This is a genomic window from Mycobacterium shottsii (assembly GCF_010728525.1).
Taxonomy (GTDB): Bacteria; Actinomycetota; Actinomycetes; order Mycobacteriales; family Mycobacteriaceae; genus Mycobacterium; species Mycobacterium marinum.
The window spans coordinates 5648280-5705705 of record NZ_AP022572.1 but is presented as its reverse complement, the minus strand read 5'-3'; the positions used below and the strand labels follow the sequence as shown (position 1 = coordinate 5705705).

46 protein-coding genes, 5 tRNA genes and 16 pseudogenes (2 of these 67 running past the window's edge) are annotated in these 57426 nt (G+C 62.8%); 39 read left to right on the top strand and 28 right to left on the bottom strand.

The window, feature by feature from the left end:
• The 7 genes and pseudogenes from G6N41_RS26435 to G6N41_RS26415 form a co-directional block, all read left to right on the top strand.
• Window positions 1-307, top strand: partial view of a restriction endonuclease subunit S gene (locus G6N41_RS26435; RefSeq protein ID WP_198966118.1) — the final stretch only. 1022 nt of this gene lie to the left of the window's left edge; only the last 307 of its 1329 coding nucleotides appear in the window; its start codon lies off the left edge, out of view; it ends in the stop codon at window positions 305-307.
• Window positions 304-996 carry a GIY-YIG nuclease family protein gene (locus tag G6N41_RS26430; protein WP_231608728.1) on the top strand — a complete coding sequence of 231 codons (693 nt, stop codon included), beginning with the start codon at window positions 304-306 and terminating at the stop codon, window positions 994-996. The genes G6N41_RS26435 and G6N41_RS26430 overlap by 4 nt, the downstream gene beginning before the upstream one ends.
• Before the next feature lie 27 nt (window positions 997-1023).
• Window positions 1024-1203: a DUF4357 domain-containing protein gene (locus G6N41_RS29330; protein ID WP_231608727.1), complete on the top strand. Its 180-nt coding sequence runs from the start codon at window positions 1024-1026 to the stop codon at window positions 1201-1203.
• Between the two features lie 150 nt (window positions 1204-1353).
• Window positions 1354-1569: pseudogene (locus G6N41_RS29325) on the top strand (hypothetical protein); the annotation flags it as partial.
• Window positions 1570-2109: 540 nt separating this feature from the next.
• A pseudogene (locus G6N41_RS29320) lies at window positions 2110-2211 on the top strand (hypothetical protein); the annotation flags it as partial.
• A complete protein-coding gene (locus G6N41_RS26420) occupies window positions 2208-2630 on the top strand; it encodes a PIN domain-containing protein (protein WP_198966116.1) in 423 nt (140 codons plus the stop codon). The pseudogene G6N41_RS29320 and the gene G6N41_RS26420, both read left to right, overlap by 4 nt.
• A 36-nt stretch (window positions 2631-2666) precedes the next feature.
• The gene (locus tag G6N41_RS26415) at window positions 2667-4142 is read left to right on the top strand and encodes a class I SAM-dependent DNA methyltransferase (RefSeq protein WP_231608726.1); all 1476 of its coding nucleotides are present in this window, start codon (window positions 2667-2669) and stop codon (window positions 4140-4142) included.
• A 15-nt stretch (window positions 4143-4157) separates the two neighbouring features.
• Here G6N41_RS26415 and G6N41_RS26410 read toward each other — a convergent pair whose 3' ends face one another.
• The 4 genes and pseudogenes from G6N41_RS26410 to G6N41_RS26395 all read right to left on the bottom strand — a co-directional run bounded on the left by G6N41_RS26410 (window position 4158) and on the right by G6N41_RS26395 (window position 8277).
• Entirely contained in the window at window positions 4158-5321 is a 1164-nt protein-coding gene (locus G6N41_RS26410; protein WP_259594333.1) for a UvrD-helicase domain-containing protein, read from the bottom strand.
• A gap of 117 nt (window positions 5322-5438) precedes the next feature.
• Window positions 5439-5876 carry a UvrD-helicase domain-containing protein gene (locus G6N41_RS26405; RefSeq protein ID WP_198966113.1) on the bottom strand — a complete coding sequence of 146 codons (438 nt, stop codon included), beginning with the start codon at window positions 5874-5876 and terminating at the stop codon, window positions 5439-5441.
• Entirely contained in the window at window positions 5873-7378 is a 1506-nt protein-coding gene (locus G6N41_RS26400; protein WP_198966112.1) for an ATP-dependent nuclease, read from the bottom strand. The genes G6N41_RS26405 and G6N41_RS26400 overlap by 4 nt, the downstream gene beginning before the upstream one ends.
• 34 nt (window positions 7379-7412) lie before the next feature.
• Window positions 7413-8277, bottom strand: a pseudogene (locus G6N41_RS26395) (IS5 family transposase).
• Between G6N41_RS26395 and G6N41_RS26390 the strand changes: the two are divergent.
• The gene (locus tag G6N41_RS26390) at window positions 8234-8704 is read left to right on the top strand and encodes a nuclear transport factor 2 family protein (RefSeq protein WP_321573814.1); all 471 of its coding nucleotides are present in this window, start codon (window positions 8234-8236) and stop codon (window positions 8702-8704) included. The pseudogene G6N41_RS26395 and the gene G6N41_RS26390 overlap by 44 nt on opposite strands.
• Entirely contained in the window at window positions 8701-9633 is a 933-nt protein-coding gene (locus G6N41_RS26385; RefSeq protein WP_198966111.1) for a TIGR03619 family F420-dependent LLM class oxidoreductase, read from the top strand. The genes G6N41_RS26390 and G6N41_RS26385 overlap by 4 nt, the downstream gene beginning before the upstream one ends.
• A 50-nt stretch (window positions 9634-9683) precedes the next feature.
• Here G6N41_RS26385 and G6N41_RS26380 read toward each other — a convergent pair whose 3' ends face one another.
• A complete protein-coding gene (locus G6N41_RS26380; RefSeq protein WP_198966110.1) occupies window positions 9684-11114 on the bottom strand; it encodes a short-chain fatty acyl-CoA regulator family protein in 1431 nt (476 codons plus the stop codon).
• A gap of 110 nt (window positions 11115-11224) precedes the next feature.
• On the opposite strand from G6N41_RS26380, the gene prpD reads away from it, so the two are divergent.
• Genes prpD through G6N41_RS26365 form a run of 3 tightly spaced genes read left to right on the top strand, consistent with a single transcriptional unit; the run spans window position 11225 to window position 14789 of the window.
• Window positions 11225-12730 carry a 2-methylcitrate dehydratase PrpD gene (gene prpD, locus G6N41_RS26375; protein WP_198966109.1) on the top strand — a complete coding sequence of 502 codons (1506 nt, stop codon included), beginning with the start codon at window positions 11225-11227 and terminating at the stop codon, window positions 12728-12730.
• Window positions 12730-13647: a methylisocitrate lyase gene (gene prpB, locus G6N41_RS26370; protein WP_198966108.1), complete on the top strand. Its 918-nt coding sequence runs from the start codon at window positions 12730-12732 to the stop codon at window positions 13645-13647. The genes prpD and prpB overlap by 1 nt, the downstream gene beginning before the upstream one ends.
• The gene (locus G6N41_RS26365; RefSeq protein ID WP_198966107.1) at window positions 13644-14789 is read left to right on the top strand and encodes a bifunctional 2-methylcitrate synthase/citrate synthase; all 1146 of its coding nucleotides are present in this window, start codon (window positions 13644-13646) and stop codon (window positions 14787-14789) included. The genes prpB and G6N41_RS26365 overlap by 4 nt, the downstream gene beginning before the upstream one ends.
• 10 nt (window positions 14790-14799) lie before the next feature.
• Here the strand turns inward: G6N41_RS26365 and G6N41_RS26360 are convergent.
• Window positions 14800-15670, bottom strand: a pseudogene (locus tag G6N41_RS26360) (IS5 family transposase).
• A gap of 459 nt (window positions 15671-16129) precedes the next feature.
• Here G6N41_RS26360 and G6N41_RS26355 point away from each other — a divergent pair.
• The 7 genes and pseudogenes from G6N41_RS26355 to G6N41_RS26325 all read left to right on the top strand — a co-directional run bounded on the left by G6N41_RS26355 (window position 16130) and on the right by G6N41_RS26325 (window position 20867).
• Complete coding sequence (locus G6N41_RS26355; RefSeq protein ID WP_231608724.1) at window positions 16130-16597, top strand: DUF5994 family protein; 468 nt, start codon at window positions 16130-16132, stop codon at window positions 16595-16597.
• A 129-nt stretch (window positions 16598-16726) separates the two neighbouring features.
• Complete coding sequence (locus tag G6N41_RS26350; RefSeq protein ID WP_020732209.1) at window positions 16727-16960, top strand: hypothetical protein; 234 nt, start codon at window positions 16727-16729, stop codon at window positions 16958-16960.
• 70 nt (window positions 16961-17030) lie between these two features.
• The gene (locus G6N41_RS26345) at window positions 17031-17774 is read left to right on the top strand and encodes a DUF2652 domain-containing protein (RefSeq protein ID WP_198966106.1); all 744 of its coding nucleotides are present in this window, start codon (window positions 17031-17033) and stop codon (window positions 17772-17774) included.
• Window positions 17775-17821: 47 nt separating this feature from the next.
• A pseudogene (locus tag G6N41_RS26340) lies at window positions 17822-18984 on the top strand (IS3 family transposase); the annotation flags it as partial.
• A gap of 51 nt (window positions 18985-19035) precedes the next feature.
• Window positions 19036-19907: pseudogene (locus G6N41_RS26335) on the top strand (IS5 family transposase).
• A 108-nt stretch (window positions 19908-20015) separates the two neighbouring features.
• Window positions 20016-20426, top strand: a complete 411-nt coding sequence (locus tag G6N41_RS26330; protein WP_198968079.1) for a hypothetical protein — start codon at window positions 20016-20018, stop codon at window positions 20424-20426.
• Between the two features lie 36 nt (window positions 20427-20462).
• Window positions 20463-20867: a nuclear transport factor 2 family protein gene (locus tag G6N41_RS26325; protein WP_198966105.1), complete on the top strand. Its 405-nt coding sequence runs from the start codon at window positions 20463-20465 to the stop codon at window positions 20865-20867.
• 10 nt (window positions 20868-20877) lie between these two features.
• On the opposite strand, the gene G6N41_RS30220 is transcribed toward G6N41_RS26325, so the two are convergent.
• Window positions 20878-21267: an FAD-dependent oxidoreductase gene (locus tag G6N41_RS30220; protein ID WP_336280895.1), complete on the bottom strand. Its 390-nt coding sequence runs from the start codon at window positions 21265-21267 to the stop codon at window positions 20878-20880.
• The gene (locus G6N41_RS26320; RefSeq protein WP_336280893.1) at window positions 21164-22201 is read right to left on the bottom strand and encodes a flavin monoamine oxidase family protein; all 1038 of its coding nucleotides are present in this window, start codon (window positions 22199-22201) and stop codon (window positions 21164-21166) included. Before G6N41_RS26320 ends, G6N41_RS30220 begins: the two co-directional genes overlap by 104 nt.
• 229 nt (window positions 22202-22430) lie before the next feature.
• Between G6N41_RS26320 and G6N41_RS26315 the strand changes: the two genes are divergently transcribed.
• Window positions 22431-23411: an alpha/beta fold hydrolase gene (locus tag G6N41_RS26315; protein ID WP_198966104.1), complete on the top strand. Its 981-nt coding sequence runs from the start codon at window positions 22431-22433 to the stop codon at window positions 23409-23411.
• On the opposite strand, the pseudogene G6N41_RS26310 reads toward G6N41_RS26315, so the two are convergent.
• Window positions 23406-24644 (bottom strand): annotated as a pseudogene (locus G6N41_RS26310) (flavin monoamine oxidase family protein); the annotation flags it as partial. The gene G6N41_RS26315 and the pseudogene G6N41_RS26310 overlap by 6 nt on opposite strands.
• A 49-nt stretch (window positions 24645-24693) precedes the next feature.
• On the opposite strand from G6N41_RS26310, the pseudogene G6N41_RS26305 reads away from it, so the two are divergent.
• The 4 genes and pseudogenes from G6N41_RS26305 to G6N41_RS29845 form a co-directional block, all read left to right on the top strand.
• A pseudogene (locus tag G6N41_RS26305) lies at window positions 24694-25568 on the top strand (IS5 family transposase).
• Window positions 25522-26493: a thioesterase domain-containing protein gene (locus G6N41_RS26300; protein WP_198965674.1), complete on the top strand. Its 972-nt coding sequence runs from the start codon at window positions 25522-25524 to the stop codon at window positions 26491-26493. Before G6N41_RS26305 ends, G6N41_RS26300 begins: the two are co-directional and overlap by 47 nt.
• 47 nt (window positions 26494-26540) lie before the next feature.
• Window positions 26541-27140 (top strand): chorismate--pyruvate lyase family protein, encoded by a 600-nt coding sequence (locus G6N41_RS26295; RefSeq protein WP_198965673.1) that lies wholly within the window; start codon window positions 26541-26543, stop codon window positions 27138-27140.
• A gap of 150 nt (window positions 27141-27290) precedes the next feature.
• A pseudogene (locus G6N41_RS29845) lies at window positions 27291-27897 on the top strand (AMP-binding protein); the annotation flags it as partial.
• Window positions 27898-27905: 8 nt separating this feature from the next.
• On the opposite strand, the pseudogene G6N41_RS26285 reads toward G6N41_RS29845, so the two are convergent.
• A pseudogene (locus G6N41_RS26285) lies at window positions 27906-28777 on the bottom strand (IS5 family transposase).
• 46 nt (window positions 28778-28823) lie between these two features.
• Window positions 28824-29324, bottom strand: coding sequence for a nucleoside deaminase (locus G6N41_RS26280; RefSeq protein ID WP_198966103.1), 501 nt, complete (start codon window positions 29322-29324; stop codon window positions 28824-28826).
• A gap of 93 nt (window positions 29325-29417) precedes the next feature.
• On the opposite strand from G6N41_RS26280, the gene G6N41_RS26275 reads away from it, so the two are divergent.
• Complete coding sequence (locus tag G6N41_RS26275; RefSeq protein WP_198966102.1) at window positions 29418-30323, top strand: SAM-dependent methyltransferase; 906 nt, start codon at window positions 29418-29420, stop codon at window positions 30321-30323.
• 17 nt (window positions 30324-30340) lie between these two features.
• Here the strand turns inward: G6N41_RS26275 and G6N41_RS26270 are convergent, their stop codons facing one another.
• A complete protein-coding gene (locus tag G6N41_RS26270) occupies window positions 30341-31153 on the bottom strand; it encodes a TIGR04255 family protein (protein WP_020730787.1) in 813 nt (270 codons plus the stop codon).
• A gap of 204 nt (window positions 31154-31357) precedes the next feature.
• Window positions 31358-31430 (bottom strand) — tRNA-Lys (locus G6N41_RS26265).
• A gap of 123 nt (window positions 31431-31553) precedes the next feature.
• Here G6N41_RS26265 and G6N41_RS26260 point away from each other — a divergent pair.
• From G6N41_RS26260 to G6N41_RS26250, 3 genes are all read left to right on the top strand, one after another.
• Window positions 31554-31626: transfer RNA gene (locus tag G6N41_RS26260), tRNA-Glu, on the top strand.
• A 38-nt stretch (window positions 31627-31664) separates the two neighbouring features.
• Window positions 31665-31738: transfer RNA gene (locus G6N41_RS26255), tRNA-Asp, on the top strand.
• A gap of 30 nt (window positions 31739-31768) precedes the next feature.
• Window positions 31769-31845 (top strand) — tRNA-Phe (locus G6N41_RS26250).
• A gap of 35 nt (window positions 31846-31880) precedes the next feature.
• Here G6N41_RS26250 and G6N41_RS26245 read toward each other — a convergent pair.
• The 4 genes and pseudogenes from G6N41_RS26245 to G6N41_RS26235 form a co-directional block, all read right to left on the bottom strand.
• Window positions 31881-33035, bottom strand: a pseudogene (locus G6N41_RS26245) (site-specific integrase); the annotation flags it as partial.
• Complete coding sequence (locus G6N41_RS29305; protein ID WP_231608722.1) at window positions 33036-33257, bottom strand: helix-turn-helix transcriptional regulator; 222 nt, start codon at window positions 33255-33257, stop codon at window positions 33036-33038.
• Window positions 33258-33267: 10 nt separating this feature from the next.
• Window positions 33268-34622, bottom strand: a pseudogene (locus G6N41_RS26240) (cell division protein FtsK).
• Window positions 34619-35041 carry a plasmid replication, integration and excision activator gene (locus tag G6N41_RS26235; protein ID WP_198966101.1) on the bottom strand — a complete coding sequence of 141 codons (423 nt, stop codon included), beginning with the start codon at window positions 35039-35041 and terminating at the stop codon, window positions 34619-34621. The pseudogene G6N41_RS26240 and the gene G6N41_RS26235 overlap by 4 nt, the downstream one beginning before the upstream one ends.
• 265 nt (window positions 35042-35306) lie before the next feature.
• Here G6N41_RS26235 and G6N41_RS26230 point away from each other — a divergent pair, with 265 nt between their 5' ends.
• Both G6N41_RS26230 and G6N41_RS26225 read left to right on the top strand, forming a co-directional pair.
• Entirely contained in the window at window positions 35307-36791 is a 1485-nt protein-coding gene (locus G6N41_RS26230) for a PDDEXK family nuclease (protein WP_198966100.1), read from the top strand.
• A 20-nt stretch (window positions 36792-36811) separates the two neighbouring features.
• Window positions 36812-37060, top strand: a complete 249-nt coding sequence (locus tag G6N41_RS26225; RefSeq protein ID WP_198966099.1) for a hypothetical protein — start codon at window positions 36812-36814, stop codon at window positions 37058-37060.
• Window positions 37061-37135: 75 nt separating this feature from the next.
• Here the strand turns inward: G6N41_RS26225 and G6N41_RS26220 are convergent, their stop codons facing one another.
• On the bottom strand, window positions 37136-38308 hold the full coding sequence (locus G6N41_RS26220; RefSeq protein WP_198966098.1) for a hypothetical protein: 1173 nt from the start codon (window positions 38306-38308) through the stop codon (window positions 37136-37138).
• A 471-nt stretch (window positions 38309-38779) separates the two neighbouring features.
• Between G6N41_RS26220 and G6N41_RS26215 the strand changes: the two genes are divergently transcribed.
• The 3 genes from G6N41_RS26215 to G6N41_RS26205 all read left to right on the top strand — a co-directional run bounded on the left by G6N41_RS26215 (window position 38780) and on the right by G6N41_RS26205 (window position 40978).
• A complete protein-coding gene (locus tag G6N41_RS26215) occupies window positions 38780-39547 on the top strand; it encodes a DNA-processing protein DprA (protein WP_198966097.1) in 768 nt (255 codons plus the stop codon).
• Window positions 39548-39835: 288 nt separating this feature from the next.
• Window positions 39836-40414 (top strand): hypothetical protein, encoded by a 579-nt coding sequence (locus G6N41_RS26210; RefSeq protein ID WP_198966096.1) that lies wholly within the window; start codon window positions 39836-39838, stop codon window positions 40412-40414.
• Between the two features lie 129 nt (window positions 40415-40543).
• Window positions 40544-40978, top strand: coding sequence for a phosphoribosyltransferase (locus G6N41_RS26205; RefSeq protein WP_198966095.1), 435 nt, complete (start codon window positions 40544-40546; stop codon window positions 40976-40978).
• Between the two features lie 245 nt (window positions 40979-41223).
• On the opposite strand, the gene G6N41_RS26200 is transcribed toward G6N41_RS26205, so the two are convergent.
• Window positions 41224-42681, bottom strand: coding sequence for a rolling circle replication-associated protein (locus tag G6N41_RS26200; protein ID WP_198966094.1), 1458 nt, complete (start codon window positions 42679-42681; stop codon window positions 41224-41226).
• Between the two features lie 173 nt (window positions 42682-42854).
• On the opposite strand from G6N41_RS26200, the gene G6N41_RS26195 reads away from it, so the two are divergent.
• A tRNA-OTHER gene (locus G6N41_RS26195) sits at window positions 42855-42922 on the top strand.
• A gap of 183 nt (window positions 42923-43105) precedes the next feature.
• On the opposite strand, the gene G6N41_RS26190 is transcribed toward G6N41_RS26195, so the two are convergent.
• The 5 genes and pseudogenes from G6N41_RS26190 to istA form a co-directional block, all read right to left on the bottom strand.
• Window positions 43106-43846: a tyrosine-type recombinase/integrase gene (locus G6N41_RS26190; RefSeq protein WP_231608720.1), complete on the bottom strand. Its 741-nt coding sequence runs from the start codon at window positions 43844-43846 to the stop codon at window positions 43106-43108.
• A gap of 640 nt (window positions 43847-44486) precedes the next feature.
• Window positions 44487-45298, bottom strand: a pseudogene (istB, locus tag G6N41_RS26185) (IS21-like element helper ATPase IstB).
• Window positions 45295-45555: pseudogene (locus tag G6N41_RS26180) on the bottom strand (IS21 family transposase); the annotation flags it as partial. The pseudogenes istB and G6N41_RS26180, both read right to left, overlap by 4 nt.
• Window positions 45556-45565: 10 nt before the next feature.
• Window positions 45566-46437: pseudogene (locus tag G6N41_RS26175) on the bottom strand (IS5 family transposase).
• Window positions 46438-46484: 47 nt separating this feature from the next.
• Window positions 46485-47747, bottom strand: a pseudogene (gene istA, locus G6N41_RS26170) (IS21 family transposase); the annotation flags it as partial.
• Between the two features lie 223 nt (window positions 47748-47970).
• On the opposite strand from istA, the gene G6N41_RS26165 reads away from it, so the two are divergent.
• From G6N41_RS26165 to G6N41_RS26155, 3 genes are read left to right on the top strand one after another with little or no spacing between them, the layout of a single operon-like run.
• Entirely contained in the window at window positions 47971-48237 is a 267-nt protein-coding gene (locus G6N41_RS26165) for a hypothetical protein (RefSeq protein ID WP_198966092.1), read from the top strand.
• 10 nt (window positions 48238-48247) lie between these two features.
• Window positions 48248-48832: a helix-turn-helix domain-containing protein gene (locus tag G6N41_RS26160; protein ID WP_231608719.1), complete on the top strand. Its 585-nt coding sequence runs from the start codon at window positions 48248-48250 to the stop codon at window positions 48830-48832.
• Window positions 48833-48871: 39 nt separating this feature from the next.
• Window positions 48872-49378: a hypothetical protein gene (locus tag G6N41_RS26155; protein ID WP_220075346.1), complete on the top strand. Its 507-nt coding sequence runs from the start codon at window positions 48872-48874 to the stop codon at window positions 49376-49378.
• Between the two features lie 257 nt (window positions 49379-49635).
• Here the strand turns inward: G6N41_RS26155 and G6N41_RS29300 are convergent, their stop codons facing one another.
• From G6N41_RS29300 to G6N41_RS29675, 3 genes are all read right to left on the bottom strand, one after another.
• On the bottom strand, window positions 49636-49926 hold the full coding sequence (locus G6N41_RS29300) for an AAA family ATPase (RefSeq protein ID WP_231608718.1): 291 nt from the start codon (window positions 49924-49926) through the stop codon (window positions 49636-49638).
• A gap of 427 nt (window positions 49927-50353) precedes the next feature.
• Window positions 50354-54088: a methionine synthase gene (metH, locus tag G6N41_RS26145; RefSeq protein ID WP_407663705.1), complete on the bottom strand. Its 3735-nt coding sequence runs from the start codon at window positions 54086-54088 to the stop codon at window positions 50354-50356.
• 488 nt (window positions 54089-54576) lie between these two features.
• Window positions 54577-54711, bottom strand: a complete 135-nt coding sequence (locus G6N41_RS29675; RefSeq protein WP_259593339.1) for a hypothetical protein — start codon at window positions 54709-54711, stop codon at window positions 54577-54579.
• Between the two features lie 428 nt (window positions 54712-55139).
• Between G6N41_RS29675 and G6N41_RS26140 the strand changes: the two genes are divergently transcribed.
• Window positions 55140-56429, top strand: coding sequence for a DEAD/DEAH box helicase (locus tag G6N41_RS26140; RefSeq protein ID WP_198966090.1), 1290 nt, complete (start codon window positions 55140-55142; stop codon window positions 56427-56429).
• Window positions 56430-56521: 92 nt separating this feature from the next.
• Window positions 56522-56725, top strand: coding sequence for a cold-shock protein (locus G6N41_RS26135; protein ID WP_012396359.1), 204 nt, complete (start codon window positions 56522-56524; stop codon window positions 56723-56725).
• A gap of 269 nt (window positions 56726-56994) precedes the next feature.
• Here the strand turns inward: G6N41_RS26135 and G6N41_RS26130 are convergent, their stop codons facing one another.
• A protein-coding gene (locus G6N41_RS26130; RefSeq protein WP_259593338.1) for a PE family protein crosses the window boundary here: on the bottom strand, window positions 56995-57426 show its 3' portion. 1260 nt of this gene lie beyond the right edge of the window; only the last 432 of its 1692 coding nucleotides appear in the window; its start codon lies beyond the right edge, outside the window — the gene reads right to left on this strand; its stop codon occupies window positions 56995-56997.

Sequence of the window (57426 nt, the reverse complement as noted above, 5' to 3'; positions counted from 1 at the left end):
GACAGCGAACACAATTGGCGGACCTTGGGCCGAGCGCAACGGCAAGCAGAGCGTAAATCTCGCGTCCATCAGACTCAGCATGATGCGGAAGATGCCCGTGATCGTTCCTGCCGCGGGCGAAGCTGAGCGCATCGTGACTGCTATCCGCGAGAGGCAATCTGAGTACGACCGGCTAGAGGGGGCATTAGTTGAGGCTCGGATACGAGCCGACGCGCTGCGACGCTCTTTCTTGGCTAACGCCTTCTCGGGTCGACTGAGCAGTGCGGAACTCGGCTCGTCGCCCCCAGAAGAGTTGGTCCACGCGTGAGCGGCAAGCAGATCAAGCTGTTTCTCGTCGATGGCACACCCGGCGGATTGACGACGGCCGAGATCACCAACTGGACCGGACATGTTCTGTCCGCCAGCCGTTCAGACCTGGCCGATCTCGTCAAGCGCGACGAGGCCCAGCGCACCGGTGCCTACATCTTGTTGGGTGACGACGAGGCAGCCGTGGGCAACACCCGGTGTTACATCGGCGAGGCCGATATCGTCGCCGATCGCCTGCGATACCACCAGCGCGACAAGGACTTCTGGGATCGGGTGGTGGTCATCACGTCGAAAGACACCAACCTAACCAAAGCTCACGGCCGTTACTTGGAGTCCCGGCTGATCCTGTTGGCAACACGCGCCGGTCGGGTGACGCTGGAGAACAACACCGCGCCCCTAGTTCCAGCCTTGCCAGAGGCGGATGCCTCCGACATGGATTATTTCGTGTCCCAGCTTCAGATAGTCCTGCCAGTGCTCGGCGTCAATGCAATTCGGGTCCCTTTGCCCAAATCCTCGAGCCGCCTGCCCACCGAAGCCACAGAATCGCCGATCTTCCGGCTCCGACATATCAAGCTTGGCGTTGATGCTCAGGCGCAGCAGATAGACGGGGAGTTCACAGTGCTTGCTGGCTCACTCGTCGTCGCCTCCTGGCACGGCATCGGCAAGGCCGACAGCACCATGAAGGCCTAAGCCTCCTACCGGGCCCAACACGAGCAGTTGGTCGCCGGCGGCGCCATTGCGATCGAGGGCGGCCAAGGTCACGTGACTCGCAACATCGTGTTCTCGTCCCCATCGACCGCGGGCGCTGTCGCTCTCGGGCGTTCCTGCAACGGGCGCCGCGAGTGGATCTCGGCGGAGGGGACCTTCGGTGAGTGGGAAAGCCGAGGTATCGAGTAATGCTGACGTCGCCGCGCAGACGCGGCTTGTCAGAGCGTGTTGAGATCATGAGTGAGAGCGTTGTTGCTGGTGAGGGAAGAATTGATTTCGACATCTTGCGCTATACCGTGATGACGACCAGTCGGAGCATGAACTGAGGAGGTAGCTGCGATGATGAAGGAGATCGAGCTCCGTCTTGTTGACGCTCCCGCCCCCAACGGCGAGATTCCGGTCAAGGACCTAGCCGCCCTCGCGACTGCCTTGCAGGAGTTGACGACTCGAATCAACTGCGAAGTAATCAATACGCCTGGACCCGGCCGCACGAAGCAGTTCATGGAGGAGCTTTCGCAACTGCGGCTTCATGCGGTTGAGCCTGGAAGCACTGTCCTCCGATTCAGCAAGGGCCCGAGCGACAAACTCGACGTCGACCTGACCGAACAAGCCTTAGCGGATGACCGCTTGTGGGAGATTGTGCGGGCTATGGGCGAGGATCGTCGCCCCGATTGGACGACTGACTTGATCGCGGAGAGCGTCGGCAAGCTGGTCAACGCCATTCAAGCGGCGGCGCCGACGGTAATCCTCGGCACGCCTTCGCGGCCGGAGGTGCGGATTGCGGCGTCGGCGATGCATGTCGAAACGTGGACACCGACGCGTGTCCGCACAGGAACGGTCATGACCGCCGCCGGCCGACTCGAGAAGGTGGATCTACGGTCGCACGAGTTCCGTCTTCGTGACGACGTAGATCACACGGTCGATCTCAAGCGTGTCGAAAACGATACCGTCGCAGCACAACTCGTTGGCCAGTGGGTGGTTGCGCAAGGGACCGGGATACAACATGCGTCTGGCCGGCTTGTCGCTCTTCAGAATGCGCGCGTGCTTCCAGCGGACGATCCCGCAGCCGAGTATGTCGGCCCCAAAGTCGTTACCCTCGAAGAGATTTTGTCCAGCGCTCCTGGACCAGACCCAAATGGCGGGCTCGACCTCACCGACGACGAATTTGCGGCATTCCTTGAGGCAGCGCGTTCGTGAGCGAAATCGCGGCGACGGTAGTCGACACCGATGTGTTCAGCCTGACCTACCTTCGCCACGCGAGCCCTGATCCGCGCGTCCCTGGCTGGCGCGAATACCTGACGGGGCGGCGTGTACTCATTTCCTTCCAGACCAGGGCTGAGGTGCTTGCCGGTGCGCGAAGCGCCCGCTGGGGCGGGCCGCGGATGGCAACGACGATTGAGACCCTCAACCGGACGCCCACCATTCGCCCCGACAACGAAGTCGTAGATGCGTACGCCCTTCTCGTCAGCGAATGCCGAAGGCTCGGTCACCCTCTACACGGCAGGGAGCACACCGGCGATCGATGGATCGCCGCATGTGCCATCGCCAAGCGGCTAGATCTACTGGCCGGCGACGGGATCTACCAGGGCGCGCCAAATCTTTTCGTGCAAAGCTGATTAGAAGGGCAAACCACTTTGTCTGATTCCCGGCGCTTGGTCGACAAACTCTGGGGCTACTGCAATGTCCTGCGCGACGACGGCGTTGGCGTCATCGAGTACACCGAACAACTCACGTACCTGCTGTTCCTGAAGATGGCACACGAGCGGGCGACAAGAAAGCTCAACCCGCAGCAGATCGTTCCGGACGAGTATTCCTGGCAGAAGCTCCTGGATGCCGAGGGAACGGACCTTGAGGTCGAATACACGAAGATCCTCGTCGGGCTGGCGCAGCAGCCGGGCACACTTGGCACGATTTTCCGCAAGGCGCAGAACAGGATTCAGGATCCGGCCAAGCTCAAACGCCTCATCGTGGATTTGATCGACAAAGAAAACTGGTCGGTTTCGGGCACAGATCTCAAGGGCGACGCGTACGAGGCACTGCTTTCCAAGGGCGCATCCGACAAGGGGTCGGGTGCGGGTCAGTACTTCACCCCACGTGACCTCATTCGGGCCATGGTCGACGTCATCGACCCCACACCTGCCGACATGGTCGTCGACCCGGCGTGTGGCACCGGGGGCTTCCTCGTGGTCGCCCACGAACACGCCGTGCAAGGGGCTGAGAACCTGACCCCGACGAAGCGCAAGCACCTGCGTGACACTTTCGTCACCGGCTATGAACTCGTCGACGGGACAGCGCGTCTGGCCGCGATGAACCTACTGCTCCACGGCATCGGAACCGCCGACGGCGACTCACTGATAGATGTTCGTGACGCACTCATATCCGACCCTGGCCGGCGCTGGTCGGTAGTGCTGACCAACCCGCCGTTCGGCCGCAAATCGTCGTTGACGATGGTCGGTGCGGATGGTCGGGAAGTGCGCGAGGATATCGAGATCGAACGGCAGGACTTCGTCGTTACGACCAGCAATAAGCAGCTCAACTTCCTGCAGCACATTATGACCATTCTCGACATCAATGGCCGCGCCGCCGTCGTCCTTCCAGATAACGTTCTCTTCGAGGGCGGCGCCGGCGAGACATTGCGACGAAAGCTGTTGGCCGACTTCGACTTACATACCATGCTCCGCCTACCCACTGGCATCTTCTACGCCCAAGGTGTGAAGGCGAACGTGCTCTTTTTCGACAAGAAGCCGGCCTCCGAGCAGCCGTGGACGACCAAGCTCTGGGTCTACGACCTGCGCATCAACCAGCACTTCACCCTCAAGCAGAACCCGCTGCGCCGCCATCACCTCGACGAGTTCGTCGACTCCTATCTCAGCGGAAAGCCCCGTGACGAACGTGTCGCGTCGGAGAGATGGAAATCGTTCGCTTACGAGGAACTCATCGCGCGCGACAAGGTCAACCTCGATATCACCTGGTTGCGTGACGAGTCGCTCGAAGACGCCGACAACCTGCCGGCGCCCGAGATCATCGCCAGAGAGATCGTGGAAGACCTTACCGCCGCGCTCGCGGAGTTCGAGGCGGTAGCGGCGGCCCTCGAAGCCGCCGCGAACGGAGACGCCGCCGGAACCTGACTGGTGTTCAGCAGGTCAGGATTGCGCCGATCTAAATCCGAGAGCATCGCACGCAGCCGCTACTACTCGTCCACGCGCATCGTTCGGAAGCGCCACGAGGCAGTAACGTCGCGCTCGCGTTAGGGCGACGAAGAGCACTCGGCGCTCCTCTTCCTTCTCGGGATCGACTTGTGTCCCAGCGACCGCGGCTTCCCAAAGTTCCATCTGAGAAGTCGGTTCGCTCGGATGTGGACGACGGACCACGACCATGACCGCATCGCTGTCTTCGCCCTTGAATGAATGCACCGTTCGCGCCCGGAGGTCGCGGGGTGCCGGTGAGAAGACCTCGGCGGCATGATAATTCGCGAATCCGGCACTGACTCTGATTGCGCGTCCTCCGGTGTGCTTGACCCCAGCCGTGAGCGTCGCGGCCACCCCCTGCAGGACGCTACGCGCCGCGATCAACCACGAACGCAGATCGCCCTCAAGGGCCGGCAGCAGATCGAACAGGTTAGACACGGCTCTTCTCAAGTCGGAGCGCTCATGGTCGGCCAGACCTGCGATCGCCGTGGTGCCCCACGCACAGTACGCCAAGAGCCGCTCGGCCTTTCGGACGTGGCTGGCAGTCAGCGTCCCGGCAGCAAGTCGCGCGGCGAGTTGTCCGATGATGTACTGGCGATCGCTCGACTTAAAGATTGACGTCTGGCCGTTCAGAGCATCAACGATCTTCCGATTTCGGCCAAGCACCGTAGCGTCCTCGACCGCGAGGCCGTGCTCAGCGAGCCGTCCTCGGTAGATCTCCATCGTCGCGGCGGGGTCTTTCGCGGGGTACAGCACGACTTCCGGCTGGATCTCACAGTCAGCATGGGGCCCGACTGCCGTATCCGGTTGGGTACGGCTGCAGAAGTTGACCGCTACATCGCAAATGCGTTGTGAGGAGCGGTGATTCTGGGTGAGGGTCAGCACTCGTAGGCTGCGGTCATCGGCAAGCTTCTGGCAGCGTGCGGCGCTAGCGCCCTGGAAGGAATATATGGACTGCTCGAGGTCACCAACCAGGACGAGCGACTCCAGCTTCCCTGTTGCATGAAGCACCTCAAGGCAGGCCAGCTGCAGCTCGGAAGTATCTTGCGCCTCGTCGAGGAGTATCTCGGTGAAGCGGGCGGCGACTGCCGCCGACACTTCTGGGTGCTCTCCTAGCAGGCGCAGTGCAACCTACATCGCATCATCAGCGGTGAGTGAGCCGGTCCGGCGGAAGATGTCACCCTTGCGCCGCAACACCTCATCGCGCACCGAAGCTACGACCTCGTCCGAAGTTCCTCATACGCTGGGTGGTTTGTCTGTGACAACCAGTCGGCCATCAGGTGTGCGTCGGAAGCAGTCGATACCAATGCGCTGCGCGTTGTCATTGTGAACGCGGACTTGTGGCCAGCTGTCATCCTCGTGAATGAACGGTCCCCGCTCTGCGCCGAGCAGGTGGGCGAACGGATGGACAACGTGCCGAAGCAGGAACTTGTGAATGGTGCCAAGAAAGTTATTGTGCAACAACATAATCCCGAGGTCGCTTGCGAGCACCGCCCCGAGCCGCTCGGCACCCACATTCGTGTAGGAGCACGCCGCCACCTTCACGCCGGGCATGTGCATCAGCCGGGCGGTCCTCTCGGCCGCCGAACGCGTTTTGCCCGAACCTGGACATGCGAGTAGGAGGAAGTTGCCATCCGCGTCGACCACCAACTGTTGCTGGTCAGTAAGGATCATTCATCGCTCTCACCAACGGCCGCGCCGATCGCGCTGATCTCGGCCTCGCGCTCGACCACTTCTGCAGCTTCAGGCTCTGTCACCCACTCGATTGCCTCACGCAGATAGGTGGGCACTTGGAGCGGCTGATCCTCGTCTGCTAGCAGTTCGGCGAGTTCCTGTGCGAAACGGCCCTTGACGTTCTTGACCTTGTCGAGGATCCCGTTGGCGCGGTCGACCTCGGTCGCATCGTCAATTTCGGACTTGAGCCGTGGCCCGGCGATTGGCTTGACCTGCGCCAGCGCGTCCAACATCACCGCACTGTTGCCGGCCATCGCTAAGTCCCACTCCAGCGTCCTCTCGGCGAGCCGGACAATCACATTGTCGCCCGCACGGTCCGCCAGCGCAGCTGCACGTGGGGACAGCGCTTCGTTCTCTCCTGCCAGTTCGTCGGCCGAGGGCTGACTATCGCTGTCGGAAACGACCGCGAGTCGGTAGGGCAACTTGTCAGTGCCGAAGAGGTCTGTGAAGGGTGGAAAGGCGACGCCGCCGATATTGATGATGGCTACGCCATTGGGGGCCAGCGGCCGTCCGATTCGTTCGGCGATGACCGGCACCAGCAGCTGCTCTGCAACGCCCTCCACGAGTATCACTGCGCGCGCGAAGAACAGCGACGCCTTCGTGACGTCCAGAAAGCGGCGCAGGTAAGCCAGCTGTTTGTCGTCCAAGCCGAAATCTCTCGGTAGGCGAGCGACGGGCTTCGCCCGTTCGTCGCCTCGCGCAAGTACGGTAAGTCGCTCGACGCGCGCCGATGACGCAAACGTTGGGGAGTGGGTCGTTGCGATGACTTGCGTCGGGCCGACCGCCTCGCTCTCTAGGAAGCGCATCAGCAGGTCCTGCAGTTGCGGGTGTAGGTGCGCCTCAGGTTCCTCGACCAATAACACGCGCAGCGTGGGTTCCTCACCTGTCACCGGTGCGTCCGCGATCGCCGCGAGCAAGACGGCCATGTACAACAAGTTGCTATAACCCAAGCCATTTTCGTCCATCTCGAGGGCCGCATGCTGGCCGATTTTGGCGCGCAGTGCGCCGACGACCCGCTCGAACTTCGGGTCCTCAAATGCGAGTCCGCTGTGCTGCGCGAATCGGCCGGGCCCCGTCATCGCGTTCAGGCGGTTAGCGACGTGACTCCGGGCGTCGATGATCGTCTGGATTTTGTCCAGCGCCGCGTTGGCCAGGCTTGCTGCATCGATAATTGCTCGGTAATCGGGATGGTCTGGCGGGGCAAGTGAGCCAATTAGTGGGATCAGCTTATTGTCGCGTCCCGGCCTCAGATCGGCGGCTGCATCGCGCAGCGGGTGCAGATACACGAACCTCACCGCGTCCCGGGCGTGGTGCTCGACGTCCGTTTGCTGGGAGTCACCGCCGAACCACTGCGTTCGGATTCGGCCAGTCGTTCCGAAGGATCCCTTAAGCCGGATCTTCGCAACTCCCGGCCCCATGTTCGGCGCGAGGCATGTCACCATCCGGGCTTGCTCCCCGGCGTCTAGGTCCTGTCTGCTAATTGCGGACGCGGTGGTAGGTGATGATGGCGGCCAGGGTGACACCGCCGAGGTAGGTCAGGGCGTATTTGTCGTAGCAGGTGGCGACCGCGCGCCAGTGTTTGAGCCGGTTGAAGCTTCGCTCGACGGTGTTACGGTGCTTGTAGATTCGGCCTGAGAACCCCGGAGGCCGTCCTCTGTTGCGGCCTTTGGCTTTGCGGCGGGTGATCTGGTCGCTGCGCTCGGGGATGGTATGGGCGATCTTGAGCCGGCGCAGCTGTGCCCGCGTCGAGTCATGGGAGTACGCCTTGTCCGCCAGCAGGCGAAACGGGGCGTATGAGTTGCTGCACCGGGCGGCCAGCAATGGCCAAAGCATCGGATTATCACCGGCTTGACCGGCCGACAGTGCCAGGGTGACCGGACTGCACAGCTGGTCGGTCAAGGCGTGGATCTTGGTAGTCAGCCCGCCGCGGGAACGCCCAATGGCGTGGTCATCGGGCTCATCGAGATATTTCTTGTAATTCGACAGATCCCCTGTGCGGGCGCGCTCCGGCTGCGTGTTGGTGGGCGCGCACACTGGTCGAATCGACCGACAACAGTGCGCCCAGGTCGGCGTCCTCGGCGTCGAGGTCAGAGGCGATCGCCGCGAAGATCCGCGCGTAGATGCCATCGACCGACCAGCGTAGATGCCTCTCGGCCACCGATTGCCAGGGACCGAAGTGCTCGGGCAGGTCACACCACGGAGATCCCGTACGGTAACGCCAGATAATGCCCTCCAGAGTACGTCGATGATCGTTCCACGGCCGGCCACGCCGCCGCCCCGCAGGCAACACCGCCACGATCAGCGACCACAAATCATCAGAAATCGCATGCGTCCGCATCACCCAAACAGCATCAGCCAAAACACCATTCACATTAAGCAGACACGCCCTAGACAGTGCTGCCCTCATCGAGGTGTTCACCCCCGATGCGACGATGCGAATCCACCGCCCCGGACGTGAACCCGCACTGCTTACCGGTCACAGCGAGCTAGCGGGGATCATCACCATCGTGGCACGCTTCCCGCGCACCGTACACCTGGTGGCGCAAAGCCTCTACGTCATCGAAGGGCAGACGGCCAGCGGCGAAGTCTATTGCACCGCGAACCATTTCAGTGAGAAGCAGGGTGCCTGGCGTAACCACGTGATGTACATCCGCTACCTGGACCGGTATTTGCTCGGCAGCGACGGGGCGTGGCGGATCTCGCACCGCACCGTCGCTATCGATGCCACCGAGGACCGTCCCGTGTCGATCACCGAAGGCGGGGCATGACTTCGGTGCAGCTGTCGATGGGGATCCCCTCATTTTCGGCCGAGGCGCCACCGAGCTGGGAACACCTGACCGACTGGGCGCAACTTCTCGAGGGCTGTGGGTTTGATCGAGTGCTGGTTTCCGAGCACATCGCGTTCGGCACGCACATGGACGCCTACGCAAATCCCGCGACGGGGGGAACCGCCGGTGGCCGCCAGCCCACCGGCCCGGACGGCCACTGGTTGGAGCCGTTGACCACGCTGACTTATCTTGCCGCTCGCACCGAACGAATCCGGTTGGGCACCAACATCCTGCTCGCCGCGCTGCGGCCCGCGGCGGTGCTGGCGAAAACCCTGGCCACCATGGATGTGCTGTCAGGTGGGCGCATCGACATCGGTGTGGGCGTGGGCTGGCAGCGCGAGGAATACGAGGCCGCCGGTGTCGACTTCGACCGCCGCGGGGCGGTTCTGGATCAGACCCTGGAAGTGTGTCAGCGCTTGTGGCGGGAGAACGAGGTCAGCTTTGAGTCTGCGGGGCTGAACTTCGAGCGGATCCATCAGATGCCCAAGCCCGCGCAGCCAGGGGGAGTGTCGATCTGGGTGAGTGGGACGGTCAACCGGGCCGTCGCCCGCCGGCTGGCGCGCTTCGGAGCGGGCTGGATTCCCTGGGGTCCCGACGCGCGCGATGTCGCCGCGGGAATCGCGCGGATGCGCGCGGCGGTGGCACATGCCGGTGGCGACCCGAACGGTTTCGGCGTAGCGGGCGCGCTGCGGGTCAAAGCTGATGCGGATGGCCGACCCGACCTGGCCGACGTGGCCGAGCGGGCAAAAACGCTGCGGGACGCGGGCGTCACCGAGCTGAGGATGACCCACTGGCCACTCGCGCCGGAAAACCGCGAACGCGACATCAACGCCGTCGTCGAAGCGGTGCGCGCCGCCACCGGCGGCTGAGGCTACTTGCGCCGGGGCCCAACGTTCGTCGCCTCAGCCGAGAGGGCACCCTAGCGCTCTGTGCTGATCGCCGGCGGATAAGGCAGATCGGTGCTGGTGTGCGGATCCACCCGCACCGGGCGGCCCAGGTAGGGGAAAGCGCGTTGCGGGCAGGAGGGGCGATCGCAGATCTTGCAGCCCGCGCCGATGGCGGCGATCGCCTCGGTGTCGGTCAGGTCGACCCCGACGGAGTAGATCAGCTTGTCGGCGTGGGCCAGGTCGCATCCCAGGCCGATGGCAAAGCTCTTCCCGGGTCCGAGGTAGCGGCTGGGCTCGGCGGTGGTGGTTCGGGCGATCCAGAAATAGGTCCGCTCATCGGGCATCTGGGCCACCTGGGTCAGGAACTGACCGGGCCGGGCGAACGCTTGGTGAATCACCCACAGCGGACAGTTCCCGCCGACTCGGGAGAAGTGAAATGCCGTGGCGGATTGGCGTTTGGAGATGTTTCCGGCACTGTCGGTGCGGACGAAGATGAACGGGACCCCGCGGGCGTTGGGGCGCTGCAGGGTGGACAGCCGGTGACAGATGGTCTCGAAGCCGACCTCGAATCGGCGTGCCAGTTGATCGATGTCATAGCGCGTGCTTGCGGCCGCGTCCAGAAACGGCCGGTAGGGCAGCAGCAACGCTCCGGCGAAGTAGTTGGCCAGACCGATGCGGGCCACCCCCCGCGCCTCATCGCTGAGCTGATCGTCACCGGCGATGATGCCGGTGATCAGGTCGGCCTGGGTCAGCAGCGCGATCTGCGTGGCCAGCTGAAAGGCGCGCTGGCCGGAATGCAGCCAGCGAGCCACGTAAAGCGTCTTGGACTCTGGCTGAAACATGCGCTTGGAGTTGGGGTTTAGCGACTGCCCATCGTCGAGCACCACGGTGACGCCGAGGTTGTCGCCGAGCAGCCGCGCCAATTGCGCGTCAAGCCCCCCGAGGTGCAGCCCGTGGCGGCCGAACATCTCATCCGCGGCGATGTCCAACTCGCCGATGTAGTTCTTTCGGTCATAGAAAAAGTCGCGGACTTCTTCGAACGGCATCGGCTGCCCGGACACCGCCGAAACGTCGGCGGTGGCGCGACTGTGCAGCGCTTCGAGCTCGGCGGTGGCGTCGTAGAGCCGTCGATGCAGGTTGACCAGCGTCTGTCCCACCGCGGGCATCCGGGCCACCAGTTCCTCGATCTGCGCCGGGGTGGCGGGCCCCTCGGCGAAGACCTCACGCAAGTACGAGACCAGCCGTGCATCGGAGTCCGGCGCGAAATAGTGGGTCGGCAAGTCGAAACGTTCGGCAAGAGCGAGCAGCACCGGGACCGTGATCGGGCGCTGGTCGTTTTCCAGCTGATTGACGTAGCTGGTTGACAGGCCCAGCGCGCGTGCCAGCGCCACCTGGGTCAGCCCGTGGTCCTCGCGGAGTCGCCTCAGCCGCGCCCCGGCGAAGGTCTTTGGCACGTGTGACACCCTACGCGCACCGCCTTTCACAAGATTTGCAAAATCGCGCCGGTGAGGACACAAAATTACGCGCTTATAGGGCATTTACCCCGAATGTGTGGCTGCGTACTGTGCGGTTTATGCGGATGCATGACGTTCGAACCAGGCGCAGCGCCGAAGACTTCCCATGCCGTGAACACCTGGCTTACCAGATCGCCGAGGTGGCGGCGGACCCGGTCGCGGTGCCCGCCGAAACCGAGGCGATGGTGATCAACCGGATCATCGACAACGCTGCGGTGTCGGCAGCCTCGCTCACCCGCCGCCCGGTGGCCGTGGCCCGGGCGCAGGCACGAGCGTATCCGCGGTCAGATAGGGGCGCAAAGGTTTTCGGTATCACTGGGAACCATGCGCCGGAGTGGGCGGCCTGGGCCAACGGAGTCGCGGTGCGCGAGTTGGATTTTCATGACACCTTTCTGGCTGCCGAATACTCCCACCCGGGCGACAACATCGCACCCTTGGTCGCCGTCGCCCAGCACCTCGGCCTGGATGGCACCGACCTGATCCGAGGCATCGCCACCGGCTACGAGATCCAGATGGCCCTGGTCCGCGGAATCTGCTTGCACGAGCACAAGATCGACCACGTGGCACACCTGGGCCCCTCGGTGGCGGCTGGGCTGGGCACCATGCTCGGGCTGGACCCCGACACCATCTACTCCGCGGTCGGCCAGGCCCTGCACCTGACGACGTCCACCCGGCAGTCGCGCAAGGGATTGATCTCCAGCTGGAAGGCGTTCGCACCCGCATGGGCGGGCAAGGTCGCCATCGAAGCGGTTGACCGCGCGATGCGTGGGGAAGGGGCGCCGGCGCCCATCTGGGAGGGCGAGGACGGCGTGATCGCCTGGCTACTGTCGGGCCCCGAGCACACCTACCACGTCGCACTGCCCGACCGCGGTGAACCAAAGCGGGCCATTCTGGACAGCTACACCAAAGAGCATTCGGCCGAATATCAGAGCCAGGCCCTCATCGATCTGGCCCGGCGGATGCGCGGGCGCATCGGTGACTCAGACCAGATCGAGACCATCGTGCTGCACACCAGCCATCACACGCACGTGGTGATAGGCACCGGCTCCAACGACCCGCAAAAGTTCGACCCGGATGCCTCTCGGGAAACCCTCGACCACTCGGTGATGTACATCTTTGCGGTCGCCTTGCAGGATGGCAGCTGGCATCATGTGCGCTCCTACGCGCCGCAGCGGGCGCACCGACCCGACACGGTGGCGCTGTGGCACAAGATCTCCACGGTCGAAGATCCGGAGTGGACCCGGCGCTACCACAGCGCCGATCCGGCGGAAAAGGCATTCGGTGCGCGCGCGGAAATCACCCTCAACACTGGCCAGGTGATCGTCGACGAGCTGGCCGTCGCGGACGCTCATCCGCTGGGGGCCCGTCCTTTTGAGCGCAAGCAGTACTTGGCCAAGTTCCTCGGCCTGTCCGACGGGGTGATCGGTGAAACCGAGCAGCGTCGGTTCCTCTCGACGGCCGAGGGCCTGTCGAGCCTGCCGGCGGGCTCGCTGGGTGGGCTCAACCCGGTCGCCGATGCGGGGGTGCTGGACCGGTCCCCGACGATTCCGCCCGGGATCTTGTGATGAAAACGGTGTTGGGCGCCGCGGTGTCGGCGACCGAGAAGCGCACCGGGTTTCGCGCTGCGTTGGAAAGTGGCCGGCTGCTGCGATTCCCGGGAGCCTATTCGCCGCTCGTGGCCCGATTGGTCGCCGAGATCGGCTTCGACGGGGTGTACGTATCCGGTGCTGCGCTCTCGGCCGACCTGGGGTTGCCCGACATCGGCTTGACCACCCTGACCGAGATCAGCGCGCGGGGAGCGCAGATCGCGGCCGCCAGCGAGCTGCCCACTTTCATCGATGCCGACACCGGTTTCGGTGAACCGATGAGCGCGGCCCGCACGGTGGCCGTGCTCGAAGATGCCGGGCTGGCCGGCTGCCACCTGGAAGATCAAGTCAACCCCAAGCGGTGTGGGCACCTGGACGGCAAGGCGGTGGTGCCCGTCGGCGTGATGGTCAGTCGGCTGCGAGCCGCGGTATCGGCGCGGCGCGACCCCAATTTCATCGTCTGCGCCCGCACCGACGCCGCAGCGGTCGAAGGGCCCTCCGCTGCGATCGATCGGGCCAAGGCCTACGCCGACGCGGGCGCCGACCTGATCTTCACCGAGGCGCTGCGCACCTCCGCGGAGTTCGAACAGTTTCGCGCGGCTGTGAATACACCGTTGCTGGCCAACATGACCGAGTTCGGAAAGTCTGGGCTGCTGAGCACCGATCAGCTCCGCGAGATCGGCTACAACGTCGTGATCTATCCGGTGACCACCCTGCGACTAGCCATGTACGCCGTCGAGGCCGGTCTTCGCGAAATCGCTGATGCGGGAACTCAATCCGGACTTCTGAACCGCATGCAGCAGCGCAGCCGGCTCTACGAGCTACTGCGATACGCCGACTACCAGCAGTTCGACTCCAGCATCTACAACTTCGTCCGCCAAGGAGATCGGCCATGAGCACCCTCGACGACACACCGCGAATCTGTAAGGGCCTGGCCGGCGTCGTGGTCGACAACACCGCCATCTCCAAGGTTGTTGCCGAGACCAACTCGCTCACCTATCGCGGATATCCGGTTGAGGACCTCGCTGAGCAATGCAGCTTCGAGCAGGTGGCCTACTTGCTGTGGCACGGCGAGCTTCCCGACGACCAGCAGCTGGCATTGTTCATGCAGCGCGAGCGCGCCGCCCGCCGGTTGAACCGGTCCATGTTGTCGCTGTTGGCGAAACTGCCCGATACCTGCCATCCGATGGACGTGGTGCGGACATTGATCAGCTACCTGGGGGCCGAAGACCCCGACGAGGACGACAGCAGCCCGAGGTCCAACTACGCCAAGTCGCTGCGGATGTTTGCGGTACTGCCCACCATCGTTGCGGCCGATATGCGGCGTCGGCGCGGGTTGTCGCCCATCGCGCCGCACAGCCACATGAGTTACGCGCAGAATTTCTTGCACATGTGTTTCGGCGATGTCCCCGAGAGTGCGGTTGTGGATGCCTTCGAGCAATCCCTGGTGCTCTACGCCGAACACAGCTTCAACGCTTCCACGTTCGCCGCCCGGGTCGTCACCTCCACCCGATCCGACATCTACAGCGCGGTAGCGGCGGCGATCGGTGCGCTCAAGGGGACGCTGCACGGCGGGGCAAACGAAGCGGTGATGCGCGACATGCTCGAGATCGGTTCGGCGGACCAGGCATCGGAATGGTTGCGGCGCAAGCTGGCCCGCAAGGAAAAGGTGATGGGCTTTGGCCATCGGGTGTATCGCAACGGCGATTCCCGGGTCCCGACCATGAAGCGCGCCCTCGAGCGGGTGGCTGGCGTGCATGATGGCCAGCGGTGGCTGGAGATCTACCAGGTCTTGGAGCGGGACATGCTCGCCGCCACGGGAATCATGCCGAATCTGGACTTTCCCACCGGTCCCGCCTACCACTTGATGGGATTCGATATCGGCTCCTTTACCCCGATCTTCGTGATGAGCCGTATTACCGGGTGGACCGCACACATCATGGAGCAGACCGCGTCCAACGCGTTGATCCGTCCGCTCAGCGAATATGTGGGTCCGGCCCAACGCACGCTGAAATTCGCCCGACAGAGACGTTGCTAGGTCCTGTCTGCTAATTGCGGACGCGGTGGTAGGTGATGATGGCGGCCAGGGTGGCACCGCCGAGGTAGGTCAGGGCGTATTTGTCGTAGCGGGTGGCGACCGCGCGCCAGTGTTTGAGCCGGTTGAAGCTTCGCTCGACGGTGTTGCGGTGCTTGTAGATTCGGCCTGAGAACCCCGGAGGCCGTCCTCTGTTGCGGCCTTTGGCTTTGCGGCGGGTGATCTGGTCGCTGCGCTCGGGGATGGTGTGGGCGATCTTGAGCCGGCGCAGCTGTGCCCGCGTCGAGTCATGGGAGTACGCCTTGTCCGCCAGCAGGTGAAACGGGGCGTATGAGTTGCTGCGCCGGGCGGCCAGCAATGGCCAAAGCATCGGATTATCACCGGCTTGACCGGCCGACAGTGCCAGGGTGACCGGACTGCACAGCTGGTCGGTCAAGGCGTGGATCTTGGTAGTCAGCCCGCCGCGGGAACGCCCAATGGCGTGGTCATCGGGCTCATGGAGATATTTCTTGTAATTCGACAGATCCCCCTGTGCGGCGCCCGGGGCGCGCTCCGGCTGCGTGTTGGTGGGCGCGCACACTGGTCGAATCGACCGACAACAGTGCGCCCAGGTCGGCGTCCTCGGCGTCGAGGTCAGAGGCGATCGCCGCGAAGATCCGCGCGTAGATGCCATCGACCGACCAGCGTAGATGCCTCTCGGCCACTGATTGCCAGGGACCGAAGTGCTCGGGCAGGTCACGCCACGGAGATCCCGTACGGTAACGCCAGATAATGCCCTCCAGAGTACGTCGATGATCGTTCCACGGCCGGCCACGCCGCCGCCCCGCAGGCAACACCGCCACGATCAGCGACCACAAATCATCAGAAATCGCATGCGTCCGCATCGCCCAAACAGCATCAGCCAAAACACCATTCACATTAAGCAGACGCGCCCTAGGCGGTTCGGCCGAATGCGGGTGACCGTTGCGGCGCCGTACCACGTCAATGCCGGTACCGGCGCTGTCGCAGCTGGCGACGGTGTAACGTCAATCATGAATCCAGTAGCCAGGGCTGACTGGGATGCTTGTGCATTACTAAAGCGCCAGTCTGGGCTTGGTTTTGTTTGTCGATCCTCACATGCGTGTGCCGGGTCTACCCGAAGCGAAGGGACCGCGGATGGATCGCCAATTGTCTTGGCTGGACAAACGGGAGGCGGTACCCGTTCCTTGGTCGCCAATCTCGCCGCGGCAAATTGGGCGCCAAGGTCTTGACCGCACAAAGTGTGCTGTCGCAGGCGCGACGTTGTTGACGCCATGAGCACAACTGCGGCAGCTCGGCGCTTGGCCAGCCCGGTGCGGGTCGCCGTGGCGATCGATCTGGGTGCGCTCCTTGACGGGGCATGGTGGCCACGTACAGCTTCGATATCGCGCGAATTGCCCGAGCTGGTCGACGCCCTGTCCGCACGCCTGGGCAAGATCATCGAGATAGGTGTCAACTGGTCTTCGCTGGACGGCTCACCGGATCTCGACGCGCTGAACCCGCTCAAGAGCGGTGAACCCGGTCGGCCCGCCGGACGCCAGCGGCTGATGAAGATCACTGGTAGTCGGGCCTCGGCAAACCTGCTGGTCGTACCGTGCAGAACCTCGGTTGGCCTGGCGAAGATGATCCTGCGCACGGCCGCGCGGCTGCCCATCATGCCCATCGAACGCGACACCCAGGAATTCCGGACCAGCGACGACGTGGTGCGAGCCGCGCGTGCACAGAGCGCCTTGGGTGGGCAACATCCGCCCGATTGCGAACCTGACCCCGCTGCTCCAGCGATTCCCGATTGATCAATCCGCCCGAACCCCGGGGCGTCGGCGAGCTTACGTGCGGGTACCACAGACTCCGGTCCGCCCAATCCGAGCGACCGTATCGGCAACGCGTCACCTTTGGCGCGCAGTGAGAAAAGGATGGGTGCTATGGCCATGCAGGACAGGTGTGATGCACCACAGGTTCATCCATCCGAGATTCGGATCGGAGACACCATCGGCACCATGGACGACGAACAACTTCCGTTCCTGGTCAAGCTGATCAGCGAGCCGCAGCGAAGTCCGCAGCGGTGGACATTTTTTGGCAGCGACGACCGAGGTCTGCAGCACGTGAGCACCTGTAGCGAGAACCAATTGGTTCGCCGATATGGCAAGGCGTCGTGACGGAGCCGTTATCACCCGATTGCCAGTGCCCCTACCTCGACCGGGATTGAGTCACTAAACTCTGGAGTTCATGGCCATTCGTCGCGCTGTGCTCGCCATCGCCGACATCGGCGGATACACCAACTACATGAATTGGAACCGGATGCACCTGGCCCACGCGCAGTGGGCGGTGGCCGAACTGCTCGAGGCGGTCATCGACGCCGGCAAAGGTCTCAAGCTTGCCAAGCTGGAGGGGGACGCGGCATTCTTCTGGGCCCCCGGCGGAGACGCGAAAGTCGTTGTTTGTGAACGTATCTCGGCCATGCGGCAAGCATTTATGGAACGACGGGAACGGATCAAGAAGGACATCTCCTGCGACTGCAAGAGCTGCGCACAGCTCGATGATCTGTCGCTGAAGTTCGTCGCGCATGAGGGCGAGGTTGCCGAGCAAAAGGTCAAGCGCCGACTTGAATTGGCCGGTGTCGACGTCATCCTGGTGCACCGGATGCTGAAAAACTCGGTGCCGGTGTCGGAGTATGTGCTGATGACCGAGTCCGTTGCGGAATGCCTTGATGAGTCGGTACGCGGCCTCTCGATGCCGCTGACCCACGATTTCGAAGGCATTGGTCAAACGCCGACGTACTACATCGATCTGGCCACCGCCGAGGTGCGCCCCGTGGTGCCCGAACGCGGTTTCGTGAGCCGGTTTTCGGAGATGTTCAAGTTCGAGCTGAAGTCGCTGCCATTCATCCTGGGCGCCAAGCAGGCGTGCGCGGGCTTCCGCAACCTCGATCGCGGGCGAGTCGAGGGACGGGTCTGCTGCATGAATAGGTGACATCTGATGTGTCTAGTCCTGCGGGGCTGGGCTGGAAGGATGTCACTGTGTCTAAGCCGTACCCTCAGGAGTTCCGCGACGACGTTGTCCGGGTCGCCCGCAACCGTGATCCCGAGGTTCCGTTGGAGCAGATTGCCTCGGATTTCGGGATCCACTACACGACGCTGTACGGGTGGCTGAAGAAGGCCGATGTCGACGACGGTAAGCGGGCCGGGACGACCACCAGCGAATCAGCCGAACTGAGGGAAGCGCGTAAGCGAATTCGTTTGCTAGAGCATGAAAATGAAGTGCTGCGTCGGGCGGCGGCCTATCTCTCGCAGGCGCATCTTCCGGGAAAATGATCTACCCGTTCGTCCGTGAGTTGGCCGCCGACGGTATCCCCGTCACGGTGACGTGCCGGGTCCTCAACATCGCTCGCGCGCCCTACTACCGCTGGCTCGACCAACCCGTGACCGACACCGAGTGGAACCGGGCGCATCTGGCCAACGCCCTGTTCGACGCCCACCGCGACGACCCGGAATTCGGCTACCGGTTTCTGGCCGATGAAGCCAAGGCCGCCGGGTTCTGTGTAGCGGAGCGCACGGTGTGGCGGATCTGCAGCGCCAACGGCTGGTTCAGCGTCTTCGGCAAGAAGAAACGCGGGAAGAAGGCCAAAGTGGGGGCTCCGGCGCATGACGATCTCGTGCGCCGGGACTTCACCGCCGCGGGCCCCAACCAGCTGTGGCTGTCCGACATCACCGAGCACCCGACCCGGGAAGGCAAGCTCTACCTGTGCGCGATCAAGGACGTGTGGTCCAACCGCATCGTCGGCTATTCGATGGCTGAGCGGATGGAATCCTCCATCGCTGTTGCCGCAATCGATTCCGCGGTTGCTCGCCGCGCCGCGAAGGTGGCCGGCTGTGTGCTACACAGCGACAGCGGTAGTCAATTTCGGTCAAGGAAGTTGCAGCAGAGCCTGTTTCGTCACCGCATGCTTGGCTCGATTGGCCAAGTGGGCTCGGCCGGCGACAACGCCGCCATGGAGTCCTTCTTCTCGCTGCTGCAGAAAAACGTCCTGAACCGCCGAACCTGGGACACCCGCGAACAGCTGAGGATCGCGATCATCACCTGGATCGAACGCACCTACCATCGTCGTCGCCGTCAGACAGCACTCAGCCGATTGACGCCCATCGAATTCGAGACCATCATGACCCAGACCGCCGAACAGGCGACTAGGGCGTGTCTGCTTAATGTGAATGGTGTTTTGGCTGATGCTGTTTGGGTGATGCGGACGCATGCGATTTCTGATGATTTGTGGTCGCTGATCGTGGCGGTGTTGCCTGCGGGGCGGCGGCGTGGCCGGCCGTGGAACGATCATCGACGTACTCTGGAGGGCATTATCTGGCGTTACCGTACGGGATCTCCGTGGCGTGACCTGCCCGAGCACTTCGGTCCCTGGCAATCGGTGGCCGAGAGGCATCTACGCTGGTCGGTCGATGGCATCTACGCGCGGATCTTCGCGGCGATCGCCTCTGACCTCGACGCCGAGGACGCCGACCTGGGCGCACTGTTGTCGGTCGATTCGACCAGTGTGCGCGCCCACCAACACGCAGCCGGAGCGCCCCGGGCGCCGCACAGGGGGATCTGTCGAATTACAAGAAATATCTCGATGAGCCCGATGACCACGCCATTGGGCGTTCCCGCGGCGGGCTGACTACCAAGATCCACGCCTTGACCGACCAGCTGTGCAGTCCGGTCACCCTGGCACTGTCGGCCGGTCAAGCCGGTGATAATCCGATGCTTTGGCCATTGCTGGCCGCCCGGTGCAGCAACTCATACGCCCCGTTTCACCTGCTGGCGGACAAGGCGTACTCCTATGACTCGACGCGGGCACAGCTGCGCCGGCTCAAGATCGCCCATACCATCCCCGAGCGCAGCGACCAGATCACCCGCCGCAAAGCCAAAGGCCGCAACAGAGGACGGCCTCCGGGGTTCTCAGGCCGAATCTACAAGCACCGCAACACCGTCGAGCGAAGCTTCAACCGGCTCAAACACTGGCGCGCGGTCGCCACCTGCTACGACAAATACGCCCTGACCTACCTCGGCGGTGTCACCCTGGCCGCCATCATCACCTACCACCGCGTCCGCAATTAGCAGACAGGACCTAACCGCTGTCACCTATCTGTGCAGCAGACCCGACTGTCGGCGGCCTGACGTGGCGCCGCCGTCGTAAGCCCACCCGAGCCTGGCTAGGATCACGGGGTGTCGATTGCGCTGCTTCGTGAGATGTTCGAGAAGATGGTCGTTGCCAAGAACGCCGAGTTGATCGGGCATTACTACGACCCCGATTTCGTGATGTATTCCGACGGGCTGCGCCAGGAATTCGCCGAGTTCAGCGAGGGGCACCGCAAGATCTATGCGAGCGCCATCAGCTACGCGATCGAATACGACGAGGACGCGTGGGTGCAAGCCCCCCGACCGGGTCGCCGGACGCGTGTGGATCACCACATCGCGGCCCGGGGAAAAGCCGACGCGAATCGAAGTCATACTCATCGCAGCATACCGAGACGGCCGCATCCACCGAATCTGGGAGACAACATGGCCGAGTTGGCGCAACGTGGCCGCGCTCGAAGACTACTGATCGGCTCATCCGGTAGCACCGCGACGACCTGATGCGCGCGCCAGCGACCACCGATCGGGCGGTGGGGGATGAGGCCTGAACCTGCGGCGGTCGCCCGGGACTTCATTGCGGCGTTCTCGGCGGCGGACTTTGGCGCGATGCGAGGTCTGCTCGCCGCCGACCTGATTGCGCACATCACCAACGCCGATGGCGGTGCGGACGTAGTCAACGGACGCGAAGACTATCTGCGCCGTATCGCGGCAATGGATCTGGATGCGGCGCAGTTCCGGGTCGAGTTGACCCAGCCGCCCCAGCCCGTCGATACCGATCGTGTCTTGGTCATGGTCGAGGTCCGTGCCCGTAAGGGCGACAGTGACCAGCTCCAAGACCTGCACAACTACGCGGCCCACTTGTTGCGGGTCGTGCGCGGACAGATCGCAGAACTCCACATGGTCGACGCGAAAACCGCTGAAAGCGCCAGGTTTTGGGCCTAGCGTGGCGTCGTCACTGCAGCTGGCGCATCAACTCGGCGGCCGCGGATCGGCCGCTGATCAGCGCTCCGTGCACGGTGGCGGGATTGTCGACCCCCACGGCCTCACCGGCCAGGTAGAGCCGATCGCTGATCGGTTCCTGCAGCTGGCGGCGATCGTCGAGACCGGATCCCGGTGCGTGAAAGGAATACGAGCCGAGGGCAAGGGGATCGGTGCTCCAACCCGACGATCGGACCTCGGCGGGGGCGATGTCGTTGCCGAACAGCTGCCGGGCGATCGGTAGCGCGCCAGACATCAACTCACTGGGGGAGCAGGACTCCACGTGCCGGCCACGACGGCCGGCGTTGAAGGCCAGCACAATCGGGCCCGCGGCGGCCGGCAGGGTAAGCCACTGTGACCACATGCTGCCCGGGGGGGCCGAGGAACTGGTAGAAGGCGTTGTCCGCATCCCAGGTGCGTCTGTCGAACCGGAAGTAGCTCTTGGACAGGACGCCAAATCCCAACGCGGCTATGGCGCGACGGTGGTCATCGGACAGAGGAGGATCAAAGGTGATGGCGCCGGATTTCAGGACGCCCACTGGGGCGGTGACTATTGCCGCGGGCCCCTGGAATGTTCGGTCCGCCGCCCGCAGCAACACCGAGTCATCCTTGTGCACAATGGAATCGACCTTCGTGCCGAAGACGATCGGCAGCCCGTCGGCGAGGCGCCGCGGCAATGCGTCGTAGCCGCTGGTGATGACGACCTGTGGCCCGCTCGAATACGTGCCCTGGTCGTAAGTCGTCGCGGAGAGCTGATCCGCGTCGGCGGCGTACTCGTCTTCGATCACGGTGTTGACGTAGTAGGCCAACTCGGCGCGCTCCCGGTCGGACAGGTCGTCCCGGGCGTCCTGATCGTCCAGCGCCGCGGCCAGACTCCCGTCGTCGACATCGCGGCGAGCCTGGGCCACCATCCGCCGCCAGGTGTCGTCGTCGTAGCTGATCGGCGCGAGGCGTGGGTCAACCGCCAGCTTGGCCGGGGTGTCATAGTCGGTTGGCGCAAGCCGTGCCTCGACTTGGCCGGCCAGCTCGAGGAGCGGATTGTCGGTCGTGCCGTGGATCCAGGAGGCGCCCATTTCCAGCGGCACGCCCCAGTCTCGGACGGTATTGACCCGGCCGCCGACCCGATCGCGGGCCTCGATCAGCCGCACCGGCCATCCGGAATCGGCAAGTGCACGCGCGGCGCCCAGACCGGCCATCCCGGCGCCGATGACCAGAATCGACCGCGTATCCGTTTTATCCGCCGGCGTTGCGGGGGCGCTCGGCCGGGCCGCGCGATCCGACGCGCATCCGGCGCCCAACCCGGCAGCGGCGCCGCAGCTCAGGCCCGCTGTCGCCGCCAGGAATTTCCTGCGGGGTACCCGGGACACGTCGTCAGCGTCTCACACTTCACCCGATCGCGGCCGGTCCGCGGCCCGGGGGTCGTTATCGGACCGTGTTCGGGGATTGTGACCGGCGGCACATTGCGCTCATGTAAACTTGCGCCCATCCAGAAGGCGGCAACGGGGCCGCGTTGAAGGGGGAGCGGCGATGAGTGCTCGGAAGGCCACCGACGGCAAGGCGCATACCAAGGCGCCCGCTGCATTGCCGGACGTCCTACCCCCGAGCCGCAGCCTGACCGTCCGCGCGGCGGACGGCACCGCACTGCACACCCAGTTCTTCGGGCCGGCCGATGGCTACCCGATCGTGTTGACGCATGGTTTCGTCTGCTCCATCCGGGCCTGGGCCTACCAGATCGCCGACCTGGCGACCGACTACCGGGTGATTGCTTTCGACCATCGCGGTCACGGGCGCAGCGGCATCCCGCGGCGCGGCGGCTACACCCTCGAACACCTTGCCTCCGAACTGGATTCGGTATTGGATGCGACGTTGGCCCCGCACGAGCGGGCGCTGATCGCCGGACATTCGATGGGCGGCATCGCCATCTCAGCTTGGTCCGAGCGCTACCGGCACAAGGTGCATCGGCGTGCCGACGCCGTCGCATTGATCAACACCGCCACCGGCGACTTGCTGCGCAAGATCAGAATGCTGTCGGTGCCGCGGGAATTGTCGGTGGCTCGAGACTTTGCCGGCCGGGGCCTGATCAACGCGTTCGGCGGGTTTCCGCTCCCGAGCGCAGTCCGGATTCCCACCCAGTACTTGATCGCGATGATGGCGGTCGGGGCCGACGCCCATCCAACCGCGGCACGACTGCTCTACGAACTGTTCGTGCAGACGTCAGCGGCGGGCCGCGGCGGCTGCGCGCGGATGCTGGTCGGCGAGGTCGGATCGCGCCACATCAGTCTGGACGGTTTGACGGTGCCGACGCTGGTGATCGGCAGCGAGCGTGATCGGCTCACGCCGATCAGCCAGGCCCGCAAGATCGCAAGCACTGCGCCCAACGTCTTCGATTTGGTCGAATTGCCGGGCGGGCATTGCTCGATGCTGGAACAGCACCACGAGGTGAACCGGCACTTGCGGGCACTCGTCGATTCGGTCGGCGGCCGCCCCCGGGCCCGCATCAGCTCATAGCAGGGCGGCGACCTCCGCGGCAGCGCGTTGGCCCGATCTGACCGCCCCGTCGAAGTAGCCGGTCCATTCGTCTGCGGTCTCGGTACCGGCCCAGTGAATCGGCCCGACCGGTTTTCGCAATAACTGGCCGTATCTGGTCCACGACTCTGGCGGCTCCGCGGCGGTGGGTCCTCCTGGCGCGAATTGTTCTGTGCCCCAGCAGTAATCGACGTAGTCGAGGGGCTCGAGCGCTTCATCTCCGAACAGCGAGGCGAAACAGCGCAGCGTCCGGTCGCGACGCCGTTCGGCAGACAGCGAGTCGAATTCACGGGCATCGACGAAGCCCATCAGAATGCCGGGACCGTCGTCGTGCGGACTGGCATCGAAGGTGATGAAAACGGGGCCCATGTCTGACAACGAGTGCCCGGTGAAACCGTTGACGCGCCAAAACGGCGTCGAATACGCCGCGTAGGCCTTGCTCAACCGGCCCTGCGGCCAGTTGTCGGCGAGTTCCTGGTACCCGGTGGGCAGCGGGGGATTGAACTCGATGGCGGCGCGATGCGCGGGCGGAATCGCGACAATGACGAAGCCCGCCTCGGCCTGGCCTTGATCGGAGGTGACGGTCACACCGGCACCGTGTCGGTCGATGCGACGAACGGGTGCGTCCAGCACGACATGGGTGCCCAGTTCGGCCGCGGCCAGTTCGGCGATCTGCTGGGTGCCGCCGGGGATGAGCTCCTGCTGGGACCCGTTTTCCACATCGAGCAACCGGTCCAGCCCGCCGGCGGCCCGCACGTAGCGGGCCGCGTGCAGCATGGACACGTCGTCGGGCTCGCACCCCCAGGTCACCCGGGCCATGATCGCCATCAGGTCGTGCGAGGACGCAGAAGCGCGAACCGATCTCAACCATTGCCGCAGCGAGACACCGTCGAGGTCGGCGGCCCGGTTCGCAGCCCAGGGAGCCGATATCGGGATGCTGCGGGCGAGCCTCTCGAATTGCCAGCGTAGCCGCGCGATGTCGAGCAGCCCCGTCAGCGAAAGTCTGGGAATGGTGCCGCTGTAGGGGCGGACCCCGCCGCGCCAGCGGATCACGTTCTTGCCGTCGTGGAAGGTCGGAACGGTGGGAACACCCTACTCGGCGGCCAGCGCCAGGACCGCGTCCTGGGTGGGGCCAACGAACGAGCCGCCCATATCCGCCGGCAATCCGGCGATGGAGCCGGTGAAAGAGCGGCCGCCAACGCGATCGCGACCTTCTAGGGCGTGTCTGCTTAATGTGAATGGTGTTTTGGCTGATGCTGTTTGGGTGATGCGGACGCATGCGATTTCTGATGATTTGTGGTCGCTGATCGTGGCGGTGTTGCCTGCGGGGCGGCGGCGTGGCCGGCCGTGGAACGATCATCGACGTACTCTGGAGGGCATTATCTGGCGTTACCGTACGGGATCTCCGTGGTGTGACCTGCCCGAGCACTTCGGTCCCTGGCAATCGGTGGCCGAGAGGCATCTACGCTGGTCGGTCGATGGCATCTACGCGCGGATCTTCGCGGCGATCGCCTCTGACCTCGACGCCGAGGACGCCGACCTGGGCGCACTGTTGTCGGTCGATTCGACCAGTGTGCGCGCCCACCAACACGCAGCCGGAGCGCGCCCCGGGCGCCGCACAGGGGGGATCTGTCGAATTACAAGAAATATCTCGATGAGCCCGATGACCACGCCATTGGGCGTTCCCGCGGCGGGCTGACTACCAAGATCCACGCCTTGACCGACCAGCTGTGCAGTCCGGTCACCCTGGCACTGTCGGCCGGTCAAGCCGGTGATAATCCGATGCTTTGGCCATTGCTGGCCGCCCGGCGCAGCAACTCATACGCCCCGTTTCGCCTGCTGGCGGACAAGGCGTACTCCCATGACTCGACGCGGGCACAGCTGCGCCGGCTCAAGATCGCCCATACCATCCCCGAGCGCAGCGACCAGATCACCCGCCGCAAAGCTAAAGGCCGCAACAGAGGACGGCCTCCGGGGTTCTCAGGCCGAATCTACAAGCACCGCAACACCGTCGAGCGAAGCTTCAACCGGCTCAAACACTGGCGCGCGGTCGCCACCTGCTACGACAAATACGCCCTGCCCTACCTCGGCGGTGCCACCCTGGCCGCCATCATCACCTACCACCGCGTCCGCAATTAGCAGACAGGACCTAGGCGGCAACAGCATCCTGGCGATGCGGGTGTCGTCCGCGATCGAGAAGTTTCTGGGTGTGGATCTGCCAGTGCGGCTGATGTTCGAGGCTCCAACTGTTGAAAGCCTCAGCAGACAGGTGGAATCACCCTACAGCTCAGTCGAATTGGCTCCCGTTGAGCTGCTCAAGCAGGGCGCTGGAACGCCGCTGTTTTGCCTGCCGCCTGGTGGCGGGCTCAGTTGGATATATCGGAATCTGGGCGCCTATCTGGACTGTCCGATCATCGGCATTCAACAAGTTCCGTCAGATCAGGAAGTAGAACCCGGATCGGTTGGGGATATGGCACGACGCTATGTCGACATGATTCAGGCGCATCACCCTGATGGCCCCTACAACCCTCTCGGTTGGTCCATGGGGGGCGTGGTCGCCCATGAGATTGCCGTTGAGCTCCGCCGGCGAGGATGCGAGGTCGGCCGGCTCATCGTTCTGGACGCGGCCGGCGAGGTCGATAGCGCCGACAGTGTTGCCGAGCCAGCATCCGAAAGCGATGTCCTGGAACTGATCTTGGTCGCTGCGGGAATCGATATCGCGGAACACCCGCGGCCCCTTACCTATCAGCAGGCAGAAGCACTACTCAACCAACGCACACCGGTCGAGTTCTCGCTCCCGCCCAGGCGGATTGTAGAAGTCATGCTTGACAACATGAACGCCAATCAATCAATGAGATTGAAGCATGTCCCGGATGTATTTGACGGTGACATGATTGTCTTCTCCGCCAAGCGGGACAGCGGCGGCCGATCACTCGCAGATAGTTGGCGGCAATACGTTGCCGGCGATATCACGGAATATCCCATCTATTGCACACACGAGGCGATGTTGAACATCGAATCACTGCAATTATTCGCAGAGCGGATCGCTATCTACCTGCGTTAGTTGAACGGCAATAGGACCGACTCGCCCTGAGACTGGAGGCACGACCAATGAACCGCCGCTATTTGTCGGATGAAGAGATACAAGGACTGAACCGAAACCTCCGAATACTGGTCACGACAAATGGCACTCTCACCAGGATTCTCAATATCGTCACCGCCGATGAAATCGTCATCGAGAACATCGATCAGGAGATTCTGCCCGACGCGCCGACTCCGCCGGACCGCGGACAGTTGCCCAAAGGCCGAACTCTGCTGCGCAATGTAGTGCTCAAGGGCAGGTATTCTGGGAGCTCATTCGTAGCCGCAGAGACTTCGATCGTCGTCGATCGAGTCCCGCCCGAGCTCATAGAAAGCCTGGTGAACACGGACCGTCCGATTGGCGAGTTGCTGGTGGCGAGTCGCATTGAGTTCTTCAAGGAAGCGCCGGAAGTCTGGATCGGCGAGTTGCCGGAGTGGATCGTGGCTCCGGAATACGGAATCTCACAGCATCAAGCCCTCGCCCGCCGATACACGATCATCATCTCGGGTCAACCGGCGATAGTCATCACGGAGCATTTCCTTCCGGAGATATTCATCTGCTGTCTCAACAACGACATCGCGATCAACAAGGACATTCGACCCATAACGGCACCAAGGCCCAAACAGTGACTTGAAGCGGCGGCATCGGCACCAACCCGACTGTAGGAAGTTCCAACTTTCTCTACGTGTAGGTCTGCCTTAAGGCAAGGGCCTGCATCCCTGCGCCATGCGGGGAAACGAATGTGTTCATAGTGGCGAGTCAGGACGCGTTCATTCTGCATGCGAAATAACAATCTAGCGTGGCTGCTTGCCAACCAAGCATTGGCGTCAGAATGGTCGGCATCGCCGGCATACTACGCGCCGAACATTGTGACCCACGCCCAAATCCATGAGGGTGCTGCGCGCCTCGGCAACGTGTTTGGTTCCCGGGTCTGCGCACTGGCGACCGTGTCCTGCTGTGCCTCCCGGACTCAACCGATTTGGTGCAGTTACTGCTGGCCTGTCTGGCTCGGGGGATTGTGGCGTTCATTTCGAATCCGGAGCTGCGCCCCGACGACCATACATTCCAGGAGCAGGACACGCAGCCGGCACTTATGGTGACCACTGATGCTCTGCGCGACAGGTTTGCGCGGTCCGGCATCGTGGATCCGGGGGAGCTGTGGGCGCAAGCCAACCAGGCCAAACCGGCGGCCTACGAGCCGTTGACCGGCGATGCCCTGCCTACGGCACCTATACGTCCGGTACCACCGGCGCCCCCAAGGCAGCGCTGCATCGGCACGGCGACGTGTGGGCATTCATCGACGCCATGTGTCGCAATGCATTACGGCTCACCCCCGACGACGTCGGGCTAAGCATCGCGCGCATGTATTTCGCCTATGCTCTAGGTCCTGTCTGCTAATTGCGGACGCGGTGGTAGGTGATGATGGCGGCCAGGGTGGCACCGCCGAGGTAGGGCAGGGCGTATTTGTCGTAGCAGGTGGCGACCGCGCGCCAGTGTTTGAGCCGGTTGAAGCTTCGCTCGACGGTGTTGCGGTGCTTGTAGATTCGGCCTGAGAACCCCGGAGGCCGTCCTCTGTTGCGGCCTTTAGCTTTGCGGCGGGTGATCTGGTCGCTGCGCTCGGGGATGGTATGGGCGATCTTGAGCCGGCGCAGCTGTGCCCGCGTCGAGTCATGGGAGTACGCCTTGTCTGCCAGCAGGCGAAACGGGGCGTATGAGTTGCTGCGCCGGGCGGCCAGCAATGGCCAAAGCATCGGATTATCACCGGCTTGACCGGCCGACAGTGCCAGGGTGACCGGACTGCACAGCTGGTCGGTCAAGGCGTGGATCTTGGTAGTCAGCCCGCCGCGGGAACGCCCAATGGCGTGGTCATCGGGCTCATCGAGATATTTCTTGTAATTCGACAGATCCCCTGTGCGGCGCCCGGGCGCGCTCCGGCTGCGTGTCGGTGGGCGCGCACACTGGTCGAATCGACCGACAACAGTGCGCCCAGGTCGGCGTCCTCGGCGTCGAGGTCAGAGGCGATCGCCGCGAAGATCCGCGCGTAGATGCCATCGACCGACCAGCGTAGATGCCTCTCGGCCACCGATTGCCAGGGACCGAAGTGCTCGGGCAGGTCACACCACGGAGATCCCGTACGGTAACGCCAGATAATGCCCTCCAGAGTACGTCGATGATCGTTCCACGGCCGGCCACGCCGCCGCCCCGCAGGCAACACCGCCACGATCAGCGACCACAAATCATCAGAAATCGCATGCGTCCGCATCACCCAAACAGCATCAGCCAAAACACCATTCACATTAAGCAGACACGCCCTAGACGGCCGAGTCGGGGGCCGCCGCGCGCTTCCCGCCGTTGAGCTCCTGCCAGAACCGGTAGACGTTCACGGCTGAGGGGCGCGGGTCGTAGCGCATCGGCAGGCGGCGGTCCTGCCAGGCCTTGGCGAACTCGTCGTAGAAGGTCGCCAGCTCGAAGTACTTGCGGTCGTCGACGTAGTACTGCTCGTAGATGTCGCGGGTGGTCAAAAAGATGACTTCGTCGGGGGAGCAGTAGTAGAGTGAACCCAGGCATATCGGGCATGGGTGCGCCAGCACGTAGAAGGTGGTCCCGAACAGCTGCTCGTTTCCCAGCTTGGTGCACGCTGCGCGGATGGCGAGGATCTCGGCGTAGGCGGTGGGGTCGTTGGTCTGGGCCACCTTGTTGGCGCTCTCGGCGAGCACCTGGCCGTCTTTGACGATGACCGTCGCGAATGGTCGGCCGCCTTCGGCCACGTTTTGGCGGGCGAGATCTATGGCGCGCTGAGCGAAGTCGGTCACACTTGTCAGCCTAGACCGGGCGCAATCGGCGCAGCCTGTGATACTAACTAGACTATCTATATTCTTTTCCGGGTTTGGGGACGAAGGAGCGGCATGGTGCGTACCGACCGGGATCGTTGGGACCTTGCGACAAGTGTCGGTGCGACGGCGACGATGGTCGCCGCCCAGCGCGCGCTGGCTGCCGACCCGCAGTACGCGCTGATCGATGACCCGTACGCGGCCCCGCTGGTGCGTGCGGTCGGCATCGACGTCTACACCCGGCTGGTGAACGGACAGATTCCGGTTGATGTGGAGTCTGGATTCGATCCGGCCCGGATGGCCGAGGCGATGGCCTGCCGGACCAGGTTCTACGACCAGTTCTTCGTGGAGGCCACCCGAAGCGGGATTTCCCAGGTGGTGATCCTGGCGTCCGGCCTGGATGCGCGCGCCTATCGGCTGGGCTGGCCGGCGGGCACCGTCGTCTATGAGGTCGACATGCCAGAGGTGATCGAGTTCAAGACCCTCATGCTGGCCGATCTTGGGGCCGAGCCGACCGCCGAACGCCGCACGGTTGCGGTCGATCTGCGTGACGATTGGGCGGCCGCGCTGCAGGCCGCCGGATTCGACAAGGACGTGCCCTCGGCATGGAGCGCCGAAGGCCTGCTCGTCTACCTACCCGATGACGCCCAAGACGCGTTGTTTGACAACATCACCGCGCTCAGCGCTACGGGCAGCCAGCTGGCCTTCGAGTTTGTCCCCGACACGGCGGTTTTCAACGACGAGCGGTGGCGTTCGCACCATGCCCGGATGAGCGAACTGGGGTTCGAGATCGACTTCAACGACCTCGTCTACCACGGTCAGCGCAGCCACGTCATCGACCATCTAGCCCGCGACGGCTGGCAGAGCGCGTCCCGCACCGCCAAGGAGCTACACGCGGCCAATGGCTTGGACTATCCCGACGATGACATCGCCGCCGTGTTCGCCGACATCACCTACACCAGCGCGGTGCTCGGGCGCTAAAGGCTGCGCAGCCGGCGCTAGGAGCGCAGCAGTTCATCCCTGAGGCGCGGGGTGATCAGGTCTTGGAAGACCTCCCGCGCGGGACCGTAGAGGTCCTGCAGGGTCGAAACGAGCGCATCCCGGTTGAACTCGGGAATCGAGCCGAGCGGCGTCCAGAAGCTGTCGATGTCCATCAGGAAGAACGGTCCGGTCTGGGCCGCGGTGACGCGACGCAGGTGGTAGTTCGCATCGAGGGCCTGGCCCATGCCCGGGCCGTACCGCAGGATGAGTGACTTGCCGGGCTGCGCCTCCCGATAGACCGCGGCGCCCTGCCACTCGGCCATGGACAGCCCGCCCGGAGCGATGCGTTGCGGACCGAGAAGCTGCTCATCGATCCAGTTGTTCCACGCGATGCGGCCATCGACACCGGCGGGAACCCGGATTTCGAGGACGTACCGCAAGCCGATGCGCTCCACCCCGACGATGGACGACACCTGCGCCCGCGCGTCCGCGACCCGCAGCAGGATGTCGCAGAAATTGTCGAAACTGCTGTAAGCGCTGGTCTCGACGACGATCGCCTGGTTCTTCAGCGACGCGGAAACCGTGTTGTCCCGATTGCCGTAGCGCACGAAACGGTCCGCCACGGGCGTGGGTGCGGCGCCGGGAGCCGTCATGCCCCAACTCACGTCTTGGGCTTGACGTTCGATCGGCAAGTCGTTGATGAGAAGGTGCTTGAGTTCGCGGCTGCTTGATTCGGTGAGCGAATCCGTTGCCGGGTGCCGAATTTCCGCGGTCACCAGAGCAACGGGTGCGTTGGGTTGGACTCCATCGGGATTCATCTCGGGAAGCATAGCCGGAGCATAACCAAGCGCTGGCGGGTTCTAAACGCCGCTCAAGGCTGGACTTGGTCGAAACTGTGAAGTGATCGTGCCCACTCTCATCGGCCGCGGATCGAACCCGGTCGATTCGCGCCTGTGGCCCGCCTCGGGATCGGCCGGCTCCGTGAAACGACCGATCCCGCGCAGGGAATCGGCCGAGTTCACGGCCCGTTTGAGTGCCCCCACTAGGACTCGAACCTAGGACCTGCGGATTAAAAGTCCGTAGCTCTACCAACTGAGCTATAGGGGCTGCGGAGATCAAGGATACTGGGTCCGAAATGGGGGCTCGTTTGAGGATTGGCCCTGTGGTGACCTAAGCTAGCGAGGCTTCCAACGAACCACGTTGCGAGTGCCCCGGAGTGATTCGGTTCGGGCCCCCATCGTCTAGTGGCCTAGGACGCCGCCCTTTCACGGCGGTAGCACGGGTTCGAATCCCGTTGGGGGTACACGCGACGCGGTAACGCGGAGCGAAGCAGTACAGCAAGGCCCTGTGGCGCAGTTGGTTAGCGCGCCGCCCTGTCACGGCGGAGGTCGCGGGTTCGAGTCCCGTCAGGGTCGCCGATTACGGCGAGGCACATGCTGCCTTGGGGCCAGGTAGCTCAGTCGGTACGAGCGTCCGCCTGAAAAGCGGAAGGTCGGCGGTTCGATCCCGCCCCTGGCCACCAGGTTTGACCTGCTTGTATGCGGTGACAGCACTCTTTGGATTGATTGTCTTGTCCGGTTCCTGTCCGTTCACCTGGTTGGCGACGGTGCTGCAGAGTCGGTCGAGATTCGCGGCTACGTGATCGAGTTCGTCTGAGTAGAGGTCGCTGTAAATATTCGCGGTGACAGTCGGTGTCGAATGTCCCATCGTTTTCTGGACGTAGCGGAGGTCGGCGCCGGATGCCCGGGCCAGGCTGGCGTAAGTGTGGCGTAGGTCGTGAATCGTTAAGGGCGCTAGTTCGGTCTTGTTGAGTGCTTCGTTCCAGTGGGTGTGTCTGCGCCAGTTGTTGGATCTGAGGTAGCCGCCGTTGGGTGAGGTAATCGCTTGCTCCCGGGGCCCGCGGCCGGCAATTCGTGGCTTGAGTGCGTCGATGACGACTTGGGGGAGTGGGACGGTTCGAACCGCAGCGCGAGTCTTCGGAGGTCCGACGACGATCCGACCCTCGACCTCAGGAGCTGCTTGGCGGACGTAGAGGCGGCGTGCCTTGAGGTCGATGTCGCCGATACGCAGGCTGACGAGTTCAGACCACCGCAGGCCCGTGAATGCCAGAATTGTGACGATATCGCCCTGGTCTCCGCATGCCGTTGCCAGGGCCGCGACTTCCGCCGCGGTGAGATAGCGGTGGCGTTCCCGTGCCGGTATGCGGCCAGATGACACACCCTCGGCCGGGTTAATGTGGATTCGGCCCTCCCCGCGAGCCATGTCCAGAATCGAGCGCAGCAGCCGGAGCGTGGCGAGCTTGGCCCATGGGCCGACGGTGAGGCTGCTGATGAACTGCTGAATGTCGGCGCGGCTGATTTCGTCGACCGGCATATGTCCGAACCGTGGATTGATGCGAAGCTCCCAATGCTGGGTGTAGCCGCTCCACGTCTTGGGTGAGACGCCCGGGCGTTTGGATGCGCTGTATTGCGTCCAAATGGCCGAAAGGTTTGCGCGGCCAAGCCTGGGGTCGAAGCGCCTGGCGCCGATTGCCGCTTCGCCGTCGCGATCGGCCTTGAATGCTCGCGCTTCCCGCATGGTGGCGAACGTCGATGACGTCTCGACCCATCCCGATGGGGAGTTGGGATCGCGCACCAAGTAGCGCACTTGGTAGCGCGTCTGGCCGGCTGAATTGGTGCGCTTTCGTATACCGCGCGGTGCGGAGCCGGCCATTCAGCGCCGGACCTGTTGGAGCCATGCACGGACTTCGGCTGCGTCCCAACGTCTTACGCGATCGGAAAGTGTGTAGCAGGGAGGTCCGACGTTCTCACCTTGTTCGCGCAGGGCGCCCCATCGGCTTACGGTCGCGGCGGATACGCCGAAGAGGTCGGCAACTTGCTCCGCGGTGAGGAGCGTCGGGAATGTAGATACCGTGCTGAAGTTGGAAGTGGTCATGGCGCTGTCCTCAGTCTTTCATCGGGCCGGTTCGGACCCGACGTATGTATCTGTATTCGCTTGCAACGGAGCGGATCAATGAGTCAGGCCAGTAGTCGGCGCGAACCCGCATCGTCGATCCATTTTCGGTGACGACGTATCCGGTGCCTGGCTCATTTGGGCTGATGCGGTGGGCTGGTGCGCTATCGGTCATCCCGTCGCCCAGGACCATCGCGACCTCATCGCGGGAGCGCAATCGCAGTGCGACGGTTTGGGTGAACAGGCCACGCATGGGCAGGATCTCCTTGCGTGGGTCCTGCATGAAAGCCGCGACTACGACGCCCACGGCTCGCCCCTTGGTCAGGATGCGGGAGAGCGATGCCGCGACTTGTTTCTTTAGTGCGGCGTCGGTGATGTAGGCAGTGAGGCCTGCCAATTCATCGATGAGTAGTACGACGAGCGGGCTTGTGCTGCTTGGTGTGTGAGAACGTGTGTGGCCGGCCATAGCTCTCCCGCGCATGTCGAGCAGCTCTTCCAACTTGGCGAGAAGCTGGGCGGCTTCGGTTTCGGTTGTTGCGACCCTGGTGAAGAGGGCAACCCGACCGACACCTCGATCCCGTATTTGAGATCTATGGCGAACAGCAGTGCAGTTCCCGATTTGACGGCCGGGCCCAGTCCGCAGGCGATGCCCCAGAAAATGGAGCCCTTGCCCGCGCCTGAGCATCCCACGGTCAGGGTGTGAAGCCCGGCGATGCGGAGAAGCCATGCCGACCCGTTCTCGCGTCGTCCGATCTCGACGGTCGCCGCGTCGCTTCTGGTTGGCGTGTTCGCGGTCTCAACGACTGACAATTGTTCTCTCATAACGAACTCCATGCGCACTGTACCTGGTGCAATTACCGTCGAACGACCGGAATGTGCTCCGACAGCATCACGGATAGCTGGAACCGCCTTTTCGAGGTCGTCAACCGTCTGGCCCGTCCGTGTGCGGACGCGCAGGCGTAGACAGTGGCCGGACATCCTCACTCCGAGTACTTCGGGGTGAGTCCAGATCTTCTTCGTAGTTTGCTTGCCCTGCATGTCCTTTCGAGTCACGTTCCTTGAGCTTGACAAGCCGGAGTCCCTGGCGATTCGTGGCCAGGCGATCAGGCTCCAGAGCATCCATCGGGCCTGCCGTGCGTTTACGCCAAAGTAGCGCTCGTATGTGACAGGGGATCGCAAGCGCCAGATAACCAGTCCGATACAAATTGCGATAGTCGTCCCGAAGAGCCATGCTGTGCAGAGCTTTAACAGGTGTGCGAGGTAGTCGAGATCGATGCCAACGTCGGCATCTGGAACCGCGTATGGGTCATTGGGTATTGCGGGGTAAGGGTCGTCGAACTGGCTCATGCCGATGCGCGGCCCGATGCCGACGAAGCTGCCTTGCCCGTGTCAGCAGTCATGCCCGACGCTCGAAATGACCACGCAATGCGACCGCCTTCACTCGAACGGTCAACGTAGGGCAATATGCACAAGTCATCGAAAATTACCGGGGCAAATGGCATCCCGTTCGCATTCGGTGGGCTTTCAGGCGGTGTCGGCGTTGCAAACTTGACGGTGAGGGTGCGGGCCCGCTTGCTTGCCGCCGGATCGCCATCAAGGACTTCGACCTGCCATAACGGAAGGCCTGACTCACGGTCGGATGCCTGGACCTTGTTGTCCCTCGTTGACCGCTCGTAGTCGATTACCGCCGTCACGTCGGACACCACGAACGCCCGATGTTGGAACACTTGTTGGTGAGAAACGTTGAGCCACTTCGGCACTGACACTCGTTAACCTTCCGTTGGAATCGCTCTAACGAATAGATCCTCCCATCCGCTCTCCGGGTTTCGCTACGGTCGATCAAACTTCTTCAAGATTCTCTGACGAGCAAGGGCCTGTAAACCTGCGGGACAACGCTCGACGCGCGACCTGCTGATCGAGTTGCTCTGCCGCGGCGGCTTGAGGCAACGTGCCAAGCCTTCGGTCACCGCCACGCGGGACACCACCGGCTCGCTTGCGACATCAGTGTCTGGGGGTAGCGTTTACTGCACCATGGCCGTTGACTGGGCACGTCTTGACCAACCCAAATTCGACCGGATTGTTGAGGCTCTGGTGCGCCACAGATTCGGGGAGAAGGTGCGAGCGGTCAATGGCCGCGGCGGTGACGAGGGTATCGACATCGGGATTACGTTGGCCGACGGCGGCCTTTGGATTCTTCAGTTGAAGTACTACCCGGAAGGATTTTCTTCCGTATGGGGCAAGCGTCGCACAGAAATCGCCAAGTCATTCCGGCGCGCCAAGAAACACACTCCCGCGAAGTGGTCTCTGCTGGTGCCAAGCCTCTGCACCACCCCTGAGCACAACTACGTCGTGAACCTCAACGGCGGCCGGGCATCACCAGCGATCACGTTGATCGATCGCGATGACCTGGACGCCTGGATGGCCGAAGCTCCGTCAATTGACAGATATGTTCAAAGGACTGCCACCAGCGAATTGCGAGAGATGGTCCGCGATTTCAGCCAAGAGCGGGCCGCTCTGCTCGACGGGATTCGCGACGTCGCTAGTAGGGTGCGCAACCTTGGCAGCATCGTTGACGCGGTTGATCCGGATTGGGCGGTCGACTTCGCGCGGCGGGGCGACATCACCTCAGTTGAAATTCGCCCCCGGGATGCGGATGCCCCTCTGCGCAGCCCGATCGGGTTCACTGTTGAGGTTGATGAGTTGGGCGACGAGCACGCTGAGTTAGAGCAGCAGCTGATGCGAACCATCGGCTATGCGACGCCGGAGACACTGCAATTTCCCAGAAATGTCGTGCGATCCGTCCGGTTTGACGGACCGGACTTCATCGCAGGCGAATACCCGCCCGGAGCCGTCGGAATCGCTCTGAGACCTAGCGGATCCGCAATCGGTAGACCTCTCGAACTACGGACAGTGCATGAAGACACGGTCGTCGCCAGTTACGAGGGGCGGATCACCCATGCTGCACCTGGATCGATCGGTGGATCCATCGAAGCGGCCTTTTGCAATGGTCACCTTAACGTTCGATTTCGGCTGCGACACGATGCCGAAATTGAGGATGCGGACGAGTTTGGTGAGCCAGGTATTTCTCTTGAACTCGACTATGGCGAAATATCGCCCTCTCTTGTTGAGCAAATCCTGTCGACTCGCCGTGCAATTCGCTTCGCGTCACGGCTCGAAGCCTGGTTCAATGGCGAGTTCCTATTCGCGATTAAGCTATCTGACGTACCCGAGTCCGCGAAGGACTACGAGGCCGACTTACTTGCAGTCGAGCAGTTCGCTCACGACCTCGACGTCGTTCAGCGCCATACCAACCAATTCTTCAACATCCCTGAGTTTATGCACCCCGGCGATCGAGTGAAGTTGAGAGTCGCCCGCATACTGGCCGAAGGCCACATTGTCGCCTCACCAAGGGCACCGCGATTCACCCTTCAAATGACCGGCCACGACACTCCGGAAGTGCGCGCAATGCTGACAGGGCCTCGATCTATTGTGTGGCCCGCAGGGCCCACTCCATAACGATTGGCGGCCACGAACTGGTGATCGGTGACGTTTATGCAGTCCATCCCGCTGCCACCGCGATAAATGTCGATGCGGCGCTTGCTGCTCTCGACGCGGGTCAGGCTAACGGCTTTTCCGTAGACTTCCGCCCGGGTGATGACCCGTACTTCTACCTGACCCTTGCCGATGTCCCTCGACAAGAGATAGCTGGTCGCTATCTCGCTCAATGGACCTTGACTGGCATCCAGCAGCCAGGTGTTCCCGATCTGGATTGGTCAGAACCTTAGCGGTCCCACAATCGATACGCAGGAAGTGCGGGACCAAAACTTCAAGATCTTGCTTCTAATGAAGCCCGCTGCGCGCTAACGGCGCCCAATGCGATAGAGCACACGATAGTCGCTGGTGCGCAGATTCTTTCGCCTTTGAAATGTGCTCTTAGCTGCTTTCGCGCCAAGGCTTGAGACGGTGGCAAGGCCCGCACCCGCAGTCAGGAGCCCTTGTCCGGCATACGCGCTAGCGATGGTGGTGGCTACGGCCAGCCAGGATTTCTCGTCGGTTAAGACTGACTCAACGAAACCGTCGACGGCTGAGCGGTTGAGCCGAAAGAGTGCGGCAATCTCCTCGTTGGCCTGATAGCGCAGGAAACGCTCGACGGCGCCGATCACGTCATCGAGACCATTCGGTGGCGGCATGTCCTTCGCAAGGAGAAGGCACTTGCCCTTTAGAGACTCGACCTCATGGCGGTGACGTCGACGCAGGTCCGCGAGTCGATCGACCCTCCGGGCATCAAGCGGATCGAGCTGCTGCGCAAGGATTCGCGCGAAGATTTCCCACGCAACAATTTGGGTACCGATAATCGCATCAGGTTTTTCGGCTTCATCTACAGGTAGCTTCTCGAGAAGTGGTAGCAGCTGAATGTTGTTGAACAGCAGGACATCGCTTGCGTCGGCCGCGCGCGGCGTCAATGTCAGCCGCGGTAGGTAGCAGGACACCAGCAGTTGTGGGGTCGAGGATAAGGCGAAAAGCTGACCGCAGTATTCATATAATCCGTTGAGATCCCGATCGAGTTCGACGTATTTGTCTATTAGCAGGTGATGGAATACTTCGCCGGCTGCGGCGCCAGGGTCTAGCCTGGCGATGGTTGTGTCTATGGTTTCGCCAGTGGTTCGAAGGAAGGCAAGGCCTCTCTCGATCGCAGCGGTGTCGGCGTCGAATGCGAATAAGGAACTCACAAATGTGTCCTTCAGCGGATTTAACAACTCCTTTGTGTGTTTCCAGGCATCGACCTGTGCGCCGTAGAGGGCATCGATTTGGAAGAACCTTGGTGCCCAATCGGGACGCCAGCTAGCTACGAGGTCGTGCAAACCGAAAGCCTCTTCATCCGGAATCCATATTGGTGACGGCAAAACAACGGGGACATCGAAGTAGAGGAAAGTCGCGGCACTGACCAGATGCGTCGAAGTTAGTGGGTCTGGAAAAACAAGCGGACTCATGGATTCAGGTGCGTCGGAGCCGGCACCATGATCGATATCCACCAGGCCTCCTTCAGGGTGCGCAATATGTGCAACTGTGCAACTGTATCGGGGTCATCAACCGTTCCTGTTCGGCGGCGATTGGTTTGCAAGGTGGACACGGGCTACGGCCGAGCCGCATGGGCCGCCCAGACGCGCCGAGTGCAGCCGCAGCCAGGCAACCTCGACGGCCAGTCGCCGACTCCTGAACTCGCTGATTTAGCGGCGCTTCCGAGGTTGTGCCATGGGCGCAGCGGGTGGCAGTGGTCGCGCTCCGAAAATAACTCAAGACTGGAGCGCCACTCATGGCGGCTACGGCCTACAGTCAACTCATGTCCCCCGATCGCCTGCGGGAAGACCGCCTATGCCTCTCACGCTGAGAGCTCAGGGATGAGCGTGTCGACGCCTTAGCGCCGTACCGGACCGGATTCCGGTGTTGACGAGCAGCTGAGTTTTGGCTTTCTTCCGCCTCGTGCAGACCATCCGATCTCCGCGGTGCCATTTGTTACCGCATTTCTTGCTTTGGCCGAAGTAAAGGGCTTGGGCATGAAGGGGTTGCACTCGTTTGTGCTTCGATACGGCGACGAACTTGGCGCAGTGTTCGAATCGACAGAGGAAGAGATCTCCCAGGCCCACGCCGGTGGTAAGCCGAGTAGTAATTCTTATGCCATTGCTCGTGAAATCAAAAGAGACGCAGGCAGACTGGTCGAATCCGGGGCGTTGAAAAGGATAACGCTGAAAGCGGAATCGGTGTCGTTGCTAGGGCCGAGCGAACTGCCAAGCAAGCTGCTTGAGATGCGCGATGGGCCGAGATGGCTATTCGTGCAAGGAGACGCTGCCTTGATCGAGCACTCGCCTCACATTGCTGTTATTGGAACGCGCAACGCGACACCGTCGGGCTTGGCAGCTACTTTAGCCACCATCCGAACAGTTGCAGCTTATCCGGTTAGTATTGTCTCGGGTCTTGCCGAAGGAATAGATGCCGCAGCTCATGATGCTGCGCTGCGTTATGGTCTCCGCAATATTGCGATACTTGGCCACGGAATCGACCTCACATTTCCGGCTGCAACAGCGGAAATACGGCGAAGGATAATTAGCAATGGTGGAGCAGTAGTCACTGAATACCCGCCGACCGAGCACTACAGGAAACAATACTTCGTTCAACGCAACCGCATTCAAGCCGGGCTCGCTGATCTTGTCATTGCGGCCGAAGGAAATTCCAGGGGCGGGACCGCGCACACTATACACAACTATACACATTAGTGCAAGATATCGTCGACAGATTGTGGGCTACGACTGGGACGGCGTCGACGATCTGCCGCAACTTATCCGGTCGCAGGCCAACGGATTGGTCTTACAGATTTTCTCAGCGGCTGGGCGGCGTGATTTGGATAGCATTGTTCGGGCCACGGTCGAGCGGACAGGAAAATTGGCCTCAAGTTTGAGTCTTGTTGAACGATATCTTCGAGAAGAAGCACGGTTCAGGCAGGTGCGAAGCGAGGACCTCGACGCCATTCGAAGATTGCTCGACGAACTAACGGAGACGTTGCGGTGATCAAGGGAGTGATCTTTGACTATAAAACCGTATTCGTAAACTCAGCGCCATTGCAAGCCAAGGTGGCCACGATGTTGAACGACCTGCGAAGCCGCGGCCTAAATGTTTGCATCTTCTCGACTGACCCAATGGACGTTATCGGCGAATGCGCCAAGCGGGGTCTTCCTCCGCCTGACACATATATTCACCGTGGAAACGTGTTTGAAGGCAAGAACCGCGGATCGCCCGAATGGATAAACGCCCTGCTGAACGAATTTCCAGTCCAACCCTACGACCTGTTCTATGTTGGGGCAACGAAACTTGATTGGCGGACGGCAATCAATTCAGCGGTGATGTACGCCCACGCAGGGTGGGTCGGAGGGCAGCCAAGGGGCACGACATCGATCGTCATCGATGAGCCCGCCGAGGTAACCGAATTCGTCGATATCTTCCTTCTAGTTGAGCCACGCTGGAGCTATCGCTTGAGCGACGCGGCGGGCGGCCTGGAAATCCGAGCAGTCCCTCCAGCGTCGGGATCACTGCCGTCGACGCCCGCCAGCTCGTTCAATCTCCTCGACGTTTTCACTTATGACTGAAAACCCATGGTGGGGGCGCGGCAGCAGCATTCGGCGCGGGATCTTCTTATGATGCATGTTGTCACGAGTTGCTACCTAGAGGGTCTTCTTGTTAGCGGAACTCATTTCTGCGTATACCCAAGCAGCAAAATGGGCAAAGTCAGTGCCCAGTTACAGGAATATGTTCTTCCTGCCTCGCGGCTAGTTCACGGTTTCTACAAAGATGATCTACTTGATCGCTACCGCAACGCAACCGATACCAGCCTAGAACGAGTCAACGCCAAAAGACAGGGACGGACGCCGAATGTGTCCATCCTGGATCAGGCTAATACGGTGAAGGTTGACGGTAAGTACATTGGCGGCAAACTAGCCGGTCGAACGGTTGTGGTCTTCGATGATTTTATGACGCAGGGTACGTCGTTATCATGGGCTTATCAGCTTTTGTCTGCCGCCGGTGCATCGAAAGTCGTGCTAGTTTCGATCGGTAAGTACGGTGGCGGCAGGTTCTTGCAGAAGGTATCAAACGGCGCAATGTCACCGTTTGAAAAACGCGAATACTCGGGTGCGGATTTCTATGCCGAATAAAGGACATTAACTGAAGACCCGGCGAACCAGAGGCGTATGCAGGAACTATTCGCTATCCTTGCCTCTAGTTAGAATTATTTTCGAACATGGACCAGCCGGTTCAAGCTGCCGCGATAGGTTCCTTTTATGTAGCTCATATTTCGCTGTTGGGCGTCAGTGCTGCGTGGCCGATCATATGCACTCGTGTGCGAAGCTGGGTGAATCCGTCACTAACACTGGCAACAAGATGTCTGGCTTAGCGGGGCTCAAGCTGCTGATAACGCCGCCGCAAGTTGCGATGCGAACCTAGCCCCATCGTTTACGAGCGCGTAGCCGCCGCCGAGTCCTCCTTGGTTACATAGCTGTCGTCTTCGGCGGACTGTTCGTCGGCCCAATCTTCCGGTCTTGCTGTGCACCCGCTGGACTGTGACACTGGCCATGCGTGGGTGAATCGACGTAGGGAATGGACTCGTGCAATCGCCGTAGAGGGCCTGCGATCGTGACCAGCGACGAACGATCCGACGCGCCGTCAGGTAGGCATCCTGAACGATCTCCACGACTGCGGTTGCTCGTTGCAACCCATGGACTCCCCAAAAACGACCCGGCCCGCGACCCGGTTTTCGCCAAGGCTCGGGAACGATGTGCTGGTATTCTTTGTCGCCCAGACTATTTGGCGACGAATGCTTGGTGAAATAGATCGCCAGTCGTTTTGGGTCACAGGCACGCAATCCGTTCAAAATGTCGATGGCAGTGCCGGCCAATCTGTGGCGCGCACATTGCTCGGCATCGGGATGCGCAACGATGTCGGCCCATTCCTGCGACAGCCAGTCCCGGAATTTGCGGCCCGACCGGCCAAGGCCATTTGGTGGAGCCATCCAGAGGTGAATATGTGGCGCACCGCGACGCTGAAACTCCAACTTCCAGATGTAACGCGCCGGTTCGCCCCACTCGCGCTGAAACCGCTTGCGCCACAGAACCATGTGTCGCTTCACGCTGGCCCCGTCACGCGCGACGGTTTCCCAGTCGCCGGGATAGGTCAGCGTGACCATCGCAGGCACGCGGCCGCTTTCCACCAGCGGCGTGTAGTCGAGCTCGGCGAAGGTGCGGCACGTTGCAGCGCGTGACTTGCGGGACCATTCGGTGATCGTGCGCCCAGGCGGATTGGGCCTATCCCTGTCGGCCTTTACCCGATCGACCTCATTGGCTACGTCGAGCCGGTGCCGACCGACCGCTCGCTCGGATGCCTTTTCCGCACGGACGGGCCTGGTCCAGCCAAGGCGGACGACACCAGGGCCGATGGTGATCCGGAACCGGCCAGACTCGGGTTCCACGCCCAGCCGGTCCCGCCCAGAAGCCCACGGCTGCGCCGGTTCAAACAGTGCCGCCGCCGCGGCCACCATGTCAGGGTTCGGGAACCGCAAACCCAGGGCGTCCGCGGCCGAGAAATTCGCCTCAACCCCGCCATCGGCGGCGTCGCGGACATGTTTGGGACATATAACAAGCCCGTTGGTCCCAGCCGGAACACGGCCTACGCCGCTACCGCCGTCCGACCGGCCGCTGTCGCTCTCGCGCCCTGCGGCCTTAACGGCCTCGGGCACTCGCTGTCTACCGGCGTCCGCGGCTCCGGCCGTGTTCCGGCTGGCCGTTCGGGTTGTGGTCAGTCCAAGTGGTGAATCCGCCGCAGCGCCAATTGAGCGCTCGGTCGGCACAGAGATGCTGGGCATCGGGTACCTACTCCCCGGGAGCCCAAGGCGCGCATCATCGAGTGATGGGCGACGAAGGGTTCCCTGTCGGGAGTGCTGTCACCGCGTCCGGTTTCTGTCCGGTCGCCGGACAGACGGCATGCGTCAGACGCGCTCAGCGCGTCGCATTTGACGCATGAAATCCGTTAAACTGCAGTTCAGCGGCTAATCAGTCCGCCTGAAAAGCGGAAGGTCGGCGGTTCGATCCCGCCCCTGGCCACCATGTATCAGCCCAGTTAAGGGCAGCAAATCGCTCCTCGTGCTCGCAGAATCCCGTCGGGTCAGAGCGCTCCATGGGGCCAAAATGGGGCCAGCTTATGGTGAAGGTCGGATTTGCTACGAGGCTGAAGGTCACCGCTTTCCGGGCAGCGGGCAACACCGTGCGTGCCGGCCAGGCTCGGAACGCTCAGTCACCGGGCTGAAGTTCACCCAGCGCGTCGAGGGCGGCAGCGATGTCGTCGAGTTCCTCGTCGAAGAGGTCGGCGTAGGTATGAGCGGTCACCGTTATCGACGCGTGGCCCTTCGCCTTCTGAAGTAGGCGAAGGTCTGCTCCGGCTCGCCGCGGCAAAGAAGCATAGGTATGCCGCAGATCGTGCACCCGCAGCTTCTCGCGCTCGATCTGGGTGATCGCCGTCGGCCAGCGGACCGAGCGCTTCCAGTTCTCTAGCCCCAGCCGCGATCCACGCGCGGATGCCACCGCCGGCGCTCCGGGTGCACGGCCGTCGATGCGTCCTTTGAATATTGGGACCAACAGCTGAAGGATCGGGACCGACTGGCGCCCGGCCTTGGATTTCGGATTGCCTTCCACGAGCTTGCAGCCGACCTGGGTAATCGAGCGGCGCACCCGGATGCTGCGTGCATCCAATTCGATGTCCTCGACGTTGAGCCCGGTGAGTTCGCAGAACCGCAGCCCACTGTAGGCCAGAATCGACACGACGTCGCCCTGATCCCCGCATGCGTGGGCCAGTGCCGCGACCTCGCCGGCCGTCAGGTAGGTGTGGGTGGTCTCGCGCATCGGCGGAAACTTTGTTCTGGCCGCGGGATTCTTCCCGAGTAGATGACCCAAGTCGACCGCGTGGTTGAGCGTCATCTTGAGCACAGAGTGGGTCCAGCGAACCGTCCGCGGACTTAGGCCGTCCGCGGACATGCCGTTGATCCACAGTTGAATTGACTTGTGGTCGATCTTTCCGATCGGCCAGTCGGCGAAGCGCGGCTCCACGCCATGACCCGCGGCCGTCATACCCCAATACGGCCTACCTGCACGAGCGGATCGCCGGCGAAGACGAGACAGCCAACCCGACGGAGTCCCCATCCGACGATGCGCCTACCAGCAATGGCGCGGCACCGGTACGGGAATCAACATCGCTGAGGGGCGCACCGTCGATGAGGGTCACGGCCGCAGTCAAGGCAACTGCGGCGGCTACTCGCTGGCCTATGACTCCCGCCGCACGACAGACTGACTTCACTCGTCGGTGGGTTGAACGGAATCTGTAGTCGAGTCTCAGAACTAAGCATTTGAGAATGCGTTAACCGCAGCCGGAGGTAATTGTGTCCTACGGCACAGTGGAGATGGCAGTATGCACACGTGTGGTTTGTGCCAGAAGGCAGACCTACTGGCGGCGAATGCAATTCCCGAGCGGGGGACGGTGTAGCGACCACTAATGACACCGACCGAGGAACTCCTGGTCAAAGGCGGTTTTGCCTTGTTCCCGCACCCAGGGTGTCAATGGCCAAGTTGAAGTATCCGCTGGTGGCCAGATAGAAGTATCCACCCCGGGCGGTAGTTCCTAGGTTGGTGTGGGTTGCTCCTTCCGGTGCTGGGCGTCCTTCATGCGGTAGGAGTCGCCGTCGGTGATGACGAGGGTGGCGTGGTGTAGCAGGCGGTTGAGGATGCTGACTGCGGTGGTCTGCTCGGGCAGGAACCGGCCCCATTGTTCGAAGGGCCAGTGTGACCCGATGGCCAGGCTGCGGCGTTCGTAGGCGCCGGCGACCAAGCGGAACAGCAGTTGGGTACCGGTGTCATCGAGTGGGGCGAAGCCGAGTTCGTCCAAGATGATCAGGTCGACCCGCAGCAGCGATTCGATGATCTTGCCGACGGTGTTGTCGGCCAGGCCGCGGTAGAGGGTCTCGACGAGATCAGCGGCGGTGAAGTAGCGGACCCTGAGCCCGGCGTGGATCGCCGCGGTCCCCAACCCGATCAGGGTGTGGGATTTGCCGGTGCCGGCCGGGCCGATGATCGCCAGGTTCTGTTGGGCCCGTATCCATTCCAGACTTGACAGGTAGTCGAAAACCTTCGGCGGGATCGACGAGGCGGCCACGTCGAAGGACTCCAACGTTTTCGAGACGGGGAACGCGGCGGCCTTGAGCCGGTTGACGATGTTGGAGGCATCCCGGGCGGCCAGTTCGGTCTCGACGAGCGTGCGCAGCACTTCCTCAGGAGTCCAGCGTTGGGTCTTGGCGGTCAGCAAGACCTCGGTGCGCTGCGCCGCACCGCGGCCAACTTCAACCGCCGCAGCCCGGCATCCAGATCAGCGGCCAGCGGCGGCACCGACGGCGGCGCCACGGGTTCGACGGCAGTCGTTGGTGATGTCGTGGTCATGAGATCACCTCGTCATCGGCTCCGACGGGTCCGATCTTGTAGGCGTCCAGGGAACGCATCGGGGCGACCGGTAGGTCCAGAATCAGCGCATCCCCGGCAGGGCGGGGTTGTGGGGTTCCGGTGCCCGCGGCCAGGATGGAGCGCACGTCGGCGGCCCGGAACCGGCGAAACGCCACCGCCCGGTGCAGCGCCGCGATCAGCGCGTCGGTGCCGTGGGCGGCCCCCAGGGCGAGCAGGATCTCCAGCTCTGCGGCTAGGTCCTGTCTGCTAATTGCGGACGCGGTGGTAGGTGATGATGGCGGCCAGGGTGACACCGCTGAGGTAGGTCAGGGCGTATTTGTCGTAGCAGGTGGCGACCGCGCGCCAGTGTTTGAGCCGGTTGAAGCTTCGCTCGACGGTGTTGCGGTGCTTGTAGATTCGGCCTGAGAACCCCGGAGGCCGTCCTCTGTTGCGGCCTTTGGCTTTGCGGCGGGTGATCTGGTCGCTGCGCTCGGGGATGGTATGGGCGATCTTGAGCCGGCGCAGCTGTGCCCGCGTCGAGTCATGGGAGTACGCCTTGTCCGCCAGCAGGTGAAACGGGGCGTATGAGTTGCTGCACCGGGCGGCCAGCAATGGCCAAAGCATCGGATTATCACCGGCTTGACCGGCCGACAGTGCCAGGGTGACCGGACTGCACAGCTGGTCGGTCAAGGCGTGGATCTTGGTAGTCAGCCCGCCGCGGGAACGCCCAATGGCGTGGTCATCGGGCTCATCGAGATATTTCTTGTAATTCGACAGATCCCCCTGTGCGGCGCCCGGGGCGCTCCGGCTGCGTGTTGGTGGGCGCGCACACTGGTCGAATCGACCGACAACAGTGCGCCCAGGTCGGCGTCCTCGGCGTCGAGGTCAGAGGCGATCGCCGCGAAGATCCGCGCGTAGATGCCATCGACCGACCAGCGTAGATGCCTCTCGGCCACCGATTGCCAGGGACCGAAGTGCTCGGGCAGGTCACACCACGGAGATCCCGTACGGTAACGCCAGATAATGCCCTCCAGAGTACGTCGATGATCGTTCCACGGCCGGCCACGCCGCCGCCCCGCAGGCAACACCGCCACGATCAGCGACCACAAATCATCAGAAATCGCATGCGTCCGCATCACCCAAACAGCATCAGCCAAAACACCATTCACATTAAGCAGACACGCCCTAGGCGGGTGTTGCCGATCGCCGCGGCGCCGACGAGGAATGCCTCGGCGTCCGCGCCGAGGGCGCAGAACTGCTTCTCCACGCTGGTCTTGGGCCGCGGGCCCCGACTCGGTGCCAGCCTTGGCCCGTCGTAGTGCTCATCGAGGATCGACGCTGAGTCTGGGGCGACCAGTTCGTGTTCGGCCACGATCATCCCGGTAGCCGGTTCGACCAGGCAGACCGCGCCGTGATCGACCACCACTGCCACGGTGGTGCCGATCAGCCGGGTGGGTACCGAGTAGCGGGCCGAGCCGTAGCGCACACAGGAGAGTCGGTCGACCTTGTGCAGCACCGTGGGCGCCCCGATCTGTAAGCGCAACGATGGAAGTGGTTGCAGTACTTGGCGTTCGGAGACCAACCGTTCGTCGGGAATCGCCTGAATCTCCGAGTGCGCCAGGGCATTGACCTCGTCGCACCACGCCGCCGCAGCGGCGTTGGCGGCCCGGATGTCGATCGGCACGCCGTCGACAGCGGACTGGGTCAGCAGCGGCACCGCCAGGTCGCGTTGGGCATAGCCGCACAGGTTCTCCACGATGCCCTTGGATTGTGGGTCGTTGGCGTGACAGAAGTCCGGGGCGAACCCGTAATGGGTGGCCAGTCGGATGTAATCCGGGGTCGGGACGACCACATTGGCGACTACCCCGCCTTTGAGGCAGGCCATCCGATCAGCCAGCACCCACGCCGGGACCCCGCCGATCGCCGACAGGGTTTCGGCGATCAACGCCAGCGTGGTCGAGGCCTTCTGGTCGGCGGCGAAACGCACGAATCGCCACCGGGAGAATGCCAGCACCGCGCAGAACAGGAACAATCCCGGTGCCGCTTGGGCCCAGTCGATCACCAGGTACTGCCCTGGTGACCATACCGCTGGACGGCGCCCGCAGTGATTGGCGCTGCGCCACAACGTCTTCGCCTCGGCAACAAGACGCCGGAAGTTGCGATCCGAGCCTTGGTAGCCTGCGGTGCGGGCGATCGGCAGCAGCCGCTTGGCCGAGATCCGGCCTCCAGATTTCTCGACACGTTCGGCGACCAGCTCGGCCACCGAATCGTAGTTGTGCCCTCGTTCGGCCCGCCGTGCCGGCGGTATGCCGGCCTGGTCGGCCTCGAATTTGTCGATGATCTTCTTGACGGTGCGATGCGTGGTGCCGCACGCGTCGGCGGCGGCCCGGTACGACCCGAGCTGTTGATCGGCAGAAATGATGTCCATGCGGTCCTTCACAGACTTCAATGGAACTCCCCGGTGGTGATGGCCATTGGTTGGCGCCTTCACCGTCACCATCGGGGCCCACAGTTCCTGATCGACACGACGAACACGGGGTGGATACTTTTATCTGGCCAAAACTGGATACCTCGACTTGGCCACCAGTGGCTACTTTTTCATGGCCACGGACACAGGGCTACGGGGCGACATGCAAGAAGCCGAGAAAAATGACCCCGGTAGTTGGCTAGACATGAAAGTAGTGCTGTTGCGAGTCCAAGCCGGTTCGTCCCGTGATGTCGATTGGAAGGCCCCGATGGCGCGGGTGGGAGTCGATATCGGGGAGCTTCGCAACACCAGACATCCCCATCTCTACCGGCTCTACGTCCATGCAGACCGCGGCAGCAACCAGCTGCAACTTCTGCTATTCGACCGGAAACCCGCTGGACCAGCAGGTCTGATCGTCCAGAATCAGCACATCGTTACCGCGTGCGCACGTCTCATCAACTGGGCGTCGTGAGTGACTTGTTGTGAGCGATTTATGGAAAGCAATCCGTGTTGCGGTTAACCTCAACAATATGGATGAGCTTGAGATCCTCGAAAGAGAAGCTGGACTAGATCCCGAGAGTCAGGACTACCAGCTTCGGCAGTTGCTCGCGCAGGAAGACGACAACCTCCTGGAGGAACTCGTTCGTCTAAGGAAGGCGAAGGGACTGTCTCAGCAGGATGTCGCCGAACGGACGAACCGCCACAGGTCCGCCGTGTGCAATTTCGAGCGGCTCGGTCACGATCCGCACCTGTCGACGATCCGCCGGTATGCCGCAGCGATCGGAGCTTACGTACGGCATGAGGTGGTCGACGCAGATCTCGTCTCACCGACCGAGTATCGCTGCGTTAATTGGAGGAGCATAGTCGCAGATCCCCCTGAGGCGCCGTCGTCTCCGTTTGGCGAAGTGTGGGACCACCTCGAGGTGACTATTCGTGAGTCGGTAGTCATAACTTCTGGCGGGGTGGCTGAATGCTTCAGTCGGGCATCGGGAGATTACTTCCCGAAGGGCGAGAAGCGAGTTCAAAAAATTGTTGAAAGCTCGTCAGTAGATGAGTTTTGCCGTTGATGCGGTGCAATGGCTAAGCCGACAGAGATACACGTTGGCGTGGATGAATCTCAGATTCCAGTTTTAGTACGTAATGCGAAATCAACAAAATTTCTGGTTCATAACCGTCTCGCCGCGACAAAGCCACTAAATCATCTCTTCGCGCTTTTGGGTTATGAATACGAAGTTGACAACGAGTCTGGCGATGAGGAGCCCGAGAAGCAAGACGCGGCTTCGGGAGCGATGTTTCTATCGGCGGTGTTGAGACCCGATGTGTTTGGAATAAGAGTAGGCTTTCGACTAGAGGATTCTCGGTATGTTCTGGCCGCTGAGGGTGCCGTCGAGTACACGTGGGCGAAGCCCGTCGAATACCAACGTGATGAGCTGGAAAAATTTCTTCAATTTGAGGCAGCGGCGAGAGTCACCATCGCAACATGGGCCGTGCTCGGTGAACTGGCGCGATCTGTCGGTGTCTCAAACCATGAAAGGATGATCATCAGCCCTTCGATGGTCACCGCAGGTGTGTTGGCTCAATTTGACGCTGTCCAGAAATCTGCGGCGCAATAGCTCGGCTGACCGTACTTGACCCAGCCCCGCGTTCATTTCGCTCCTCCGTGTTTCAGTGCAGCGTTGCGAGCTCGGCCAGTCGCGTGAGCCGACTGTTGCTCCGTTGAATTTGCGGACCAGGGGAGTGCTGGCAGATATGGATGGCGTTCTCGCAACCTCCAGTCCGAAAATCTCCTGCGTCAATGTCCCGACATTCTCACCGTATGTTTCGATGGCTGCTCGCTGCGCGGTTAGGGTACTGCGCGATCTCAAAAGCTTTATGCGCAGTTGCTTGAAACCTCTTGCGCAATCACGGGCGAATGGGTTGCGATGATGGCAACTCCGTTGCGGTCTTCCAATAGTTCAGACAGTGCGTTGATGAAAGCCGACAACAGCGGTGGATGTAGCAAATGCGACTCCACCTCGTCAATTAGTACTAAGGTGGTCTCCTCGACGGTCTCGCCAAGTTGGGTCACGATGAGGAGGGCGATCTTGTGCCCGGAGCTCAACTCGTCAAAGATTTCTTGGGCTGCCACGTGCACGACGTCCTCGCAGGACACATTCAACATGCGTTCGACATTCTCGGCAGGAAGTGGATTAGTCGTTAGAAACTCGATATAGTTCCGCCACTCGTAAAGACGTTCTGTATCCGCTACGGTGCCATATCAATCGATGTGGGGCGAATTGTAGGTAGAGGGGTATGGGGATACGTGCGGCCCAGGCGGGGGTCGAACCGGCGTGTGTGCCGCTGGCCTGACCCCGTGAACTGGTCCGCGGCGAACGAGAGTCATTCATCGGTGGGTACAGGCGGCAGCATAGCGGGCAGGCGGTAGGTAGCGCGGCGCTCTGGCCGCATTAGCGCGCTCTCAGGCGCCGCGCCGCCACCACACCCGCTCTACCGGTCCGGCCACCTCCCGTCCGGCTCAAACTCCCAATGAATCTGTCGCCCTTGCCAGGCCGCTCGGGCCGCGCAGCGGCGGCTTCTAGCTGGAGCCCTCAGTCCTCCGGGTTGTAGCCGAGGTTGGGGCCCAGCCAGCGCTCGGCCTCCGTCAGGGGCCAGCCCTTGCGCCTGGCATAGTCGGCGACCTGGTCCTGGGCCATCCGGCCGACCACGAAGTACTGCGACTGCGGGTGCGAGAAATACCAGCCGCTGACGGCGGCACCGGGCCACATCGCCATCGACTCGGTCAGCTCGATTCCGGTCCGCTTGGTCACGTCCATCAACTCGAACAGCGTCGTCTTCTCGGTGTGCTCCGGGCAGGCCGGGTAGCCCGGCGCCGGGCGGATGCCGACGTACCTCTCACCGATGAGCGCCTCGTTGTCCAGTTGCTCGTCGGGCTGGTATCCCCAGAACTCCTCGCGGACCCGCTGGTGCATCCGCTCGGCAAACGCCTCGGCCAGCCGGTCGGCGATCGACTCCAGCAGAATCGCGCTGTAGTCGTCGAGCGCCTCCTTGAACTCCACGATCTTGGTCTGGCTGCCCAGCCCCGCGGTGACGGCGAAGGCGCCGACGTAGTCGGCAAGACCGGTGTCCTTGGGCGCGATGAAGTCGCCCAGCGACCGGTTCGGAATGCCGCCCCGGTGCTCACCCTGCTGGCGCAGGTTGTGCAATGTGGTCAGCACCTCGGCGCGGGTCTCGTCGGTGTACACCTCGATGTCGTCACCGACCGCGTTTGCCGGGAAGAACCCGATCACCCCGTTGGCGGTGAGCCACTTCTCCCGGATCAGGGTGTCGAGCATTTCTTGAGCGTCGTTGTACAGCTTGCGGGCGGCCTCGCCGGTGGCCGGATTGTTGAGGATGTCGGGGAATCGGCCCTTCATCTCCCAGGCGTTGAAGAACGGCTGCCAGTCGATGTACTCGCGCAACTCGGCCAGGTCGTAGTCATGAAACTCGCGCACCCCGAGACCTTGCGCGGGCAGCGGCGGCGTGTAGCCGTCCCAGTCGATCGGCGTCCGGTTGGCGCGGGCCTTCTCCAGCGTCAGCATCGGCCGCTCGTTCTTCTGCGAGTGTCGCTCGCGCAGGGCCGCGTAGTCGGCCGCGGTGGCCTCTAGCAGGCCCGGGCGCTGCTTGTCGTCGAGCAACGCGGCGGCGACGGGCACCGAGCGGGAGGCGTCCTTGACCCACACCACCGGGCCGCTGCGACGCGGCGCCACCTTCACCGCCGTGTGCGCGCGTGAGGTGGTCGCGCCGCCGATCAGCAGCGGGATCTGCATTCCCTCGCGTTCCATCGCGGCGGCGAAGTTGACCATCTCGTCCAGGGACGGGGTGATCAGGCCGGACAGCCCGATGATGTCGGCGTCGTACTCCCGGGCCGCGGCCAGGATCTTCTCGGCGGGAACCATCACTCCGAGGTCGACCACGGTGTAGTTGTTGCACTGCAGCACCACCCCGACGATGTTCTTGCCGATGTCGTGGACGTCGCCCTTGACGGTCGCCATGATGATGATGCCGTTGGTCTTGTCCTGCTCCGTGGAGCCGGACTGCGCATTCTCCGCCTCGATGAACGGCAGCAGGTAGGCCACCGCCTTCTTCATCACCCGGGCCGACTTCACCACTTGGGGCAGGAACATCTTGCCCGCGCCGAACAGGTCGCCGACTACGTTCATGCCGTCCATCAGCGGACCCTCGATCACCTCGATCGGGCGGCCACCCGCGGCGGCGATCTCGGCCCGCAGTTCCTCGGTATCGGCGTCGACGTGCGCATCGATGCCCTTGACCAGGGCGTGCGTGATCCGCTCGCGGACGGGAAGGCTGCGCCACTCGGCCGCGGCCGGGTCTTCGGACTTGCCCTTGGTGTTGAACCGTTCGGCGATCTCCAACAGCCGTTCGGCCGCGTCCTCGCGACGGTTCAGGACGACGTCCTCGATGCGTTCCCGCAGCTCGGGGTCGATCGAGTCGTAGGGCACCAGCGCGCCGGCGTTGACGATGCCCATGTCCAGGCCGGCCTTGATGGCGTGGAACAGGAACACCGCGTGGATCGCCTCGCGAACGGGGTTGTTTCCTCTGAACGAGAACGACACGTTCGAGATACCGCCGGAGATGTGTACCCCGGGAAGGTTCTCCTTGATCCAGGTGCAGGCCTCGATGAAGTCGATGCCGTAGGTCGCGTGCTCCTCGATGCCGGTCGCGAGCGCGAAGCAGTTCGGGTCGAAGATGATGTCCTCGGCCGGGAAGCCGACCTCTTCGGTCAGGATCCGGTAGGCGCGCCCGCAGATCTCCTTGCGCCGCTCCAGGTTGTCGGCCTGGCCCTTTTCGTCGAAGGCCATCACGACCACGGCGGCGCCGTACTTGCGGCACAGCCGCGCCTCGCGGATGAACTTCTCCTCGCCCTCCTTCATCGAGATCGAGTTGACGATCGGCTTACCCTGCACGTTCTTCAGGCCCGCCTCGATGACCTCCCACTTGGAGGAGTCGATCATCACCGGGACCCGGCTGATGTCCGGCTCGGCCGCGATCAGCTTGGTGAACCGATCCATCGCGGCGACGCCGTCGATCATGCCCTCGTCCATGTTGATGTCGATGACCTGCGCACGGACCTCGACCTGCTGCAGGGCGACCGACAGGGCGGTGTCGTAGTCCTCGGCCTTGATCAGGTTGCGGAACCGGGTGGATCCGGTGATGTTGGTGCGCTCGCCGATGTTCACGAACAGGGAGTCGTCGGTGATGTTCAGTGGCTCCAGGCCCGAGAGCCGGGTGGCCACCGGGATCTCCGGCAGCTCGCGGGGTGCCTTGCCCTCCACGACCTTGGCGATCTCGGCGATGTGCGGCGGCGCCGTCCCGCAGCACCCACCGACCAGGTTGACCAGGCCGGCGTCGGCAAACTCGGCGATGTAGCCGGCCTGATGCTCGGGGGTCTCGTCGTACTCGCCGAAGGCATTGGGCAGACCGGCGTTCGGGTAGCAGGAGACAAAGGTGTCCGCGATCCGGGCCATCTCGGCGATGTAGGGCCGCATCTCCGGCGCACCCAGGGCGCAGTTGAGGCCCACCGCGATCGGCTTCGCGTGCCTGATCGCGTTCCAGAATGCTTCGGTCACCTGACCGGACAGCGTTCGCCCGGAAGCGTCGGTGATGGTGCCCGAGATGATCACCGGCCAGCGGCGTCCGCGGTCCTCGAACAGCGTTTCGACGGCGAACACCGCCGCCTTGGCGTTCAGGGAGTCGAAGATGGTCTCGATGATGATGATGTCGGCGCCGCCGTCGACCAGGCCGTTGGCGGCTTCCAGGTAGGCGGCGACCAGTTGGTCGTAGGAGACGTTGCGGGCTCCGGGGTCGTTGACGTCCGGCGAGATCGATGCGGTCCGCGTCGTCGGCCCCAGCGCCCCGGCCACGTAACGGGGCTTCTCCGGGGTGCTGAACTCGTCGGCGGCCGCCCGCGCCAGGGCCGCGCCGGCGTAGTTGAGTTCGTAGGCCAGCTCGGCCATGTCGTAGTCGGAGAGCGAGACCGCGTTCGCGTTGAACGTGTTGGTCTCCAGAATGTCGGCGCCCGTCTGCAGGTACTCGCGATGGATTCCCTCGATGATCTGCGGCTGCGTCAGGCTGAGCAGGTCGTTGTTGCCCACCAGATCGCTCGGCCAGTCCTTGAACCGCTCGCCTCGGTAGCCGGCCTCATCCGGGCGGTCCCGCTGGATCGCCGTGCCCATCGCGCCGTCGATCACCATGATCCGCTGGCCGAGGGTGGTCGTCAGTGCGTCGGTGCAGTCAGGGCGGATATTCGGCTCAAAGGCGCTCACGTTTATTCCCTCCGTAGCGGAAGGCGTCCTTGACTCTGCCGAGCGTGGCGGATACCGGCGGGGAACCGGCGAACCGTTGCAACGCCTCTCGACCCACAAAAGTCTACGTCGTCACGTGGCGGTTCGTTGCTTGTGCTAAGCGTCCAAGCTTCGGCGGGCGGTTATCACCACCGAGGTCGCCCAGGCTCCGACACCATTACCGGCGCCAAACGAGCGCGTCGCTGGCCCGGTTCGGTTCAACTCCTGGGGCATGGTTTGCCGGGCCCGAGCTTGGGCGCCGAATAGGGACACAATCGTTGCCGAGACTGCGCGGATGCGTGATCCGGCCGCCGATACCTCAGAAGGTTTCGCTGCAAACGCTTCTGGCGCCACGCTGGCCCGAAACACAAGTGGCACCAGGTAGCGGTGCACTAACGGTCACTACATCGGTTGGCGGCCAATAGGTTTGATCGAGGTGACCTTGGCGCGCGGCCAGTCGTCTCGGATGATTACGTCGCCGAGGTGGCAGATCCGTTGTCGGGCCGGTCTGAAAACGTCGGGTAGCTGACCGGTTGGCCAGAGGTTTCGCCCGGGGCGATGTATTCCGGTGTATCCGGGTGGGAGAACAGGTTCGAGTTGTCCACTTGGTGTCCTTCCAATGAAGGGGTCGGCTGGTTAGCACTGTCGACAGAAGGACGAACGACGACGATCGTATCGCGCGCAGGTCTTCCTGGTGGTGCGTTGAAGAGTTGCGATCACCGCTAGAGCGCGGTTCATACATAACTGTACGGGCAGTGATGTTGGGCACTCACGCCCACCCGGCGGCGGTGGTGGGCACGTCCGAGGTCGCTGTGCTGTTATGCTGCTAACAACGTTGACCGTTGCATTCGATAGTCAGCACGTCGTGAAACGCTTCTTCACCCCCCGTGCTCGCCCTGCTTTCGGGGCTGATGCCGGCGCAGTTCGTATCTCGGCGATCGATTTTGCCCACCGGCAATTTCGCCACCTTGTACTGACCGAACGCGCGTATCTCGCTGCCCACTCGGCGGAACCGATCCTGAAAGACATCAAATTGACTACTGGCACGACCTTTGCTGATCTCGGCGTGGGCGAATCGCTCATCGAGGTGCTCGCCGCCCGCGGGATCAGCCATCCCTTCCCGATCCAGATCGAAACGCTGCCCGACACGCTCGGCGGCCGAGACGTCCTCGGCCGCGGCAAGACCGGCAGTGGCAAGACGCTGGCCTTCTCCCTTCCGATGGTCAGCAGGCTGGCCGGGCGCCCGCGCCGCCCAGCCCGGCCCACGGGTCTGGTTCTTGCCCCCACCCGGGAGTTGGCCAGCCAGATCACCGCGACGCTGCAACGGCTGGCCGCGGTCAATGGCCTGCGGGTGACCACGATCTTCGGTGGGGTGCCGCAAGGCAGGCAGGTGACGGCGCTCAATTCCGGCGTCGACATCGTCGTGGCCTGCCCGGGCCGGCTGGAAGACCTGATGAAGCAACGATCGATCAGCCTCGACTCGATCGAGATCACGGTGATCGACGAAGCCGATCACATGGCCGATCTCGGTTTCCTGCCCGGGGTCACCCGCATTCTTGCGGCCACACCGGGCGGCGGGCAGCGACTGCTGTTCTCGGCGACCCTGGACAACGGGGTCGACAAGCTGGTCAACCGATTCCTGCATGACGCCGTGCTGCACTCGGTCGATAGCTCCGATTCGCCGGTGCCCCAGATGGTCCACCACGTGTTCCACGTCTCGGGCGCGGCAGCCAAGAAGGACCTGGTGCACCGTCTCGCCTCGGGTACCGGCCGCCGAATCCTGTTCATGCGCACCAAACATCAAGCGCGCAAGCTCGCCAAGCAGCTCACCGAATCCGGTGTCCCGGCCGTCGATCTGCACGGCAACCTTTCCCAACCCGCCCGCGATCGAAACCTCGCCGCCTTCAGCAAGGGTGAGGCGCGGGTGCTGGTCGCCACCGACATCGCTGCCCGCGGCGTGCATGTCGACGGCATCGAATTGGTGGTGCACATCGACCCACCCGCCGAGCACAAGGCTTACCTGCACCGGTCCGGCCGCACGGCGCGGGCCGGGAACGCGGGTGACGTCGTGACCGTCGTGCTGCCCGAGCAGCGCAAGGACACTCATGCGCTGATGCGTCGTGCCGGAATCCGGGTCACTCCGCAAGAGGTCACCGCCGACTCGGCCGCCGTACATGCGCTGGTCGGTGACATTGCGCCCTATCAAGCTCCCGCGCCGAGGAATGGTGCGGCGCCGCATGGTTCGCCGCGGCCGAGGTCCGCGGGTTCCGGCGGCCGCCGACGGGGTCCCCGGCCTGGTCGTATGCGTCAGGAAACGTCCTAGGACGCAATCAGTTTCAATGATTGCGGCTTGCGCTACGCTAGTTGTCCGGTCGTTGTTGGTACGTCCGGTAGTTAAATGAAAGAAGTAAGTGAATGGCACAGGGAACTGTGAAATGGTTCAACGGAGAAAAGGGCTTCGGCTTCATCACTCCTGACGACGGCACGAAGGACCTCTTCGTCCACTACTCGGAGATCCAGGGCAGTGGCTATCGCTCGCTCGAGGAGAACCAGCGGGTTCAGTTCGAGGTTGAGCAAGGTACCAAGGGTCCCCAGGCGGTAGGAGTCAGCGCCGTCTAGAAACCCCTTCGCAAATCTTCGGGGAAATCCAGCCTTAGCGGCTCATCCACTCGATGGGTGTGCCGTGTGACCGGCCCGGATCGGGTCGGTGACGGTTCGCTGGGTTCCCCGAACGGAAGCTGTAGCACTTCCCCCGGCTGTTTCGCTGTGCGCCCACCAGGGCTTCGGTAGCGGTACCGCCGGGGGAAGTCGGCCGTGCTCGACCTGGTCGTTGAACCAGGGGAGCGCGCGCACAAACCCCCAGCAAGATCACCTCGGCCCGGCAGGATCTACGGGGCTTGGCCGCCGTGCCCGCCGATGCCGCCCGAACCGCCGAAACCGCCATGATCGCCGGACGGCCCGGTGCCTTCGGTGCCGGGTTGGACGGGCCCACCGGCGTATACGCCGCCGCTGGTGTAAGCGGTACCGCCGGCTCCACCGTTGCCGCCGTCGCCGCCCCATCCGGGGTTGAGCACGCCGTATCTGTTCACGCCGTTACCGCCCCAGCCGCCGTTGCCCCCGTTACCGCCGTTGAAACCCCAGCCGCCATACCCGCCGTTGCCGCCGTCGATGTCGGGTTGATCGCTGGTGGTGGAGCCGTTGCCGCCATCGCCGCCGTCACCCATGGTTCCCTGGACACCGTGGGCGGCCCTGGTGGAGCCGTCACCGCTGAGGCCGCCCAGACCGCCGTTGCCCCCGTAGGCACCGTTTCCACCGTTACC

What these genes read in the sequence shown, in the direction of transcription:
- G6N41_RS26405 (WP_198966113.1), bottom strand. Translation starts at nt 5,876, where the DNA reads ATGATCCTTACTGACCAGCAACAGTTGGTGGTCGACGCGGATGGCAAC.
- G6N41_RS26400 (WP_198966112.1), bottom strand. Translation starts at nt 7,378, where the DNA reads ATGGTGACATGCCTCGCGCCGAACATGGGGCCGGGAGTTGCGAAGATC.
- G6N41_RS26385 (WP_198966111.1), top strand. Translation starts at nt 8,701, where the DNA reads ATGACTTCGGTGCAGCTGTCGATGGGGATCCCCTCATTTTCGGCCGAG.
- prpD (WP_198966109.1), top strand. Translation starts at nt 11,225, where the DNA reads ATGCGGATGCATGACGTTCGAACCAGGCGCAGCGCCGAAGACTTCCCA.
- prpB (WP_198966108.1), top strand. Translation starts at nt 12,730, where the DNA reads ATGAAAACGGTGTTGGGCGCCGCGGTGTCGGCGACCGAGAAGCGCACC.
- G6N41_RS26365 (WP_198966107.1), top strand. Translation starts at nt 13,644, where the DNA reads ATGAGCACCCTCGACGACACACCGCGAATCTGTAAGGGCCTGGCCGGC.
- G6N41_RS26350 (WP_020732209.1), top strand. Translation starts at nt 16,727, where the DNA reads ATGGCCATGCAGGACAGGTGTGATGCACCACAGGTTCATCCATCCGAG.
- G6N41_RS26345 (WP_198966106.1), top strand. Translation starts at nt 17,031, where the DNA reads ATGGCCATTCGTCGCGCTGTGCTCGCCATCGCCGACATCGGCGGATAC.
- G6N41_RS26325 (WP_198966105.1), top strand. Translation starts at nt 20,463, where the DNA reads ATGAGGCCTGAACCTGCGGCGGTCGCCCGGGACTTCATTGCGGCGTTC.
- G6N41_RS30220 (WP_336280895.1), bottom strand. Translation starts at nt 21,267, where the DNA reads ATGTGGTCACAGTGGCTTACCCTGCCGGCCGCCGCGGGCCCGATTGTG.
- G6N41_RS26315 (WP_198966104.1), top strand. Translation starts at nt 22,431, where the DNA reads ATGAGTGCTCGGAAGGCCACCGACGGCAAGGCGCATACCAAGGCGCCC.
- G6N41_RS26295 (WP_198965673.1), top strand. Translation starts at nt 26,541, where the DNA reads ATGAACCGCCGCTATTTGTCGGATGAAGAGATACAAGGACTGAACCGA.
- G6N41_RS26275 (WP_198966102.1), top strand. Translation starts at nt 29,418, where the DNA reads ATGGTGCGTACCGACCGGGATCGTTGGGACCTTGCGACAAGTGTCGGT.
- G6N41_RS26270 (WP_020730787.1), bottom strand. Translation starts at nt 31,153, where the DNA reads ATGCTTCCCGAGATGAATCCCGATGGAGTCCAACCCAACGCACCCGTT.
- G6N41_RS29305 (WP_231608722.1), bottom strand. Translation starts at nt 33,257, where the DNA reads ATGACCACTTCCAACTTCAGCACGGTATCTACATTCCCGACGCTCCTC.
- G6N41_RS26230 (WP_198966100.1), top strand. Translation starts at nt 35,307, where the DNA reads ATGGCCGTTGACTGGGCACGTCTTGACCAACCCAAATTCGACCGGATT.
- G6N41_RS26205 (WP_198966095.1), top strand. Translation starts at nt 40,544, where the DNA reads ATGGGCAAAGTCAGTGCCCAGTTACAGGAATATGTTCTTCCTGCCTCG.
- G6N41_RS26200 (WP_198966094.1), bottom strand. Translation starts at nt 42,681, where the DNA reads ATGCCCAGCATCTCTGTGCCGACCGAGCGCTCAATTGGCGCTGCGGCG.
- G6N41_RS26190 (WP_231608720.1), bottom strand. Translation starts at nt 43,846, where the DNA reads ATGTCCGCGGACGGCCTAAGTCCGCGGACGGTTCGCTGGACCCACTCT.
- G6N41_RS26165 (WP_198966092.1), top strand. Translation starts at nt 47,971, where the DNA reads ATGAAAGTAGTGCTGTTGCGAGTCCAAGCCGGTTCGTCCCGTGATGTC.
- G6N41_RS29300 (WP_231608718.1), bottom strand. Translation starts at nt 49,926, where the DNA reads ATGTTGAATGTGTCCTGCGAGGACGTCGTGCACGTGGCAGCCCAAGAA.
- G6N41_RS26135 (WP_012396359.1), top strand. Translation starts at nt 56,522, where the DNA reads ATGGCACAGGGAACTGTGAAATGGTTCAACGGAGAAAAGGGCTTCGGC.